The organism is Aliivibrio sp. S10_S31 (assembly GCF_014694495.1).
In the GTDB taxonomy this organism is placed as follows: domain Bacteria; phylum Pseudomonadota; class Gammaproteobacteria; order Enterobacterales; family Vibrionaceae; genus Aliivibrio; species Aliivibrio fischeri.
Genome location: NZ_JAAUWR010000004.1, coordinates 115,343 through 173,013 on the forward strand (window position 1 = coordinate 115,343; position 57,671 = coordinate 173,013).

Below are 57,671 nucleotides of genomic sequence, written 5' to 3' on the forward strand. Positions count from 1 at the left end.
GGAAACAAAGGCGCAGCTTTAACAACGTTCATCTCTCTTGCTGGTAGTTACCTTGTTCTTATGCCAAACAACCCTCGTGCTGGCGGTATTTCTCGTCGTATCGAAGGTGAAGAGCGCACTCAATTAAAAGCAGCATTAAGCACATTAGAACTACCTCAAGGTATGGGACTAATTGTACGTACTGCAGGTGTTGGCAAATCAGCTGAAGAACTTGAGTGGGATTTAAATGTTCTACTGAACCACTGGGAAGCGGTTAAACATGCTTCTGAATCAAACCAAGCTCCTTTCCTAATTCACCAAGAAAGTAACGTAATTGTTCGCGCAATTCGTGATTACTTACGTCGTGATATTGGTGAAATCTTAATTGATAGCCCGAAAATCTTTGACCGTGCACGTCAACATATTCAACTTATTCGTCCAGATTTCTTATCTCGCGTTAAGCTGTATGAAGGCGAAGTTCCTCTGTTTAGTCACTACCAAATCGAAAGCCAAATTGAATCGGCATTTGAGCGTGAAGTTCGTCTTCCATCTGGTGGTTCTATCGTTATTGACCCAACAGAAGCACTAACATCAATTGATATCAACTCTGCTCGTGCAACGAAAGGTGGTGATATTGAAGAAACGGCACTAAATACAAACCTTGAAGCTGCTGACGAAATTGCACGTCAATTACGTTTACGTGACTTAGGTGGTTTAGTCGTTATCGACTTTATCGACATGACGCCAGTTCGTCACCAACGTGAAGTTGAAAACCGTATGCGTGAAGCCGTTCGTATGGATCGTGCTCGTGTTCAAATCGGTCGTATTTCTCGTTTCGGTCTTCTAGAAATGTCTCGCCAACGCTTAAGTCCATCTTTAGCAGAAGCAAGCCACCATATTTGTCCTCGTTGTACGGGTACTGGTGTGGTTCGTGATAACGAATCTCTAGCACTGTCTGTTCTACGTTTAATTGAAGAAGAATCATTAAAAGACAATACAACACAAGTTCTTGCTGTTGTGCCTGTTTCTATTGCTTCTTATTTATTAAATGAAAAACGTCGTTCAGTTCAACACATTGAAAAATTCCATGATGTTCGCGTAATTATTGTTCCTAACTCTGATATGGAAACGCCTCACTTTGAAGTGATCCGTATCCGTGATGGTGAAGAGCAAGAGATGCTGTCTTACCTTCTTCCTAAGAAGCTAGAAGCACTACGTGAAGCTGAATCAAAAGAAGCTCCAGTTGTAAATATTGCTCCTAAGAAACGTGAAGAACCTGTTCTTCAAGGTTTCAGTGCACCAACTCAGGCTGCACCAGTTGCTAAAGCGCAACCAGAGAAAAAAGCAGAAGCAAAAACTGAAGAAAAACCTGGCATTATCAGCCGTTTCTTCAAAGCAATTGCTAACTTCTTCTCAGCTCCTGATGCATCAGAAAAAACTGAAAAGAAAGTTGAAGAAGAGAAACCTGCTCAACCTCAACGTCGTAATCAAAATCGTAATAATGATCGTCGTCGTAATAACGAAAACGGTCGTAATAACCGCAACAACCGTCGTAACGGCAATGATAACCGTAACGAAAATCGTCGTGGTAAAAAACAAGACGATGCGAATGCAACAACAGGTAAGCAAGTTAAAGCAAATGATAACAAGCCAGCTAAACAACCTAAAGTGCGCAAAGAAATTGCAGAACAAGGTCTTAAATTAGCGGCTGATGCACAACAAGCTCCTGCTCAAAATACTGAGAAACAAACTGAAAAACGTGAAAAAACGGCACAAGTTAAACAACGTCGTCAACGTCGTCAGTTACAGAAGAAAGTACGTACAGGTAAAGCGGTTGAAGCTGAAACAGATGCAGTTGTAGTAACAGCACCAGTAGAAGCACAACAGCCAAATACTGAAGTAAATACAGAGAAAAACACTGAGCGTAAAGAAGGCCAACGTCGTAACCGTCGTTCACCTCGTCACCTTCGTGCAAGCGGTCAACGTCGCCGTCGTCGCGATCGTCGCCCTGTAAACCCTTCTCGTTTATCTTCTGGTGTTGCATCACCTGAAATGGCAATGGGCAAAGCTTATCCTGATTTCGCGCGTATTCTGGAAATGAAGCAAGCGAAACAACGCCAACAAGAGAAATTCGTAGATAACGAAACTCAAGCGGCTCAAGATAAAGCACCAAAAGTTAACGTTCAAATCGGTGGCGTTGCTTTCCCTGAAATGGCTATGGGTAAAGTATTACTTCCTTATGTTGAAGCATCTGTTGCTCCGATTAAAGAAGCGGTACAAGCACCTGTTGTTGAAGAAGTGAAAGAGACAACTCCAGCACCAGTTGAAGTTGCTGTGACTGAAGCTCCAATTGCTACTCCTGTAGTAAACGTCGTAGCAGAAACACCTGTTGAACCAGCGGTAGCAGAAGTAAATGAAGTTGCTGTTGCTGAAGCTGCTGTAAAACCCGTTGTTGAAGTTGAAGAAGTACAACCTATTGTTGAAACTAAGGTTGCTCCAAAAACTCAATACAAGGGACATGCTTCTTCTGGTATGACAAAAGCAACAGGTCCAACAGAGATTAAAGAAATCACTGTGACTGCTGCTGAGTTCAGAGCAGAACGCTTTACTCCAAAACAAGCGGGTAGCCAAACAGCCACTTCTCAAGCAAGTGCTGCGATGGCAAAAACTGCCGGTTTATAATTTTTTAGGCAAACGCCTTTAAAACAAATAACCAATAAAATTAAGCAAGTTACGTTTCGACGTAACTTGCTTTTTTTATATCTAATTCCGAATAAACATTGAAGTTCATCACGCTTTTCTGTACGATTCGCCGCACACTATGCTTGAAAAACAACCAAAGAAGATATCTAAAAAACATGTTTGAATTTCCAAAATTTTCTAATCATTCTGTAAAGAATGATGTCTTATCAGGTCTAACCGTTGCGCTAGCCTTGGTACCTGAAGCTGTAGCTTTCGCCTTTGTTGCAGGTGTTGACCCAATGGTAGGCTTATATGCTGCCTTCATCGTAGGTTTAATTACTTCTCTTATTGGTGGCCGTCCAGGTATGATCTCTGGTGCAACGGGTGCTATGGCTGTAGTAATGGTTAGCTTAGTTTCTGTTCACGGCGTTCAATACCTTTTTGCTGCCATTATGCTCGCCGGTATTCTTCAAATTTCAGCTGGTTTATTTAAGCTTGGTAAATTCATTCGTATCGTGCCACACCCTGTAATGATCGGATTTGTAAACGGCCTTGCTATTGTTATCTTCCTTGCTCAACTTGGTCAATTTAAAGCGCCCGATGCATTAGGTAATCTGGATTGGCTTCAAGGCGATCAAATGATGTTAATGCTTGGCCTTGTTGCTGTAACTATGGCTATCATTCATTTCTTACCAAAGTTAACAACTGCAGTTCCATCGTCATTGGTTGCTATTATTGTTGTTACAGGCTTAGTGCAAGGTTTAGATTTAGACACTCGTACTGTAGTAGATTTTCTACGTACAATGAGTGGTAATGATTCAGCAACACTAGCAGGTTCTTTACCAACATTTGCATTACCGGTTGTTCCTCTGTCATTAGAAACACTTTACATCATCTTCCCATATGCGCTTATCTTAGCGGCAATTGGTCTTATCGAATCCCTTCTAACATTAACGGTAATTGATGAGATGACAGGTACTCGTGGTCAATCAAATCGTGAGTGTGTTGGTCAAGGTGTTGCAAACGTAACATGTTCTGTATTTGGCGCTATGGGCGGCTGTGCAATGATTGGTCAATCAATGATTAACGTAAACTCTGGTGGTCGTGGTCGTTTATCTGGCATCGTAGCTGCTGTAATGCTGTTAGTCTTCATCCTATTTGCTTCTTCACTAATTGAGATGATCCCTCTAGCTGCTCTTGTTGGTGTTATGTTCATGGTAGTTATTGGTACATTTGAATGGGCAACATTCAAACTGGCACGTCGTGTACCAAAACAAGACTTCTTCGTGATTGTACTAGTAACGGTAGTAACTGTGTTTACTGACCTTGCGGTAGCTGTGGCAGTAGGTGTGATTGCATCAGCACTTATGTTTGCATGGCAACACGCTAAACATATCTTCTCTACAAACTCTGTAAACGAAGAAGGTTCTAAGGTTTATGAAATTAATGGTCCAATTTTCTTTGGCTCAGCAGCAAACTTCTTAGAGTTATTCGACGTTGAAAATGATCCTCAAGACATCATTATTGACTTCGCAGCATCACGTGTTGTTGACCATTCAGCTATTGAAGCCGTTGATACTATCGCTGAGCGTTACTCTAAAGCAGGTAAAAAAGTACATCTTCGTCACTTAAGCCAAGATTGCCATGCACTTCTAAACAAGGCAGGCAGCTTAATTGAGATCAATGTACAAGAAGACCCTATCTATAAAGTTGTGAGCCAGTAATTAGGCACATAACTCAAATTCATTGATAGACTTTAAAAATCCCGATATGGTTCTCCTATCGGGATTTTTTATATTCACCTTTCTTTTAATGGAATAAAACATGACTGAACAAGATAAAAAAGACGAACGTTATAAACAACGACAAGAAAAAATTAAAAACAACGTTGATAAACGTGTGGCTGAGGCTCAAGAAGAAAAAGGTCTACTCTTAATCATTACAGGAAATGGTAAAGGCAAAACCACAGCAGGTTTTGGTACTGTCGCTAGAGCGGTTGGTCATGGACTTAGTTGCGTAGTCGCGCAATTTATCAAAGGCACTTGGGATTGCGGTGAACGAAACTTATTAGAAATGCATAACGTGCCATTCTATGTAATGAAAACTGGCTTTACTTGGAATACTCAAGATAAAGAATCGGATACAAAAGCAGCTCAAGCCGTATGGACAGAATGTAAAAAAGCGCTCGAAGATGATTCTATCGATTTAGTTTTACTTGATGAAATGACGTATATGGTCACCTATGGCTATATTGATTTGGAAGAATTAAAGATAGCGCTATCTAATCGCCCTAAAATGCAATCTGTCGTAATTACAGGGCGAGCAGCCCATCGTGAGTTAATTGAAATGGCAGATACCGTTTCTGAAGTGCGAAGTGTTAAACATGCATTCGATTCTGGTATTAAAGCATTAAAAGGCATTGATTGGTAATAGCTCAAACAAAAATGGCCTACAATCTTAATGATGCAGGCCATTTCTTTATATGATGCTATAACTCAAACTTAATTAAAAAGTCCTTTAAGTAATTTATTTGCTGCATCTTTTACTTTTTCATCTTTAATCTTATCGCCATATTTTTCTTCTAGCTTCTCAATACCACGATCAATTTCTTTTTGTGCTTTTTGTTTCATCACATCATCGAATTCAAGTTTATATTTAGGGTTTGTCCAAGATCCCGTTACTCGAATTGGAATCGTCACATCTTTTAGATCGTCAATATCCTTACCGCCCTGCCCCTTCAATGTACCCACAATAGATGTTTTAATCAGCATGTTTGCTGTTTCATTCACATAATGTGCAGAACCTTCGCCATGAATACGAAGCAAAGGAGAGACCATCTTAATATTTTTAGTTGTTGCATTACCGTTTGCTAGATAAAAGTCAGCAGTAAGGGCACTGAAGTCTGTTTTTTCAGCTTCTTCGCTTCCTTTAACCTTTTCACCTTTAATTTTTGCATAAGTAGTGCGGATTAATAACGGAATGTTAATACCATTTACAGCACCATCAGCAAAGTTAATCGAAGCTTTCCCTTTAAGGTTTTGCTTAAGTGCTGTTGGTTTTAAACTTTTTCCTGATGCATTAATTGCTATATTACCAGTACCTTCTACAAGACTTTCACCCATAACATCCGTTAATAAAGGCGCAACTTTTACTCCTTTAATCGTCTGTTTAACGCTATAAGTCGGTACTGATTTTCGAGCATCAAGTGTTGCTGTCATATCAATTCCACCACTGTATAAATCAGAATGAAATTTCGTTAATTTCAGTACACCACGATTAACAGAGAACACAGACGTCACATTCTGCATTTTTGCGTTATTCGCTTTAAATTTATCAATAATGATTGAACCCGCAACATCTAACGTTTTCAATGCACTTAAGTCAGGTTCCACTTCTTTTACTGGTGTAGATGATGCTTTTGTTGATGTATTTGAATCTACTGTTTTAGATGACTCATCTTTTGGTAACGTTGCGAGTAAAGCATCAACATCAATGCTTGGGCTGCGTAGATCAAAGCGAACTTTAGGAATATCATTTAATTGAACGCTCAACTTACCAGTAAAATCGGTATCGACCGCTGATAAAGCAAGCTTATCTATATTCAAGAACGATTTGTTTAGATCAAAGGAACTATTAAATCCAATAACAGCAGTCACATCTTCATTTGGAATGCCTTTTCCCTTCACATTGTTAGTACTTGTGAATTCTTCGATTTTAATTAGGTCTAACGCTTTTGGTACATAAAGAGCAAATGTTGAATTCGAATTAACCTCTAAATTATTTGCTTTACCTTTTGCTTTTAAAGCTAAATTAGCCCATTTATCAAAAGAAAATTGATCAATAGTAAAGGTAATATCATTAAATTTATTTACGGCATCAGCATACGAAGCATTAAATTCAACATTCTTAAATGAAGCATCATCTAGCGTTTCAGCTATATTAAGCTCTGTTTTACCTTTTAGTGCGACTTTTTGCTTACCTAAATCACCTTTTAAGTCAAAGTTTAACTCAGCCCACTGTCCCGGAATGAACTGTGAAAGAGATAAATTCATATCACTAAAGTGAATTTTTGAACCTGCTTTATCATCTTGGATAAGCACTTCAGCATTAGTTAAAGCAATACCTTGTAACGAGACTTTCCAGCCATTGAATTCTGTACTTGTTGCTGACGATGCTTCTGAGTTAACGTCAGATTCTTCTGCTGGAGCCGTTGGATTATTATTTTCTACTGTTGATGTTTCTTTTTTAGCAACAAGACCATCTAAATTAGTCACGCCATTCTTTAATGTATGTAACGTAAATGAAGCCCCATCCAAAGTAATAAGACCGATACTAACTTCATGTTGAAATAAAGGACGAACATTAAGATCAAGTATCGCATTATCGAATGAGACTAAGTTTGGGTCCACAAATCCTTCAGGGTTACTTAATGCCATCTTACCAATAGAGAAACCTACTGACGGAAAAAAACGCCATTCAATATCACCATCAATCGTTAATTGACGACCTGTTTGCGCTTCAACTTGTTCTGTTATCAACGGTTTAAATTCATTAGGGTTAACAAGTAACACTAATACCAATACGGCACCGATTACAGCAATAAACGGTATACTAATTAATAGGGCTATTTTCTTCACGGCCAAAATCCATCTAATTGTTCTTAAATAGTAACGATAGTGTTAAGTATGCCATCAGTTAAGCATAATAAACATGAGCTTATCGATAGTTATACATTGGAGTATAGCGAAATTATAAGGTATGAGACAAAAAAAAGGCCGACATAATTGCCGGCCCTTTTAAAGATAAATGTCTTACGCTTTTAATAAGCGTGAGATATGTGCTTTTAATACATCAATCGCAATGCGGTTTTTACCACCACGTGGGACAATGATGTCAGCGTGTTGCTTTGATGGATCAATGAATTGCATGAACATTGGACGTACTGTTTTTTGGTACTGTTCAAAAACAGATTCCATTGTACGACCACGCTCTTCTACATCACGTCGAGCACGACGAAGTAAACAGATGTCTAAAGGAGTATCCATAAATACACTTGCATGCATTAAATTACGTAAACGAGGATCTGTTAGTAATAAAATACCTTCAAGAATGATTACTTTCTTTGGAGTCATTACATCAACTTCAGAAGTACGCGTATGCTCTGTATAACTGTAAGTTGGAATATTAACCGCTTCACCACGCATCAATTGCTCTAAATGCTCACAAAGTAATTCGTGATCTAATGCATTTGGGTGATCGTAATTTGTTTTGACTCTTTCTTCCATGGTCAGGTGGCTTTGGTCCTTGTAGTAACTATCTTCAGTTATTACACCAATCTGATGATCGCCAACTTTTGCTCGTAGTTCATTATAAATTGTTGAAGCAATCAAGCTTTTACCTGAAGCTGATGCGCCTGCAATACCTACGATAATACAGTGATGATTACTGTTCTCTGACATAAAAGATACCTAAAAGTGTGCGATATACGGATATTTAATAAAACCGCCTGATTATAGGGATTACTAATGATACTTTCCAGCTCAAATTTCACTTAAGTGTGATCCTACAATGACTTGAACATTATTTGGTCAGGAATCACCTCTCCTTGCCAGTATAGTCGACTTGATACTTGTTCTGCCAAGTTAATATACAATTTACTGTGGGGACTTGTTGGATTTATAGCCACGCTAGGCGTCCCAGAATCCGTTTCACTTCGGATATCGATATGCAGTGGTAATTGAGCTAATAATGGGATCGAGTAACGTTGAGCCATAGTTAATGCGCCACCTGTTCCAAAAATTGCTTCTTGATGTCCACAATTAGAGCAAATATGAATACTCATGTTTTCTACCACACCAATAACAGGCACATCCACTTTCGTAAACATATTCACGCCTTTAATCGCATCAGTTAATGCTAGATCCTGTGGTGTAGTGACGATTACAGCTCCTGTCGTCGGCACCTGTTGAGACAGTGTAAGTTGAATATCACCAGTACCGGGTGGCATATCAATAATAAGATAATCCAAATCTGGCCACCATGTTTCATTAAGAAGTTGAGATAAAGCTTTAGATGCCATAGGACCGCGCCACACTGCCGCTTCGCCTTTCTCGACTAAATAACCTATCGAGTTACTGTATAATCCATGAGCCTCAATTGGCATCATTCTATTATTATCAACAATCGCAGGTTTCTTATCTTCAACCCCCAACATCAAAGGTACAGAAGGGCCGTATATATCTGCATCCAAAATACCAACACGAGCACCTAAATGGTGTAGAGCTAATGCTAAATTCACAGCCGTCGTTGATTTACCGACCCCTCCTTTGCCTGAACTCACCGCAATGATATTTTTTACGCCTTTAACTGCTTGTTGATTTGTTTTTAAAGACGACGTTTTAGATGAGACGAATATAGAAAGGTCGGGCAGCGCCAACTCAAGTTTTTGTCCTTCTAACCAGTGGTTAAAATCAGTTTGTAGGCTCTTTGATACAAAAGGAAAAACAACATTAATATTTCCTGTTGCTTCAATCGATACCACATTTGAAATATCAGCCCAACCTTCACAAAGTTGCGAATGCGTAAACGTATTTAACCAATTTTTAATCTCTACCATCGTTTGAAATGCCATCTTCAATGCTCCACGGTTATTTTTACTCATCCTATCACTAATTGGACCCTTGATCCTCTATGCTTTCTAACTTGGTTCAGGTACTATTTATCTCTTAAATTTTCACCCATCACATTAAGCGAAAGAGAAGATATGGCTACAGATCCGAGAAAAATTCTGGTTACATGTGCCCTACCGTATGCAAACGGTTCAATCCACTTAGGCCACATGCTTGAGCATATCCAAGCGGATATCTGGGTTCGTTACCAACGTTTACGCGGCAACGACGTTAACTTTATTTGTGCAGATGATGCTCACGGCACACCAATCATGCTTAAAGCTCAACAGATGGGTATTTCTCCAGAAGAAATGATCGCAGCCGTTAGCGAAGAGCACCAAAAAGATTTCGCAGGCTTTGATATCAGCTTTGATAACTATCACAGCACGCACAGTGATGAAAACCGTGAATTAGCTTCTCACATCTACCTTGAGCTAAAGAAAAACGGCTTTATTACAAGTCGTACAATTTCTCAACTGTTCGATCCTGAAAAAGAAATGTTCTTACCAGATCGCTTTGTAAAAGGTACATGCCCTAAATGTAAAGCAGAAGAGCAATACGGCGACAACTGTGACAACTGCGGCGAAACATACAGCCCAACAGATTTAATTAATCCAAAATCAGCCGTTTCTGGTGCGACTCCAGTAATGAAAGATTCTGAGCATTTCTTCTTTGATCTTCCTCAATTTGAAAGCATGCTTAAAGAATGGACTCGTTCAGGTTCTCTTCAAACTGAAACTGCAAACAAAATGCAAGAGTGGTTTGAATCAGGCTTACAGCAATGGGATATCTCTCGTGATGCACCATACTTTGGTTTTGAAATCCCTGGCGAAACAAATAAATTCTTCTACGTTTGGCTAGATGCTCCAATTGGTTATATGGGTTCATTCAAAAACCTATGTAATAAGCGTGACGATTTAAACTTTGATGAATACTGGAAGAAAAACAGCACAACTGAGCTTTATCACTTCATTGGTAAAGACATTGTTTACTTCCACAGTCTATTCTGGCCTGCAATGCTTGATGGCGCAGGTTTCCGTAAACCAAATAACGTATTCGTTCACGGTTACGTAACGGTTAACGGTGCGAAAATGTCTAAATCTAAAGGCACTTTCATTAAAGCTGGTACTTACTTAAATCACTTAGACCCTGAGTGCCTACGTTACTACTATGCAGCGAAACTAAACAGCCGTATTGATGATCTTGATTTAAACCTTGAAGATTTCACTCAACGTGTGAATTCTGACGTAGTAAACAAGATTGTTAACCTAGCTTCTCGTAACGCTGGTTTCATTACTAAACGCTTTGATGGCAAACTTGCAGATAACTTTGCAGAGCCTGAGCTTTACAATGAATTTATTGCAGCAGCTGATCGTATTGCTGAGCTATATGAAACTCGTGAATTTGGTCGTGCTATCCGTGAAATTACAGCACTAGCTGATAAAGCAAACCAATACATTGATGAGAAAGCACCTTGGGTTCTTGCAAAAGAAGAAGGTAAAGAGCAAGAGTTACAAGAAGTATCTTCTGTAGGCATTAACTTGTTCCGTGTACTTATGGCTTACTTAAAACCTGTAATGCCAGAACTTGCAGCTCGTACTGAAGCGTTCTTAAATGAAACACTAACGTGGGAAGGCGTTGCACAACCACTAGTTGCTCATGAGATCACTAAGTTTAAAGCATTATTTGCGCGTATTGATCCTAAGAAAGTTGAAGCTATGATTGAAGAGTCTAAAGAAGACGCTGCAATCGAAATGGCAGCAAAAGAAAAGGCAGAAGCGGAAAAAGAAAAAGCAAGTCAAACTGAGCTAGATAAAGATCCAATCGCAGATGAGATTGAGTTCGATGCATTCGAAGCGGTTGATATGCGTATTGCACGTATTATCTCTTGTGAGGAAGTACCAAAGGCAAACAAACTGCTTAAATTCCAACTAGACATCGGTGGCGAAACTCGCCAAGTATTCTCTGGTATTAAATCAGCATACAAACCTGAAGAGCTAGAAGGCAAGCTAACTGTTATGGTTGCCAACCTAAAACCTCGTAAAATGAAGTTTGGTATGTCTGAAGGCATGATCTTAGCAGCAGGCCCTGGTGGTAAAGATCTTTGGATTTTAGAACCACACGAAGGTGCTCAACCTGGTATGCGTGTAATGTAATTCTTCTTTTTAGAAGATAATACCAATCGAAGTAAATCACTTACTTACTGTGATTGGTATAACTTACAAACAAAAATAGAGACCAAATGGTCTCTATTTTTTTATGTATTAATGATATTACCAGTTATAAAACTGAAGCGAGAGAAAGATTAATCTCATTAAGGACCTGTGATGGATTTTCCGCTTGTGTAATCGGACGACCTATAACTAGGTAATCAGAACCTGCTGTAATCGCATCTACTGGCGTCATAATACGCTTTTGGTCACCAACATCAGCACCTGCAGGACGAATTCCTGGTGTTACTAACTGGAACTCTTTACCTAAATCAGCTTTTAGCATTGATGCCTCTTGAGCTGAACATACGACACCATCTAAACCGCTGTTTTTCGTTAATGCAGCTAAACGTTTTACTTGTTCTTGTGGTGCAATGTCTAGACCAATACCAGCTAAATCTTGCTGCTCCATGCTCGTTAACACCGTCACACCAATTAATAATGGACGGTCACTACCATAAGGTTCTAATATTTCACGCGAGGCACTCATCATACGCTCACCACCACTCGCATGAACATTAACCATCCATACACCCATTTCTGCTGCCGCTCTTACCGCTTTTGAACAGGTATTTGGAATATCATGAAACTTTAAATCTAAAAAAACAGAAAAACCACGTTTATGAAGTTCTTTAACAAACTCAGGGCCAAATAAAGTAAACATCTCTTTGCCTACTTTTAAACGACATGAACTTGGATCAATTTTATCAACAAACGTTAACGCATCTGCTTGATTATCATAATCCAATGCCACGATCACCTTTTGGTCTTTCATTTTCTCTCCTTTAAAAATTTATACCAATCCCATCAATTCATCATGAGGATTAGCCGTACTCACGGTCTTTTCTTACATTCAAAAAAAGAGGCACTCAGAGCGCCTCTTCAATTATTCACCATCTAAGCCTCTAATAGGCTTAATCACTCCCCATCCTTTACAAGATGGACATTGCCAAAACAATCGATGAGCAGAGAAACCACACTTACTGCAGCGGTAATTAGGTTTCATTTTCAATTGCTCGCCTACTAGAGTTTGCAAACTAGTTAAACTTGCTTTTGCTCTACCATCTTCAGCTTCATCGGTATGGTAGCCCATGAGACGATAAAAGCCTTTCATCGTAGGGTTCTTAAGAAGCTGTTTGGTCATATAGCCTTGAGCTAAAGCAACACCTTCATGCTTGGCAATCAAATTTGAAAGCATCAATTCAGCACTAGCACCTGCACCTTTTGAAATGGCTTCTTTTAAAAATTGAAGTAATGCGCCTTCTCTATCTAGTTTTTCATAGCATTCAGCAAGTAATGGTAATGCTTCACTTACAAAATCAATGTCTTGATCCAGTACTGATTCAAGATGAACAAGAGCACCTTTATAATTCTCTTCTTCCATAAGAAGTTTTGCCATCATAATAGAGGCTCGTACACATTGATTATCAGAAGATAAGGCTTTTTTTAGATTCTGTTTTGCTTTATTCGAATTCTCATCAGCGAGCTCTTGCATCGCAAGCTCACAGTAATAATGAGCAATATCAAGCTTGAGTTTTTTACGGCCCATGCGAACCAAACTATTCGCAAATTGAATTGCTTGTTCCCATTCTCTAGTCTGTTGATGAATAGCAACTAATTGCAATAAAGCCGCCTCTCTGTGATCAGGCTCTTCAAGCAACTGCTCAAATATTTTTTCAGCACGATCAAGAATACCTGAAACCATATAATCTTTTGCTAACTGCTGTAAGGCTATATTTCGTTGGTCTATCGTAAGATTCGGACGTGCAATAAGATTTTGATGAATTTTGATGGCGCGATCGACTTCACCTCTTCGTCTAAAAAGGTTACCCAATGCAAGGTGGGTGTCTATGGTATCGCTATCGACTTGAAGTAATTCAATGAAATGATCGACTGCTTTGTCCGACTGATCAGACAGCAATAGATTCAAACCCGCCACGTATTGACGTGACAGGTGATTCGTTTCTTTTTGGCGTTGTTGTCTCGCACTCCTATTACCCATATACCAACCATAACCGGCCGCAATAGGTAATAATAGGAATAGCAGTTCTAACATTCAGTCACTACCCTTTCGTTGACTCAATTCGCAACTTATCAAGCTCAGCTGTTTTTTTATCCAAGCGTTTGCGAAGGCGGCGTTGAGTCATGCTCGCTTTTAGATACATGCTTCCACAAATTAACCAGCCTAAACCAAAGCCAGTTGCAAAGAAAATACCCAATAATGTGGACAGTTGAAAATCACCTTGAGCTAACAGGTAATTAAAATTAACAATAGCTTGATTCTGTGCACCAATAGCCAGTGAGATCAAAAATAAAACAAGTAATAAAATGGCAACGATAATTTTCACTGGTATTCCCTCCAGTTAATTGAGTATCTAAAAGTTTTTATTTTACAGCTCTAAAGATACACCTAAATGCATTGAAAATGAACATAAAAAAACGGCATACTCAAAAGTATGCCGTTTTTGTATGCCAATTAGCATTAGCTGTAATTCACACGTTCACGCAGTTCTTTACCTGGTTTAAAGTGTGGAACGAACTTACCGTCCAGCTCTACCTTATCACCAGTTTTAGGGTTACGGCCTAAACGTGGCTCTCGATAGTGTAGAGAAAAACTACCAAAACCACGAATCTCTATACGATCACCGCCTTCTAGCGTTGTTGCCATCTGCTCAAGGATTTCCTTGACTGTATCTTCCACCTGCTTAGCAGAAAGTTGAGGCTTTTTACTACACAGTTGTTCAATCAGTTCAGATTTTGTCATAAATGACCTCTCTTACGTTATCGAAAGAAAAGGGAGCAATGTTGCTCCCTTCTAATTTACTTATTCGCCTTTAGCTGCTTTGAAAGCGTCAGCCATTGCGTTACCGAAACCACCGTCTTCAGACTTAGTGTTCAGTGAAGCCATTGCTTCTTGCTCGTCAGCTTCATCTTTAGCTTTGATAGATAGGTTAACTACGCGGTTCTTACGGTCTACACCAGTGAACTTCGCTTCAACGCTATCGCCAACGCTTAGGATTAGAGATGCATCTTCAACACGGTCACGAGATAGCTCAGAAGTACGGATGTAACCTTCTACGCTGTCTGCAAGAGTGATTGTAGCGCCTTTAGCGTCAACAGCTGAAACAGTACCGTTTACTAGAGTACCTTTCTTGTTGTCTGCTAGGTAGTTGTTAAATGGGTCTTCTTCCATTTGTTTAACACCTAGAGAAATACGCTCACGCTCTGCATCTACTGCTAGAACAACAGCAGAGATTTCGTCGCCTTTCTTGTACTCACGTACCGCGTCTTCACCTGTAGCATTCCAAGAAATGTCAGATAGGTGAACTAGACCGTCGATGCCGCCGTCAAGACCGATGAAGATACCAAAGTCAGTGATAGATTTGATCTTACCAGTAACTTTGTCGCCTTTAGCTTGCGCTTCAGCGAATGTCTGCCATGGGTTAGCTTTACATTGTTTTAGACCTAGAGAGATACGACGACGTTCTTCGTCAATCTCAAGAACCATAACCTCAACTTCGTCGCCTACGTTAACAACTTTAGAAGGGTGGATGTTCTTGTTAGTCCAATCCATTTCAGAAACGTGTACTAGACCTTCAACGCCTTCTTCGATTTCAACGAAGCAGCCGTAGTCAGTTAGGTTAGTAACACGACCAGAAAGCTTGTGACCTTCTGGGTAACGCTTAGCGATAGCTACCCATGGATCTTCGCCTAGTTGCTTAAGACCTAGAGAAACGCGAGTACGCTCACGATCGAACTTAAGAACTTTAACGTTGATCTCGTCACCAACATTTACGATCTCAGATGGGTGTTTAACACGTTTCCAAGCCATATCTGTGATGTGTAGTAGACCGTCTACGCCACCTAGGTCAACGAATGCACCGTAGTCAGTAAGGTTCTTAACGATACCTTTAACTTCCATGCCTTCTTGTAGAGAAGCAAGTAGCTCATCACGTTCAACACTGTTTTCAGACTCGATAACAGCACGACGTGAAACAACAACGTTGTTACGTTTTTGGTCAAGCTTGATTACTTTGAACTCTAGCTCTTTGCCTTCAAGGTGAAGAGTGTCACGTACTGGACGTACATCAACAAGAGAACCAGGTAGGAATGCACGGATACCGTTAAGTTCAACTGTGAAGCCGCCTTTAACTTTACCGTTGATAACACCCATAACTGTTTCAGCATCTTCGTATGCTTTTTCAAGTTGGATCCACGCTTCGTGACGCTTCGCTTTCTCACGAGAAAGTTGAGTTTCACCGAAACCGTCTTCAACAGCGTCAAGAGCAACGTCTACTTCAGAACCAACTTCAACTTCAAGTTCGCCAGCAGCGTTCTTGAATTGTTCAGCTGGGATAGCTGCTTCAGACTTAAGGCCAGCGTCAACAAGAACGAAACCGTTCTCGATAGCTACTACAGTACCTTTAACGATGCTGCCTTGTTGGAATTCAGTTTCATTTAGAAACTCTTCAAAGAGTTGAGCAAAAGATTCAGTCATTATTTGATCTTCAAATTTAAACGTCCATGGGTATCCTACCGCATGGGGTTGATAGTAAGGTTAGTTATCATCCTTGCAACTAACTAAGTTTAATATTATAGCTTAGATTCAATAAAAGTAATGGCTTGCGCGACAACTTCTTCAATATTCATTGACGTTGAATCTAGAACTAAAGCGTCTTCCGCAGGACGTAATGGTGCGACAGCGCGATTGCGGTCTCGATCATCACGTTCTTGAATTTCGCTTAAAAGACGGTCAAATTTAACATCTAACCCCTTCTGTTGCAACTGCTTCATTCGGCGATTCGCACGTTCTTCAGCACTTGCATCTAAAAATATCTTAACTTCAGCGTTAGGGAACACAACCGTTCCCATATCTCGACCATCAGCAATCAAGCCAGGTTGAGCAGAAAATGCACGCTGACGACGTAATAATGCTTCGCGAACTTGAGGTAACGCAGCAACTTTAGATGCAGCCATACCGGTTTCTTCTTTACGAAGTTCTGCAGATACGTCTTCACCTTCAAGAATTACTTTAACCAATTCACCTTCAGCTTTGAATTGCACATCCAAATTAGCCGCTAAAGGAACTAGTGCATCTTCTGAATTAAGATCAACACCATGGTGAATAGCAGCCAATGCTAGCACTCGGTAAATAGCGCCAGAGTCTAATAAATTATAACCTAGCTTTTCTGCAAGTAACATGCACAGCGTGCCTTTACCTGCTCCACTTGGACCATCAACAGTAACGACTGGTGAATGAGTAGTCATGGAGTTCTCCAATTAATTATTGTGATTGGTTTCTACGGGCAGCATTATACCCAAGTAAGATTATTTATATACTCTTGATTATGAAAAACTAAAAAAGCTCTGAATTTTGATACAGAGCTTTCATTGAATAGTAAGGTAATAATTTAAAATACAATCAATTAGCAGCTTAATTCTTTTAATTTATCAAAATAATCAGGGAATGTTTTCGATGTACAACCTGGATCATTAATCGTTACAGGAGTTTCACTTAATGCGACTAAAGAAAAACACATCGCCATACGGTGGTCATCATAAGTATCGATCGATGCATGCTGTAATGAAGCCGGTGGAGTGATAGTGATGTAATCTTCACCTTCCTCCACTACTGCACCCACTTTTCTTAACTCGGTTGCCATCGCAGCCAAACGATCAGTTTCTTTTACACGCCAATTGTATACGTTACGAATCGAGGTCGTTCCTTTTGCAAATAACGCAGCGGTTGCAATTGTCATTGCTGCATCAGGAATATGGTTGAAATCCATATCAATGGCATTAAGCTCACCTTTTCGAGCGATAACATAATCATCGCCCCATTCAATTTCAGTCCCCATTGCAGCTAATGCATCTGCAAATTGAACATCACCTTGAATACTCTTTTTACCAATACCTGTTACTTTTACTTCACCGCCCTTAATTGCAGCAGCAGCAAGAAAATATGATGCTGATGAAGCATCACCTTCCACAAGAAAGTCACCAGGAGCTACATAAGTTTGATTTGCAGGAACTACAAACGTTTGATAGTTCTGGTTCTCAATTTTCACACCAAATGTTGCCATTATATCTAATGTGATATCAATGTAAGGTTTTGATACTAAATCACCAACAATCTTAATCGTTGTTTCTTGTGTAGATAATGGTGCAGCCATTAAAAACGCAGTAAGAAATTGGCTAGAGATCGAACCATCAATTTCCACGGTTCCACCATGTAGGCCGGTACCTTTAATTTTTAACGGTGGATAATTTTCATTTTCTAAATATTCTACATCTGCTCCAGCAGCTTTAAGAGCTGTTACAAGGTGACCGATTGGTCGCTCTTTCATGCGAGGTTCACCCGTTAGAACAAACTCACCTTGGCCTAAACATAGTGCCGCAGCCAATGGTCGCATCGCCGTGCCAGCATTGCCTAAGAAAAGCTCTAATGCTTCATTAGGTTCAAACGCTCGTCCTAATCCTGTTACTTCGCATTCTGTTTTATCTGCTGATAATTTATATTCAACGCCCAATGCTTTAAGCGCATTCAACATATGACGAATATCATCACTATCTAATAGATTCGTTAATTTTGTAGTTCCTGAAGCTAACGCAGCTAGAAGTAACGCTCGGTTTGATACACTTTTTGAACCAGGTAGATTGATTTGTCCATCAATTTTAGAGATAGGTTGAAGAGTTAAGCTTTCCATGTTTGTGTAAAAATTCCTGTACAAATAAATAATAATGTCATGATTAATTTTTCATGACTGCTTCAGCTTTAATTGTTATTTTTTGTTATTCTTCATACTTTCAGAGTAACGAAAACCAACGCGATGTACCAGAGGCAATATCGTCTCTTTGACCTAAAAATAATGAATAGTGATTTCTTTTATCTATGACTATCTATTTACCTGAGCTTATTCCATCTCATTCAACCGTTTTTCCTAATATAGAAAACGCATTAAATAACCCTGATGGTTTACTCATAATGGGTGGAGACTTATCCTCTGCGCAGCTGATCAGTGCATACCAGCATGGTATTTTTCCATGGTACAGTGATGGTGATCCTATCCTATGGTGGAGTCCAAGCGTTCGAGGCGTATTTTTTCCTGAGCAATTTTCTCCATCTAAAAGCTTAAAAAAGTTCTTCAGAAAATCGAACTACAACGTAACTCTTAACAAAGCCACTTACCAAGTTATTGACCTTTGTGCATCAACCAGACCAAAAGAAGAAACATGGATAATGCCGGAAATGATCAAGGCTTATAAAACATTGGTTGATCTTGGTTATTGCCATTCTGTTGAAGTATGGAATGACAATGAGTTAATTGGTGGGTTATATGGATTACAAATAGGCCAAGTTTTTTGTGGTGAGTCTATGTTTTCATTGCAAACTAATGCATCAAAAATTGCGTTATGGAAATTTTGTGAGCACTTTGTATCATCTAATGGAAAGCTTATCGACTGCCAAATGATGAACCCTCATTTAGAAAGTCTTGGGGCTCAAGAAATGAAACGAAGTGACTTCAAAACATTACTTGAAGAACTGCATGTAAAACCAACATCATCTGACTGCTATTTAGCTCAAACTTTAGGGGGTAGTTCATTTTCATGAGTCAATATTCACTTCAAGTTGGTTTAACACCCGAGGGGCCTTGCAGCTACCTACCAGAACAAAAAGAACGATTAGCCGTTGTAATGGAACAAGAATTACACACAACGTTAGGTTATCAAGCCCTAATTCGTCTTGGTTTTCGTCGAAGTGGTGAAACCATCTATAAACCAATGTGTGAGCATTGTGATGCTTGTAAGCCACTAAGAATTAATGCAAATCAATTTAAACCAAGCAAAAGTCAAAAAAGATTACTAAATAAACTCTCTTCTTTTCGATGGGAGCTAAAATCAGAAATGGATGAAAATTGGTTCGAGTTGTATGAGCGTTATATTAATGCTCGTCATCAAACAGGTAGCATGTACCCTGCAAATCAAAAACAATTTTTCGAGTTTTCACATACAAACTGGCTAACGAATCAGTTCTTGCATATTTATGAAAACGAAACTCTAGTAGCCATTGCTGTTAGTGATATTCTAACTGACTCTATCAGCGCTATGTATACCTTTTTTGAGCCAGAACACCCTCTATCTCTAGGGACGATCTCCGTTCTCATTCAGCTAAAATTATGCAAAGAGTTATCTAAAGAGTGGCTTTACCCTGGTTATCAAATAGACGATTGCCCAGCAATGAAGTATAAAGATCAATATAAACCGAACCAAAAGCTAGTAAATATGGTCTGGCAGGGTTAAAATGCAGCCCAAACTTTACATACATCATTTTTAAGGGCATTATTAGCCGCTTAAAAATCAGCCAAAGCTATCTATATAAAGAGGATTCAATGGCAAAAGAAGACGCAATTGAACTGCAAGGCACAGTTCTAGATACACTACCAAACACAATGTTTCGCGTAGAATTAGAAAACGGTCACGTTGTTACTGCTCATATCTCAGGTAAAATGCGTAAAAACTACATCCGTATTCTTACTGGTGACAAAGTAACAGTTGAAATGACTCCTTATGATTTATCTAAAGGCCGTATCGTCTTCCGTGCGCGTTAATTTGTCATTCTATTAGTTTAACGCTTTAAACTAATAAAAAAACAATAACAAAAACCCAGTCAATGACTGGGTTTTTTATTAGCTTTTAAAACAAGCTAGCTAAATAGCAATAGAATTGATTTATTAATGAACCGCTTCAGTTTCACTCGTAAATTCAAATACAAGCTCATCCTTCTTAAGTTTCACTCGTACCGTACCGCCATCAACCAAATCACCAAACAATAATTCATTTGCCATTGGTTTTTTAAGGTTTTCTTGAATAACTCGCGCCATTGGACGTGCACCCATCGCTTTGTCATAGCCTTTTTCAGCAAGCCATGCTTTTGCTTCTTTGGATACTTCCATTGATACACCACGAGCATCTAACTGTGCTTGTAGCTCTGCAATGAATTTCTCAACAACCAGTGAAATGACATCTTTACTTAGATGCTCAAACCAAATGATGTTATCCAAACGGTTTCTGAATTCAGGTGTAAATACTTTTTTAATTGCCGCCATTGCATCAGTAGAGTGATCTTGTTGAATTAGGCCAATTGATTTTTTAACCGTTTCTTGAACACCCGCATTGGTTGTCATAACAAAAATTACGTTGCGAAAATCCGCTTTACGTCCATTGTTATCTGTCAACGTACCATTATCCATTACTTGTAGCAGCAGGTTAAAGATATCTGGATGTGCTTTTTCAAGTTCATCAAGAAGAACAACCGAATGTGGATGTTTAATTACCGCATCAGTTAATAAACCACCTTGCTCGTAACCAACATAACCCGGAGGCGCACCAATTAAGCGACTAACGGTATGCTGCTCACCATATTCAGACATATCAAAACGCAGTAATTCAATACCTAATGCTTTTGCTAATTGAACAGTGACTTCTGTTTTACCAACCCCTGTCGGCCCAGCAAATAAGAATGAACCCACCGGTTTATTCTCTGCACCAAGACCAGCGCGACTTAATTTAATTGCTTCGCATAGTGCATCGATACCCTGATCTTGCCCAAATACCAGCATTTTCAATTTGTCATCGAGTTTTTTCAGAACATCTTTATCACTTGAGGATACAGATTTTTCTGGAATTCGAGCCATTTTAGCGACCATAGATTCAATATCAGCAACATTGATGGTCTTTTTACGACGACTCGCAGGTGTTAGACGACAACGGGCACCGGCTTCATCAATTACGTCAATCGCTTTATCTGGAAGATGACGTTCATTAATGTATTTAGCTGATAGCTCTACTGCAGCACGAAGCGCTTTATTGGTATAACGCACTTCATGATGTTCTTCATACTTACTTTTCAAACCGATCAGAATTTTTGTCGTATCGTCTAAAGATGGTTCTAAAATATCAATCTTTTGGAAACGACGAGCTAATGCACGCTCTTTTTCAAAAATAGTACTGTGCTCTTGATAAGTAGTAGAACCAATACAACGTAATTTACCACTACTTAATAACGGTTTGATTAAGTTAGCTGCATCAACTTGACCACCAGAAGCGGCACCCGCTCCTATAATCGTGTGAATTTCATCAATAAATAAAACCGCATGCTCTTCTTTTTCAAGCTGTTTTAAAATCGCTTTAAAACGTTTTTCAAAATCACCACGGTATTTAGTGCCAGCAAGTAATGAACCAATATCCAGTGAATAAATAACACAATCTTTAATTACATCTGGTACTTGTTCTTCAACAATACGCCAAGCAAGGCCTTCTGCAATCGCCGTTTTACCAACGCCAGCTTCACCCACTAATAGAGGGTTATTTTTGCGACGACGACACAGTACTTGAATGGTTCGCTCAAGCTCTTGATCACGTCCAATAAGCGGATCAATTCCACCATTTTTAGCAACTTGGTTTAAGTTAGTAGCAAAACTCTCTAACTTATCTTCAGCATTAGCCTCAACCGCCGCTTCAACATTATTTGGTTCGCTATTCTCATCTCGATTTTCTGGTGCACCATGAGAGATGTAATTAACAATATCTAGACGGCTAATATCATTCTTTTTAAGGAGATATGCTGCGTGTGATTCTTGCTCGCTAAAAATAGCAACCAATACGTTGGCACCAGTAACTTCACTTCGACCAGATGATTGAACATGAAAAACTGCTCGTTGTAATACACGCTGAAAGCTAAGCGTAGGCTGAGTTTCACGACTTTCATCGTCCAGAGGAATTAATGGGGTTGTCTGTATAATAAATTCGTCGATTTCAGTTGCCAAGGCATCTAAATCAGTATGACAAGCAATAAGCGCTTCGTGAGCTGATGGGTTCTCCAGCAGAGCGAATAGCAAGTGCTCTACTGTCATGAATTCATGACGCTTTTCTCGCGCACGAGCAAACGCTGTGTTCAAACTCGCTTCTAATTCTTTGTTTAGCATAGGAACCTCCCAAAACACCAATTTATGGTGTAACGAACAAACTTACGCTTGCTCCATTGTACACAGCAGTGGGTGCTCATTATCACGCGAGTAAGTATTCACTTGCGCAACTTTAGTTTCAGCAACTTCAGCAGTGAACGTCCCACATACTGCTTTCCCTTCATAATGCACTGTTAGCATTAATTGTGTTGCTTTTTCCAAATCCATGGAAAAAAATTTATCTAAAACTTCGACAACAAACTCCATTGGAGTGTAATCGTCATTATTTAAAACCACTTTATACATTGATGGCGGTCTTAACTCTGTTTTCTCTTGCTCCAAAACATCTGAATCAGGAGAAATCCATTCATATAGTTTACTCATGTCGACAACTAAATTAGTAAAAAAATAATCTGATACTTCAAGGTATCCCCTTAATACTCAGACTAATCTAGACGAGAGATTACATCAAACAAAAGATACTATTTTAGAGTCTTTATCACTTATTTTTTAGTTAATTGAATAGAAAACCGTCGAAACAATAAATAAAGAATAGAGCCTTTTGCTCATGTTCTCCACTATATTTATCAATCTGATATTATTGACAAATATGTTAATCTTAAATGTGATATTGGGTATAATTGTTAAAAAAGTGACAACTTTGTACTTGACTCACATTTTATATTTAATAGAGTGTACTTGTAGTGGTTATCAATTGAACAGATAAATGATTAATTCATAACCATTGTGCTAGGTAATTAAAATGCAGAGGGATGTATAGCATGGCAACAGGTACAGTAAAGTGGTTCAATAACGCCAAAGGGTTTGGCTTCATTTGTCCTGAAGGAGAGGATGGCGATATTTTTGCTCATTACTCCACCATTGAAATGGAGGGATATCGAACTCTAAAAGCAGGACAAGCCGTCACTTACGAAATCCACGAAGGCCCAAAAGGTTTTCACGCAAGTGAAATTAAATTACTCGAAGGTGAAAACGCAAAGTAGCTGCTTTATTTTCAAGTTTATAAAAAAGGTGAGTCAACATGCTCACCTTTTTTGAACCAATCGTTCCAAAACCACTCCAATCTTAATTCACTTCTGTTAGGTCTCTATTTTGAAATATCTATTTACTTTCGTTCTACTTTTGACGCTAAACGGTTGTGTTACTGAAACACATCAAGAGAAAAGCACAGTAAACCTTGTGACAACAGGCGATATCAATACGGTAATAACGGGAAGAACTTTCTTTAGTTGGCATCCTGATATTAACGCCAACTACCTTAATAAAAAGTTAAATAAAAATGATACTGAAGAAAAATTCATTCTTGCTTTAAAAAATGAATTAAAGAAAAAAGGGTTTACTTATACGGATGATCTACAAAAAGCCGATTTTTATATTGGCTATGGTTTAGGTGTAGATACTAAGATCAGTGATGATCAAATTCTAAATAAAACAGGATTATCTGCGGGTATAGAACCACATGGCATCGATGAAAATGACAGTGATAAAGCCAGTGTTTTTATTGCAATCTATTTACCAACCCAACTAACGCCGCAATGGACAATATTAGCCCAAGGCTATACAGATAGTGAGCAAACAGGTTCAATGGACGAATTGCTTCAGCTCATGTTTCACAGCTTAGAAGAGAAAAACTAAACGTAAAAAGCAGCAAACATGGCTAATGCCAGTCAGTTAAGCGAACATCAATAAAAACAAGGGCTTCAGACGGATTTATTACAATCATTCTGGAGCCCTTACTGTATCTATCTTTCACTCGCTTAACGGGTACTTTGCCATACCTATTAGACATTGAATAAATAGTGCATAATTACTCAATAAAGTGACTAACTGATCGGCATTAGCAAACATGGCTGCTTTACTGCGTCACAAATTACTTTGCTCTATGATGAACAACTGATTTCCATTCTCTTTCCCCACTCTGGTGGTAATTCAGCATAACGCTCAAAGTCAGGATGTTCATCAAATGGTGATGCCAATAGCGTAGATAAAATTTTAACATCACTAAAATCCCCCTCATTTGCTTTAACAATTGCTTGCTGAGCTAAATAGTTTCTTAAAACATATTTCGGGTTCACTTTTCTCATTTTGGAGCAACGCATATCGAAGCTATCTGCTTCTAACTTACATCGTGTTAGATACAGATCTGTCCATAATGTTGCAGCTTCCCTATCGACAAATAAGTCAATGACCGTTTGTTTATCTTGGGAATCTAGGTCAGACAACGCCCTCATAAATCGAGTGTAATCCACCGTATTTTGTGACAGTAACTCAAACATGGATTCAAATAAACGGGTATCCCCTTCTTGTTTAGAAAGCAGCCCCAATTTTTTTCGCATTAATTGACTAAAATAATCATGCAATTTTATTTCATATTGCTCTAATGCTTTTTCTAAATCGGGCTTATCAATTAATGGGGAAAGCGAATGTGCTAAGGCCGATAAGTTCCATAAGCCAATTCTAGGTTGTTGATTAAAGGCATAACGTCCTTGGTAGTCAGAATGATTACAGATATAACCGGGCTCATAATCATCAAGAAAGCCAAAAGGACCATAATCGAACGTTTGGCCAATAATCGACATATTATCGGTATTCATAACACCATGGGCAAATCCCACAGCCTGCCATTGCGCAATCATATAAGCAGTTCTATCTACAATATTGTTAAACATTGCAAGATATGGTTTATCTTCACCTAAACAACAAGGGAAATGCCATTCAATCACTTTATCCGCTAATAACTTTAGCTCTTCCAATAAATTTGAATAAAACAGATGCTCAAAATGACCAAATCGAATATGAGTTTCAGCCATTCTAATGAGTAAAGCCCCAGTCTCATACCCTTCTCTAAATACCGGAGTATCACTCGTCATCATTCCTAGTGCTCGTGTCGTAGGAATACCAAGCCCTGCCATCGCTTCACTACATAAATACTCACGAATTGTGGAGCGTAATACAGCTCGGCCATCGCCAGAACGAGAGTAAGGCGTTAAGCCCGCTCCTTTTAAATGAAGATCAAAACTATTCCCTTTTTTATCTTTTATTTCGGCCAGTAACAATCCTCTTCCATCGCCAAGGTCTGGATTATAACTGCCAAATTGATGTCCTGCGTATTTCATGGCTAATGGAGCAAAAACGGACGGTACAACCTCACCCGAAAACGCATCTAACAGCTCAGAGTGATTATGTACGTTCTCAGGTAAATCAAACTGTTTAGCTAATTCACTGTTCCATATAAGCCAACGAGAATTATCTAAGGGGGTCGGTTGTACATACGTGAAAAAACAGCGAGGCAATCTTGAATAGCGAGTAGTAATTGAAAGTGAATTCCAAAAAGACATAAGAGTAATCCATTAACTATGCAATGAACTAACGCTAGCATATTGATAAATAATATGACAGAAATGAAAAAAGCCGCACTAACCATAAGGTTAATGCGGCTTTTCCAATTTGGCGCGCCCTGTAGGATTCGAACCTACGACCACATCCTTAGAAGGGACGTGCTCTATCCAGCTGAGCTAAGGGCGCTTTGTGTGGTAGGATTATACGAATATCCGAAATCAGATCAATCCTTTTCTTATCATTATCTTACTGAGTGATGAAAAATGAGTCACTTTGCTCACTTTATAGCAACAAGAAAACCATTCTGAATAAAAAACCTACAAATATCATTGATATTACGATGTTTTGGTACTTAAAAAACCTCGGACGCAAACGTTTGCTCTATAGCTATTCTGAATTAATTCTGCGACAATACTTAGGTCAACCAGTAACTGCCCTTTAGAAGGATCACTATGACCGCTCAAATTATCGATGGAAAACTCATTTCTCAAACCGTTCGCTCTGAAGTCGGGGCTCGTGTTAAAGCTCGTGTAGAAGCAGGATTACGTGCTCCAGGCCTTGCAGTTGTATTAGTTGGACAAGACCCAGCATCTCAAGTTTATGTAGGTAGTAAACGTCGTGCCTGTGAAGAAGTCGGTTTCGTTTCAAAGTCATATGACCTTCCAACGACCACATCTGAATCAGAACTTCTTAACCTAATTGATGAGTTAAACCAAGATCCTGAAATTGATGGTATTTTGGTTCAATTACCTCTTCCTGCAGGAATGGATAGCACGAAAATTTTAGAGCATATCGACCCAGAAAAAGACGTTGATGGTTTCCATCCATATAACGTTGGTCGATTATCACAACGTATTCCAAAACTGCGTTCTTGTACACCAAAAGGGATCATCACTCTACTTGACCGCTACAACATTCAAGTTCGTGGTATGCATGCCGTTGTTGTTGGTGCTTCAAATATTGTTGGTCGACCAATGACGCTTGAATTACTTCTTGCAGGTTGTACAACCACCACTTGTCATCGCTTTACAAAAGATTTGGAAAGTCATATTCGTCAAGCTGATTTGGTTGTTGTCGCCGTTGGTAAACCAAATTTCATTCCAGGTGAATGGATTAAAGAAGGTGCTGTTGTTGTCGATGTAGGTATTAATCGACTGGATTCAGGTAAATTAATTGGCGATGTCGAGTATGATGTAGCCAAAACAAAAGCAAGTTATATTACTCCAGTACCAGGTGGAGTTGGTCCAATGACTGTCGCGACACTTATCGAAAACACCCTACTTGCCTGCGAGCAATACCACAGCAAATAACTTTCAATAGTTACAAAACTATCAATTAGCGAGCAATTTTACTGCTCGCTTTTTTATATCTGCGCTTCCCCACACTTCTTGACCAAATTTTACTCTATTTTCAGTTTTTTCTTGGACAAAATAAGCATTTAGTTACTAGGCTTAGTATGCGTAATTTAAAAAACGGATGACAAGAGGAAATGGATATGAGTATTTTTGACCACTATCAAGCCCGTTATGAAGCGGCAAAAGATGAAGAGATGTCACTGCAAGATTTCTTATCACTATGTAGTAATGACAAAAGTGCTTATGCTAATGCAGCAGAAAGACTACTGCTAGCCATTGGAGAGCCTGAGGTCATCGATACTGCACTTGATCCGCAACTCAGTCGCATTTTCTCTAATCGTGTTATTTCTCGCTATGAAACCTTCAAAGATTTCTATGGTATGGAAGAACCAATAGAACAAATTGTTTCTTACTTAAAGCATGCTGCTCAAGGTCTTGAAGAGCGTAAGCAAGTGCTTTATTTATTAGGCCCAGTAGGCGGTGGTAAGTCTTCACTTGCTGAAAAACTAAAAAGCTTAATGCAAAAATTACCTATTTATGTACTTAGCGCAAATGGGGAACGCAGCCCAGTTAACGATCACCCTTTCTGTTTATTTGATGTCAATGAAGATGGTGAGCTACTCAAAAACGAATACGGCATTGAACCACGTAACCTACGCTCCATTATGTCTCCTTGGGCAGCAAAACGACTGCATGAATTTGGTGGTGACATAACAAAATTTAAAGTCATTAAAGTTCACCCATCGATTCTTGACCAAATCGGTATCGCAAAAACGGAACCTGGCGATGAAAATAATCAAGACATTTCCTCTCTTGTAGGTAAGGTCGATATTCGTCAATTAGAGCATTTCGCCCAAGATGATCCTGATGCTTATAGCTATTCGGGGTCATTATGTAAAGCGAACCAAGGCCTAATGGAATTCGTAGAGATGTTTAAGGCACCGATTAAAGTGCTTCATCCTCTTTTAACTGCAACCCAAGAAGGTAACTTTAATGGGACAGAAGGACTGTCAGCGTTACCATTTGATGGGATGATCCTTGCTCACTCAAACGAATCAGAATGGCAAACTTTCCGAAATAACAAAAACAACGAAGCCTTTTTAGATAGGGTTTATATCGTAAAAGTCCCTTATTGTTTACGTGTATCGGAAGAAATGAAGATATACCAAAAACTACTAGAACACAGTGAATTGTCTCATGCACCTTGCTCTCCTAGTACGTTGGATATTCTGGCGCAATTCTCAATATTATCGCGTCTAAAAGAGCCAGAGAATTCATCTCTCTTCTCGAAAATGCGTGTTTATGATGGTGAAACCCTAAAAGACACCGATCCAAAAGCCAAAAGTTACCAAGAGTATCGAGATTTTGCTGGTGTTGATGAAGGCATGTCAGGCTTATCAACTCGATTCGCCTTCAAGATCCTCTCTCGTGTCTTTAATTTTGATCAAACCGAAGTCGCAGCCAACCCTGTTCATCTTTTTTATGTAATAGAACAACAAATAGAAAGAGAACAATTTGCACAAGACATTGCAGATAAATACACCGAATTCTTAAAAGGGTTCTTAATCCCTAAATATGTCGAGTTTATCGGTAAAGAAATTCAAACCGCTTATCTTGAATCTTATTCAGAATATGGTCAGAACATTTTCGACCGTTACGTAACCTATGCTGATTTTTGGATTCAAGATCAAGAGTATCGTGATCCTGAAACTGGCCAATTATTTGACCGTTCAGCACTTAACGATGAATTAGAAAAAATAGAAAAAACAGCGGGGATCAGCAATCCAAAAGATTTCCGTAATGAAATCGTAAATTTTGTTCTTAGAGCAAAAGCAAACAACAACGGACAAAACCCAACCTGGACCAGTTACGAAAAACTGCGTGTAGTTATTGAGAAGAAAATGTTCTCCAATACAGAAGATCTTCTTCCAGTTATCTCCTTTAACGGAAAAACCTCAACCGACGATCAGAAAAAACATGATGATTTTGTAGCTCGAATGATGGAAAAAGGCTACACCAAAAAACAAGTAAGACTATTAGCTGAATGGTACTTACGTGTTCGTAAATCATCATAAAAATAAACAGGACGTTACAGCCCATAGCTGATTATGGGCTGATCTAATAACATTTTAGCTAATTTGTTGTCTATATAAGTAGGTTCCTTTAGACAATCGCTAAGGTGATATGAATCAGGAGGGCAACATTATGGCTCAATTTATTGACCGAAGGTTGAATGGTAAAAAGAAAAGTACCGTCAATAGACAGCGCTTTATTCGTCGCCATAAAGACCAAATAAAACGTGCGGTTTCTGATGCTGTAAATCAACGTTCAGTAACCAATACAGAAAGTGGTGAAAGTATCTCTATTCCAAAGGGAGATATTTCTGAGCCTGTTTTCCATCAAGGTCAAGGTGGTATTCGTGAACGTGTATTACCCGGCAATGACCAATTTATTAAAGGTGATAAAATTGAACGTCCTCAAGGAGGAAATGGTGGCGGAGGTGCTGGTGATGGAGATGCCAGTGCGGATGGCGAAGGTCAAGACGACTTTATTTTTCAAATTTCGAAAGATGAATACCTTGATATTCTTTTTGAAGAGCTTGAATTGCCTAACCTTGAGAAAAACCAAGTTCAAAAAATAACAGAATGGGAAACCCATCGAGCAGGTTATCAAACCGCCGGTGTCCCTTCTAATATTGATATCGTCCGTTCTCTACAGCAATCACTCGCTCGTAGAACTGCCATGACAGCGGGTAAAAAACGATTACTCTCCGAATTAGAACAAGAATTAGAAACCATTAAAAACAGCGAACCAAGTCAACCGCTTGCAGTTCGTAAAATGCAGGAACAAATAGAAGAACTTCGAGAAAGAATCAAACATGTTCCTTATATTGACTCATTTGATTTGCGTTATAAAAACTACGAGCGAACCCCTATCCCATCCAGTCAAGCGGTGATGTTTTGCTTAATGGATGTATCTGGGTCTATGGATCAAGCAACCAAAGACATAGCAAAACGTTTTTATGTCCTGCTTTATCTCTTTTTAACTCGAACTTATGAAAACGTAGAAGTCGTTTTTATTCGCCATCATACTCAGGCAAAAGAAGTAAATGAACACGATTTCTTTTACTCTCAAGAAACCGGTGGGACCATGGTTTCAAGCGCATTGAAACTAATGAGAGACATCGTTGCTGAACGTTTTCCTGCAAATGAGTGGAATATTTATGCCGCACAAGCTTCTGATGGTGATAATTGGGCTGATGACTCGCCAAAATGTAAAGAGCTACTGACGTCATCCATTCTTCCAACTTGCCAATATTACTCATATATCGAAATCACAAAACGTCATCACCAAACATTGTGGACTGAGTACGACAAGTTGGCACAAGGCTTTGATAATTTTGCCATGAAAAATATTCGTTCCGTTGAAGATATTTACCCAATATTCAGAGAATTATTTCAAAAGCAACTGGCTTAAGGAGGCAATGATGAAAAGGACGACAAAGCTACCTGATGGGCCAGATTGGACCTTTCAAATGCTCGAAGAATATCATGTAGAAATTAAGCGTGTTGCCGAGCACTACCGTTTGGATACTTACCCAAACCAAATCGAGATCATCACAGCTGAACAAATGATGGATGCTTACTCTAGTGTGGGTATGCCTATTAATTATCATCACTGGTCATTTGGTAAAAAGTTCATCCAAACAGAACAAAACTATAAGCATGGTCAGATGGGGCTCGCTTATGAAATCGTTATTAACTCCTCCCCCTGTATTGCTTATTTAATGGAAGAGAACACCATTACCATGCAAGCCTTAGTTATGGCACATGCTTGCTATGGTCATAACTCGTTTTTTAAAGGTAATTACCTATTTCAAACTTGGACAGACGCCAGTTCGATTGTCGATTATTTATTGTTTGCTCAACAATACTTAACCAAGTGTGAAGAAAAATACGGTGTTGATGAAGTAGAAAAAACTCTCGATTCTTGTCATGCCTTAATGAACTACGGCGTAGATAGATATAAGCGCCCTGAAAAAATCTCAATAGCAGAAGAAAAAATTCGTCAAGAAGACAGAGAAGCCTATCTTCAATCTCAAGTAAATGACCTATGGCGAACTGTTCCAAAATCAAAAGAAGAAAGTAACGAAGAAAAAATTCGCTTCCCATCAGAACCACAAGAAAACATTCTTTATTTTATTGAGAAGCACGCCCCACTCCTTGAGTCATGGCAACGAGAGATTGTTCGGATTGTACGAAAAATTAGCCAATATTTTTATCCTCAAAAACAAACCCAAGTAATGAATGAGGGTTGGGCAACCTTTTGGCACTATACGATCCTTAACCACCTTTATGACGAAGGGTTAGTGTCTGAAAAGTTTATTCTAGAGTTCTTACACAGCCATACAAATGTTGTTGCTCAACCGAGTTATAACAGTCCTTATTACAGCGGAATTAATCCTTATGCTCTTGGTTTCGCTATGTTTCAAGATATTCGTAGAATATGTGAAGAACCGACAGATGAAGACAGAGAGTGGTTTCCTGATTTAGCAGGAACCAATTGGTTAGATGCCGTACATTTTGCTATGCATAATTTCAAAGATGAGAGTTTCATTAGCCAATATTTATCACCCAAGTTAATACGAGAGTTTAAACTGTTCTCCATCTTAGATAATGATAAAAACAAACATATTGAAGTCAGCGCAATTCATGATGATACAGGCTATCGTGAAATCAGAGAGAAGCTTGCTGCTCAATATAACTTAAGTAACCTAGAGCCGAATATACAAGTATGGAATGTAGATGTACGAGGTGATCGTTCGATGATTCTACGCCATATCCCTCATAATCGTATTCCTTTAGATAAAAGCCATGAAGAAGTAATGAAGCATCTTCATCGTTTGTGGGGATTTGACGTGATTTTGGAAGAAGTAATTTCATTTAATCGAGCAGAAATAATATCTTCTTGCCCAAAGCGTAATTACTACAATACGAGTATTTAAATACCATCTAAAAACACTTAAATATACATAACAAAATGCCTTGAGGTATCACTACCTCAAGGCTTTATTATATCAATCTAACGCGTTAATCAATTAAAGTGACGACAATGCTGCATTCAATGTTGCACTTGGACGCATCTCTTTTGCTGCTAACTCTGCAGCAGGTTGGAAATAACCGCCAACATTACCAGCAACACCTTGTGCTGCATTAAGCTCATCAACAATTTTTGCTTCATTTGATGTTAATGTCTCAGCCAGTGAACCAAAGTAAGTTTGAAGATCTGTATCTTTTGTTTGTGCAGCAAGCTCTTGAGCCCAGTACATCGCTAGGTAGAAATGACTACCACGGTTGTCTAACTCACCGACACGACGTGATGGTGATTTATTGGTTTCTAAGAATTTCGATGTTGCGGCATCTAATGTATCTGCCAGAATTTGTGCTTTTGCATTATCGGTTGTCACACTTAAATGCTCAAACGAAGCAGCAAGCGCTAAAAATTCACCTAAAGAATCCCAACGTAAATGATTTTCTTTTTCAAACTGTTGAACGTGTTTTGGTGCTGAACCACCCGCTCCAGTTTCAAATAGACCACCACCATTCATGAGCGGAACAATCGACAGCATTTTCGCTGATGTACCTAGCTCAAGAATTGGGAATAAATCAGTTAGATAATCACGTAATACATTACCTGTTACCGAAATAGTATCTTCACCTTTAACAATGCGCTCTAATGAGAACTGAGTCGCTTCTACTGGCGCTAAAATACGAATATCTAGCCCCGTTGTATCGTGATTTGCAAGGTAAGTATTTACCTTTTTAATCAGCTCCGCATCATGCGAACGATTAGCATCAAGCCAAAATACAGCAGGCGTTCCAGTTGCACGCGCACGATTTACCGCTAATTTTACCCAATCTTGAATTGGTGCATCCTTAGCTTGGCACATACGCCAAATATCACCTTCAGCAACAGCATGCTCAATAAGCGCATGACCTGCACCATCAATCACTCGCACAGTACCTGCAGCAGGAAGAATGAATGTTTTATCATGAGAGCCATACTCTTCTGCTTTTTGTGCCATTAAACCAACATTAGGTACTGAACCCATTGTTGTTGGATCAAATGCACCATTTGCTTTACAGAAATCAATCACGGCTTGGTAAACACCCGCATAACAACGATCTGGGATCATCGCTTTCGTGTCTTTGAGTTGACCATCAGGTCCCCACATTTGACCAGAAGTTCGCAGTGCAGCTGGCATAGAAGCATCGATAATCACATCACTAGGAACATGAAGGTTTGTAATTCCACGATCTGAATCCACCATCGCAAGCTCTGGTTGGTATTCATATACCGCTGCTAAATCAGCTTCAATTTGTGCTTTCTCTGCTTCAGGTAAAGAGGCAATTTTAGAATAAACATCACCAATGCCATTATTCGCATCAACACCTAGTTTTTCAAAAGTCGCTGCGTGCTTTTCAAATACATCTTTGTAGAATACTTTTACTGCATGACCAAAGATCACTGGATCAGACACTTTCATCATGGTTGCTTTCATATGTAGCGAAAGTAACACATCTTCTTCTTTTGCTTTTTTAGTCTCAGCCTCAAAGAATTCAACCAGAGCTTTTTTACTTAAACGAGAACCATCAATGATCTCTTTATCTTGCAATGCAAGACCTTCTTTAAGCACTGTGATATCGCCATTTTCAGCCACAAACTCAATACTAACATTCGTTGCACCATCAATAGTTACTGATTGTTCACTTGAATAAAAATCACCATCGCTCATGCTTGCTACGTGTGATTTTGAATCCGAAGACCACGCCCCCATTGAATGAGGATTATTACGAGCGTATTGCTTAACGGCACCAGGCGCACGGCGATCAGAGTTACCTTCACGTAATACTGGGTTTACTGCTGACCCTTTAATTTTATCATAAACCGCTTTAACGGCTTTTTCTTCATCCGTTTTTGCTTCTTCTGGGTAATTAGGCAAAGCATAGCCTTTCGCTTGAAGCTCTTTAATTACTGCATGAAGTTGAGGTATAGATGCACTGATATTTGGAAGTTTAATGATGTTTGCTTCTGGTGTTTTTGCTAGTTCACCAAGCTCTGCTAATGCATCACCAATACGCTGCTCTTCCGTTAAATATTCAGGAAAGTTAGCAATTACACGGCCAGCAAGAGAAATGTCACGTGTATCAACATCAATGTCTGATGATGCTGCAAATGCTTGAATAATTGGAAGAAGTGAATGTGTCGCCAATGCTGGCGCTTCATCAGTGATAGTATAGATAATCTTAGATTTTTGCGTTGTCATTTAATTTCCCTATTTAATCCACAAAACCCACAACAAAACGTATAATAGGTTCTGTAATTTACCGACTTTGATACCAATTCTAATCATTCATTACATTGGTATTATTTTTATTAGTCTCTTGTTTCACGCGCACACTATAGCGAAAAGCGGTGAACTTTAAAACTAAACACCACAAAAGCTTTACAAATCTGCAAGGTAGTTAACATGACATTCAAGCGATCCCCTAATTGGAAAAAACCGGCTTTTAAGAAAAAAAACACACAAAAGCCACGCCCTGCACCTAAAGATCGTAAAGTTATTATCTTTAATAAACCTTTTGATGTATTGAGTCAATTTACCGATGACCAACATCGCCAGACCCTCGCAGATTTTATTTCTGTTAAAGACGTTTATGCGGCTGGCCGTCTTGATCGCGATAGCGAAGGCTTATTAATTTTAACTAATGATGGGGTGTTGCAAGCACGACTAACGCAACCTGAATCTAAATCACCAAAAACTTACTGGGTACAAGTTGAAGGCGCACTTACTGAAGATGATTTAGATAAATTACGTCAAGGAGTTGAGCTAAAAGATGGCATGACACTGCCAGCAAAAGTAGAAATCATACCTGAACCCAACGTGTGGGAACGCAATCCTCCTGTTCGTTTTCGTGCTGCGATTCCAACAACATGGATTTCAATTACGATCATTGAAGGTCGTAATCGACAAGTTCGCCGCATGACAGCAAATATTGGTTTTCCCACATTACGCTTAATACGCTATTCAATGGGAGATTGGACAATAAAAGACGTAGCTCACGGCACTTGGAAAGAAGTATCACTTTAAAAACAAAAAATTAAATTGTAATAAAAACGTTAATCCCCCTATCTGTTTACTACTTTTTAAATTAGACTGACTATATTAATTATAAAAAATAAAGGGATCATTATGAACACCATGGTTAAAGCAGTAGGACTTGCTAGCGTACTCTTACTTAGTGCTTGCGCTCCAGCAGATAGAGCTGATATTAACTCAACAGAATTGACGAATGAGCATTATAAAAACCAAGAAAAGCAGCAACAAAACTGTATGCTAACTGGTGAAATTGGCTGTGCTGATTAACGTATTATACAAAAAGGCCTGATAGTATTAACACTATCAGGCCTTTTTATTTCAATATCAAAGACAATAACTGCCTACTAATATTGAGATTATTCATCGCCCATAAAACTCATGTCAGGCAATGATTCTAAGTTTTCTTTATAACGCTTTTGATTAAACTCAGCGCCATTTTTCATTACATCAAAGACTTCAATTGCAAGCGCACACGCCATCATTTCAATCGCTTCTTCACGTGGATTACCCGTCATAACTAAGCGCATTAATGTTTCTTTTACCGCGATTGGGCTGCCATCTTCAATTTGATTTTTTACGGTTTCAATCAGTGTTTCTTCAGTCATGAAATCGTCTAGTTGTTCTGTCATCTTACTTCTCACTTAATAATTTCGCCTACTATGCCATAGAACAAGTAAAAAACGCATTCATTTGGAAAATATTAACAGTAGAAAAATCGACTTTAACGCCAAATATTCATATAAAAACAAAATGCAATAGAAGCTAGATATGCAAAAAAAATATCAACAATAATGCCAGAAAATAAAAATGCTCATTTTTAGTGCAAACACTCTAAATAATTAAAAGGTTAATATTCCCTTTTCATTTTTTATAAATACAATCCGCATCACATTTTTTCAGCCTCTTACATTTTATATGTTTACTTTTCTAAAAAACGTTAAATTAAAAACACAATTACTCGGTTTAAGTTGGATCACTATTAGTTTTTTCTTTTTAGTCATTTATATCTCATTTAAATATTTTGAAACTGCACAAAAAGAATCAAGCCTTCAAATATCAAATGCAGTGAATACAATCAACTTTGTGAATGACCAAGAAGTAACCCAACTATGGGTTATACGTGTTCATTATTTCCGTTCACTTCAAGATGATAAATATCGTCAAACCTATACAAACGCACTAAATACTTGGTATGCCGACGTTAATAAATTATTTAAAGATGATGGTCGACAATCGACTAGAGAAAGAAAAATGGCGTTTGATGCTTACTATCAGCACATGGCACAAACCGAAACCGTATTAAATAATTATGCTAATGGCTTAATGTCTAAAGAAGAACTTAGACAATGGCAAGACCATGCAAGTATGCTAGGCATGGATCTAGTCAATAAATTAAACTTATTTACTACCGAGCTTTCTAATCGTGTTGATGATTCAATTTCAAATTCTGAAGAAAAATTCTCTTCCTTAATTACTATGTTCAGTATGATTAGTTTTCTTTTCTCAATGTTAATGCTTGCTATTTCATTTGTATTATCAAGCTCAATTGTTAATCCAATTATTTCTATAAAAGATGCGATGCTGAAAATTGCGGAAGGTGATTTATCATCAAAGCAGCCAGAAGATAATGGTACAAATGAACTGGCTCAATTAACTTATAGTATAAATCAAACGGTTGATAAATTAGCCACCATAGCTCAAGGATCTCACACTATTGCAGAAAAAGTATCTTCTGCATCACTAGCGTTAACAAGCGTAATGGAAGAATCAACAACGAATGTTCAAATTGAATTAGAACAAATTGAACAAGTTGCGACTGCTGTCAATGAGTTATCTCAGACAGCCACGGAAGTCAGTATTAATGCTTCTAATGCAGAAAAAGCGACAGTGAATGCAAACAATAGTATTTCTGAAGGCTACGATGCATTAGAACGTTCAAAAAACATTGCTGAAAAAATTAATGATTCGGTAAAAGAATCAGCAACGATAGTAAATCAATTACGTGAATATTCTTCCGATATTGGCTCTGTCGTTGAAGTTATTAATAATATTTCTGAGCAAACGAATTTATTAGCACTTAATGCAGCGATTGAAGCGGCTCGTGCTGGTGAGCAAGGAAGAGGGTTTGCTGTTGTTGCTGATGAAGTTCGTGCACTAGCGGCAAAAACTCAACATTCCACAGTTAGCATTCAAGAAATCATTTCAAAATTACAAGAACAGTCAGAAAAAGCAGATCAACACATGACAGGAAACTCACATTTAGTGGAAGAGTCTCAAGTCATTGCAGAAGAAGTGAATATGGCTTTCAATCAAATCTCGAACGCAGTACTGCATATCTCGGAAATGAATACACTAGTAGCTACGGCTTCTGAAGAGCAAGCTTGTGTAACTCAAGAAATAACGAAAAATATCATGTTAACCTCAGAAATGGTCAACCAAAATGCTGAGAGTATTAAAAAGAATGCTCAGGAAAGTGAAATATTAGCTCGACAGTCTGAAGAACAAAAACACCTCCTTTCTTTCTTTAAAATCTAATATTAATTGTTTCTCGCCATCAATGCTCACAAGTGCATTGATGGCTGAAATACATTCTCTATACAAAAAGTATAAACTATTTCGTATTAAACATTTTCTTACCGCTTTTATCTTGATCAGACCAAAAATTAATATTGAATTGAGCATCGTCACTTAACTCAATACGATGCCAATATTGCGGTGGGCTTGTAGCAAACTGTCCTGCATTAATGACAACTTTAATCTCAGGTTCTGTTGCTTCAGAATCTGCAAATCCATAATAAGTGACAACCCCTTCCATAACACATAGCTGCCCGAATACATCTTCAGCTGTATTATGATGAGTTAATAGTGCCTCAGGTACATTATCTTTAGTAAAGAATGGCGTTGAACGCTGAATTGTCCAATTTTTTGGAATACGTAAATGACTCATGATATTTCTCCAAATCGTTTTGTATGATTCGAACCGTGCAAATCATTACCAATAATTTTCTGAGCTAAATTGCCCAAGTTTACGACGTAAATGCTTTTCAAAACCGAATTCTTTTAGTGCATCAGATGTGTCTTTAACCATGTTTGGGTTGCCACAAATATATAAGAAGCTAGATGCTTTACTAAGTTGAAGTTCTGCTCTCTTTTCAAGCTCTCCGTTGAGCAATAAAGACGGGATTCGTCCACATAAAGCTCCGCTGACATATTCTCTAGAAACAATTGGTACATAATGAAACCTCTTGTTATATCGTTTAGATAACTGCTCAATTCGTTGTTGATAAATTAGTTCAGACTCTGTTCTTACCGCATGAACTAACACGAGATTTTTAAAGCGCATTTCAAGTTCTGGTGTTTCTAATATCGATATAAATGGACCAATGGCTGTTCCTGTTGAAAGCAACCAAAAATCATCTGCATTTTTAGGAACTTCATCAATGGTCATAAAACCACTGGCATCTTTGCCAACAAAAATTTCATCACCAGTATTCAATTTTTGCAAACAAGGAGATAACTCCCCGCTTTGATCAGCTATGATCAGAAATTCCATTCGCTCTCGCCCTTCAATATGGTCAGGGTTATTAACGATAGAGTACGCCCTTCTTATCCAGTCGCCTTTATCATTTAATAATGCCAATTTGGTAAACTGCCCCGCTTGATAAGCATTAATTGGAGCGTCAACAAACAGACTGAATAATCTATCAGTCCAATCATGGCGTTTTAAGACAACGCCTTTAATTAAGCCATGAGGAATTTCTGTCATAGTTCACCTCTTTTTAATTCGTTGTATTTAACTCTCTAAATAGTGGGAAAGCGTTTTTAACTCGCTCATTTGTTACTACAAATCCCGTTAATAGATTATTTACGTCATAAGCTTTAGCGCACAAACCTTGTGTATCGATATCAACAGACCATCGTTCAATGTCAGTGGATGTATTGCCAGCTAACTGTATTGGATAATTAGGTGTTTTCACTTTCACCATCATATTAGGCAGAGAAAGAGCAGTATCTGTACCTAATAGTGTTTTGGCTAATGCATTCGCACTTAATAAAATAGGTTGAAGATACGCCATGACTTTGCCTTCAATTTCCGCACAGTCACCTAAAGCATAGATATTATTAGCTGATGTTTGTAAATTTAAATCCACCACAATTCCCCGATTAACCATGAGATTTGCTTCTGTTGCTAATTTCGTATTAGGTTTTAATCCTGCTGCCGATATTACACAATCAACATAATATGAATGGCCATTACTGGTTGTTACTCTGTAACCTTGTTCTTGCTTATTTATGGCTTGCACGCAATCAGATAAATTGACAGTAATTCCCTTTTCTTTACAAGCTTTCTCTAGCGGTAAAGAGATAAAATCAGGCACCATATTGGCTAATAAATGGGTATTTGGTTCAACCAAGATCACCATTTTTCCTGCATTTGCCAAATCCATTGCGAGCTCTGTACCTATTAAACCACCACCAACAACAAGTACTTTTTTAGACTCCAGTACTTTTTGTTGAATACCAGCAAATTCTTTTAGGCTATTTAACGTCAGGATATCTCCACATCCATCACCATGAAAAGGTGGAATAAATGTTTGAGAGCCTGTCGCTAAGACCAATTTTCCATAAGCATATTGCTCACCATTTGCAGTAATGACTTGGTTCTCAGTATCTATCGACTCAACCCAAGTGTGCCTATGTAGAATGACATTGTATTGCTCAGCAAAATCCCCTCCAGATAATGTAACTACCTCTTCTGGGCTTTGTTGTTTTGAAAATACGTGACTCAAATCTGGCTTGTTATAATCGTCACCGCTGTCATTCGTAAAGACATGAATTGGACAATCATTGTTAGTTCGACGAATGGTTTTAATTAATTGGTAAGAGGCAAAACCACTACCAATAATAACGATAGGTAAACTCATCATTTATCCTCCAACTACTTAATTTCCACAAATACATCTTTACCTAAATGACATTCAGGGCATAAGAAATCATCAGGAACTGAAGACCACGGTGTATTTGGTTCTACACCTTGATTCGGTTCACCAATTTCAGGGTCATAGACCCAATTACAGACCGAGCAAAGCATGCACTGTTTTGCATCTTTTGATGACGTCACTTCTATAGCCGTTTTTTCTAGTTCGACACTTGGTTCAACGAGAACAACCGGTTCCTCTATTGTCTGAATTTTTTTATCAACATTAATTGTATTAAATGTCGTTGTTAATGGTGCTAACGCCCACTGTTTTGCAATACATTGTCCATGTTCTCGACATAACTGCATTGCTTTACCATCTGGACGCCATTTCGCTTTTAAACCTACTGCGGTTTCAAAACCAGCATCGGTTAAACGTGAATGGATTCGATCAACAGCACCACCATTCCAACCGTAACTACCAAATGCTCCTGCTTTTTTTGCTCTAAATCTAAGACCAGTAATCTCTTCTAACATGCCCGCAATTTTAGGCATCATTACATTGTTCATGGTTGATGAACCTACAAGGATCCCTTTTGAGCGGAACACACTGGTTAAAATGTCATTTTTATCTTGGCGAGAAACATTGAATACTTTGACTGCAACAGCAGGGTCGACATCGTGAATACCTTGGGCAATAGCATCAGCCATCATTCGAGTGTTGTTTGACATAGAATCATAAAAAATCGTAATACGATCTTCTTGGTAATTATCAGCCCACTCTAAATATTGATGAATAATTTGAGTTGGATTCTCTCTCCATACACAACCATGAGAGGTTGCGATCATATCGACTGGTAAATTGAAGCTTAATACTTCTTTAATTTTAGCGGTAACCAGAGCACTGAATGGCGTAAGGATATTCGAGTAGTAACGTAAACATTGATCCATCAATTCTGTTTGATCTACTTCGTCATTAAATAAACGTTCATCGCAATAATGTTGACCAAATGCATCATTACTAAACAGAATTGCATCACCTGTTAAATAGGTCATCATGCTATCTGGCCAATGAAGCATAGGTGCTTCAACAAAGATCAATTGCTTGCCATTACCTACATCTAACGCATCACCCGTTTTAATTGGGTTAAAATTCCATTCAGGGTGATGATGATGCCCGACAATGGAATCAATCGCATTTTCAGTGCAATAAATTGGCGTTCCAGGGATCTTTTCCATTAACGCAGAAAGCGCACCTGCATGATCTTCTTCTGCATGGTTAATTACGATGTAATCAATGCTAGCAAGATCAATTTCCATTTCTAAATTCTGAATAAACTGGTGGCTAAAACAATGGTCCACCGTATCAATGAGTACTGTTTTTTCTTCTTGAATGAGATAGCTGTTATAGCTTGTGCCTTTGGTCATTTTAAATTCAGTACCATGGAAATCAGATACTTCCCAATCACGTTGGCCAACCCAGTTAACATTATTTTTAATATGAATAGTCATTGTTTTTTCTCATTTAATTATTAGCGTTACTACTCATATTGCATTGCGCATGCCAATTTTTATCTCATTGTTTTATAATAACTTTAATATTAACCAGTAAATATAAATGTCATAATGACAGCCATTTACTTATGTTAAAATGACACTATAATTGTCAAATTAACACTGTTTATATCTACGAGGTTTCAATGAAAAACATTAAAGATGAATGGGTTCAAATTGCATTGGATCTCACCTCTGGATTATCAAGCAAAGATCGTTTTGAACGTTTGTTATCAACGATCAGACATGCCTTAAAATGCGATGCTTCCGCTCTTCTATTATTTAAAAATCAATATTTTTCTCCTCTTGCTACCAACGGCTTAGACAGTGATGTCATTGGTCGTCGTTTTTCTATTTCTCAACATCCTCGTTTAGAGGCAATTGCTCGAGCTGGAGACATTGTTCGATTTCCTTCAGATAGTGATTTACCTGATCCTTATGATGGTTTGATTGCTAACGAAGAGCGTCAGTTGCAGGTCCATTCATGTATTGGATTACCTCTACTGGTTAATGAGCGATTAATTGGAGCGGTCACAATAGATGCATTTGACCCTACTCAATTTGATACATTCACAAACAAAGAGTTAAGAATAATCAGTGCATTAGCAGCAACTAGCTTGCATACCGCTTTATTGATGGGAAGATTAGAAAATCAATCGGGAGAAAACTCAAATAACTCATCATTTGAGGGATCATCTGATAATCATGTTGAAATGATTGGTGAATCCCTTGCAATGCAAGAGTTGCAAGCCAACATTAACGCCGTTGCTAATACAGAATTATCCGTATTAATTACGGGAGAAACAGGTGTAGGTAAAGAACTAGTTGCAAGTGCTTTACATCAAAGATCAGCACGCTCTCAACAAAACTTAGTGTATTTAAACTGCGCGGCATTACCTGAATCCGTTGCAGAAAGTGAACTATTTGGGCACGTTAAAGGCGCTTTTACTGGGGCGATCAGTAACAGAAAAGGAAAATTTGAATCGGCTGACAATGGTACGCTATTTCTGGATGAGATAGGCGAGTTATCATTGGCTCTGCAAGCTAAATTACTGCGTGTTTTACAATATGGTGATATTCAACGTATTGGTGATGACAACCATATTAAAGTAAATACACGAATTATCGCTGCTACCAACAAAACACTGAGTGATGAGGTAAAAAATGGTGATTTTCGTGCTGACTTATATCATCGATTAAGCGTCTTCCCTATTTTTGTTCCACCGCTTAGAGACAGAGGTAATGACGTCACTTTACTCGTTGGTTACTTTGCTGAAAAAAGTCGTATTAAATTAGGGGCGACGAGTATACGAATCATACCTGAAACCATCACTTTACTTAATGAGTATTCATGGCCTGGGAATATTCGAGAATTAGAGCATGTAATAAGCCGAGCTGCCGTTTTATCAAGAGCTCAAAATGACGATTCTGATTTAGTATTATCTCCTACACATTTCTTAATAAAAAAAGAAAACCATGCAGAAAAAAGCATAACGAATCAGATTGTTACACCACATTCAAAAAACACAAAAGATTTACGCTCTGCCACGGATGAATTTCAAGCTAATTTAATTAAAAAAACATATCAAGAACAGCAACAAAATTGGGCTGCAACAGCCAGAGCATTGCAACTTGATACAGGAAATTTACATCGTTTAGCAAAACGGTTAAATCTAAAAGACTGAAAGCCATAAAATCACATATTTTTACCGATATAATTATGTGATTTTGCTCTCGGATCTGTCCCATGCATATTCTTTCTGTTAGAATCTGCCTCAAGTTTTATTAGTGGTGTTAAAGAATGTCAGACAACAGCCAAAAGAAAGTCATCGTCGGTATGTCCGGTGGTGTGGATTCTTCAGTATCAGCCTACCTACTTCAGCAACAAGGATACCAAGTTGAAGGTCTTTTCATGAAAAACTGGGAAGAAGATGACAACGAGGAATATTGTACTGCTGCCGAAGATTTAGCAGATGCGCAAGCGGTGTGTGACAAATTAGGTATTCACCTTCACACCATTAACTTTGCTGCTGAATATTGGGATAACGTATTTGAATATTTCCTAGAGGAATACAAAGCGGGTCGTACACCAAACCCAGATATCTTATGTAATAAAGAAATTAAATTTAAAGCCTTCTTAGAATTTGCTGATGAAGTGCTTGATGCTGACTTTATTGCTATGGGTCACTACGTTCGTCGTACCTTCCCAACAGCTGAAGAAATCGCTAATGGTGTTAAACCACAAATGTTACGTGGTTTAGATTCAAATAAAGATCAAAGTTACTTCCTATACACATTAAGCTCAGAGCAAGTTGCTCGTAGTTTATTCCCTGTTGGTGAACTTGAGAAACCAGAAGTACGCCGCATTGCTGAAGAGCAAGGTTTGATCACAGCGAAGAAAAAAGATTCAACAGGTATCTGCTTTATCGGTGAGCGTAAATTCACTGAATTCTTAGGCAAATACTTACCAGCACAACCAGGTAATATCGAAACACCTGAAGGTAAAGTGATTGGTCAACACCAAGGTTTGATGTATCACACTTTAGGTCAACGTAAAGGTCTACACATTGGCGGCACCAAAGGCGGTGGCGGTAATGAAGACCCATGGTTCGTTGGTGAAAAAGATTTAAAACGAAACGTATTAATTGCAGTTCAAGGCAAAGATCACCCATTATTGAAATCTCAAGGTCTATTGGCTTCTCAACTTCATTGGGTTGATCGCACACCAATTAAAGCACCATTGAGCTGTACGGTTAAAACACGTTACCGTCAAACTGATATCCCTTGTACTATCATCCCTGTTGATGATGAGAACATTAAAGTGATTTTTGACGAGCCGCAAATTGCAGTGACTCCGGGTCAATCTGCAGTATTCTACTTAGACGAAGTATGTCTAGGTGGCGGTATTATCGAAGAGCGTATTTAAGGAGTTAACGCGTGGCGAACACTTTATTTGACAGAACCATTGCATTTGCTGGCATTTGCCAAGCTGCAAGCTTAGTTCAAAAAATGGCAAAAGATGGTCACTGTGATCAAGAGGCGTTTGACACAGCAATTCAATCAATTCTAGAAACGAACCCAAGCAATACGGTTGCAGTTTATGGAAAAGAATCAAATTTACGAATTGGCCTAGAGTGCTTAGTTCGTGATTTTGATAATACGCCTTCAGGTAGTGAATTAACTCGTTACCTTATTAGCCTTATGGCTCTAGAGCGCAAACTGGCAGGTCATCGTGATGGCATGAGTAAATTAGGTGAACGTATCGGTACTATCGAACGCCAACTTGAGCACTTTGATATTCACGATGAACAAATGTTGAGTAACATTGCGAGCATTTACTTAGACGTGATCAGCCCAATGGGTCCACGAATTCAAGTAACAGGTACTCCATCAGTTCTTCAACAACCGATGACTCAGCATAAAGTACGAGCTCTATTGTTATCAGGTATTCGCTCAGCCGTATTATGGCGTCAGGTGGGAGGCAAACGCCGTCACTTGATCTTTGGCCGAAAGAAAATGGTTGAGCAAGCAAAAATTATTCTCGCTCGAATTTAAAAAATTAAAGCCTACTTGATTTCAGGTAGGCTTTTTCCTTTAACATTTATACATATCTAGGAGATTCACATGGAATTGTCAGCATTAACTGCTGTTTCACCTGTAGATGGTCGCTACGGAAGTAAAACAATTTCTCTACGCAGCATCTTTAGTGAGTATGGCTTACTAAAGTACCGTACTGTTGTTGAAGTTCGTTGGCTTCAAAAACTAGCTGCTACGCAAACGATTGCGGAAGTAGCTACATTAAGCGCAGAAGCGAATCAATTCTTAGATAACATCGCAGCAAACTTCAATGAAGAAGATGCAATGCGTATCAAAGAAATTGAACGCACTACAAACCATGACGTTAAAGCAGTTGAATACTTTCTAAAAGAGAAAGTAGCTGAAGTTCCAGAGCTTCACGCTATTAATGAATTCATTCACTTTGCATGTACTTCAGAAGATATCAACAACACGTCTCACGCTCTAATGCTTAAAGAAGCTCGTGATACGGTAATTCTTCCAGAAATTCGTAACGTTATTGATGCGATTAAAGCATTAGCAAACGAATACCGTGACATTCCACTTCTGTCTCGTACACACGGTCAACCAGCTTCTCCATCGACTATGGGTAAAGAAATGGCTAACGTGGCGTACCGTATGGAACGTCAATACAAGCAAATCGAAAACGTTGAAATCCTAGCAAAAATCAATGGTGCTGTTGGTAACTATAACGCTCACCTTTCTGCTTACCCGGATGTTGATTGGCACAAATTCAGCGAAGAGTTCATCACAGAGTCTCTAGGTGTAACTTGGAACCCATACACAACTCAAATCGAACCTCACGATTACATCGCTGAGCTATTTGATGCGATTGCTCGTTTCAATACTATCCTTCTTGATTTTGACCGTGACGTATGGGGCTACATTGCTCTTGGCCACTTCAAACAAAAAACGATTGCTGGTGAAATCGGTTCTTCAACAATGCCGCACAAAGTTAACCCAATCGACTTTGAAAACTCAGAAGGTAACCTAGGTCTTGCTAATGCTATCTTTAGCCACCTAGCACAAAAACTGCCTGTATCTCGCTGGCAGCGTGACCTAACTGACTCAACGGTTCTTCGTAACCTAGGTGTTGGTTGTGGCTACGCTATCATTGCATACACATCGACTCTAAAAGGCATTAGCAAATTAGAAGTTAACCGTGCTGCACTTGAAGCAGAGCTAGATAAAAACTGGGAAGTTCTTGCTGAACCTGTACAAACAGTAATGCGTCGTTACGGCATCGAAAAGCCATACGAAAAACTAAAAGAACTGACTCGTGGTAAGCGTGTAGATGGCGAAGGCATGCGTGCATTCATCGACGGTTTAGAAATCCCTGCAGATGAGAAAGCTCGTCTAAAAGAGATGACTCCAGCTAACTACATCGGTCAAGCTATTGAACTAACAGACAAGCTGTAATCTTTATCAATTCAAGTAGTTTACTTACTTGAATTGATCATAAAGACTAACAAGCAATAAAAAGCCCTGCGATACTCTTTATACAAAGACCATCACAGGGCTTAAATTTATACACTTATTTCTACATTACGCACTCTTGCATCTCTTTTGCACTTTCTACGCCTTTTTCAATCAAGCTTTGTGCATCTTCATTTGTAATTTTAGACATTACCTTATTTAGCAGTTTCTCTGCATTTGATTCAGATGAAGCCTCAACCAAACAGCTATATGCATTTGCAATGTGCTCTTGTATCTCAGTCAACGCCTTTGGATTCGTATAATCTGCATTTAATGCTTCATTAATTGATTCTGCAAACTCAGATGCAGAGCCAACAGCACCATCAAATTGATCTAAATTCAGTTCTTTAAAATCCATACTTTCTAATTTTGATTGCATGCTATCCACGGCTTGATTCGCTGCATTTTGTGCCTTATCAATGGTTTCACTTGCATCATCACAACCCATCAAAGCAATCGAACACAACAAAGGTAATAGTATTTTTTTATTCATTTTCTTTCACCATTAAAAGTAATATAGATTTAACTAACATTCTAAGAATAACAGAAAAGCAATAAATAGAGAGAGTTAGCATGTGTCTAAATATGAATTATCAGTATAAACCAGCAATTGTGAACTTAACGTGAATAGCAATAAGTACAAAACTTATAAAACGTCCTTTCTTTTATTAAGGATTATTTATTTTCCGCCGATAAGTAAGTACATAAATAATTATTTGGCATGGAAGGATTATGTTCAAATCAATAAAAACACGCATAGCAGTTAGCGCAGGTCTTGCAATATTCATAACTCTAAGTACAGCAATGTTTTTTACAACAGTGTCATATAACGGGGTAAATAAAGAGATCACTCAGCAAGTTTCAAATCAACTTGCTGCAAATATTGACTATAAATTGTTGTCTATCGCAGACCAACAACGTGCCGAGTTAAACGGTCAATTTGCACCCGTAATCAGTAACCTAAAACAGTTACAGTCACTGTTAGAACTTTCAAACCAACATCAAGCAAATGCGAGTCTTTTGGTTGAGCAATTCACGTCTTCTCTAAAAATTCAAAATGAAAGTGTATTTGCTGGGTATATGGTATGGGAAGAAGCTAATTTCATTAAAGATGACTCCGTACTCACACAAAAAGCGCTAAACAAGCAAGGCGTATTATCCCCATTTTTCTCTCCTACAGGTTCAAGCTTTGAAGCTTTAGGTATGGATAGCTTTAACAATACGTCTTTAAATAATAATGGTGAACGTATTGATGAATGGCATCTAGCTCCTTTTGAATCAGGAAAAAGTTTTGTTATGGAACCTTATTACTACAATGTAAGAGGTAACCAAGAACTTATTACGACCATCAGCTTACCATTACTTTACAACAATAAAATTGTAGGTTCATTAGGATACGATTGGTCTATCAAAAGCTTCCAAGAAATCAGTAAAAAAGCAGCTCAATCTATTGGTATTCCGGAGGCCGCTGTTTCTATTGCATCATGGAACGGTACACTACTTTCGTTCAGCCAAAATGAAGAATTTGTTGGTAAAAAAGTAAAGGATGATTTCGCCAAAAACTGGGGACAAATCCAACAAGAAGCTCAAAATAAAACAGTTTTCTTAAAAGACATTGGACAATTTAAAACGGCGATTGCAACCATTGAAACAGGATCTAAACCTTGGATCGTTATGGTTTCTATACCATCAAATGTATTACAAAAAGAGATCACTGATTTTAATTCATTAAGTCATGAATTAAGCAATGATGCCCTTTCAAACGGCCTTCTAAGCGGTTTAATTTCATCGATTATCGGTATTGCTATTATCTTTATTTTAGCAAGACAAATCGGTAATTCACTGATGAACTTAACCTCTCGTTTTGAAAATATTGCTCAAGGTGATGGTGACTTAACTCAACGAATTAATATTGATTCAAAAGATGAAATTGGTCAGTTAGCCTTCTGGTTTAACTCTTTTATTGAAAAAGTTCAGAACACATTACATAACGCAAAAGACACTGCTGAGTTAGTATCTCAATCTTCTATGAACACCATGGCAGAGACAGAGAAATCACAAGTTAAACTGCAAAACCAAGTGAATGAAGTAACTCAGTTGGCAACAGCAATTAATGAAATGAGTGCAACGGCAATGGAAGTGGCTTCATCAGCACTACAAGCAGCAACAGCAGCAAGCCAAATTCAAACAAGCAGCGAAGATGGTCAGAAGATCATGGATAGAGCTGCGGCTTCTGTTGAAGAACTAGCACAATTTATTAATGAAGCTCAAGAACAAGTGGTTAACCTATCAGCATCAAGCAATGATATTCAAAATATCTTGGCGGAAATTGGAGGTATTGCAGAGCAAACCAACCTACTTGCACTAAATGCTGCAATTGAAGCCGCTCGTGCAGGTGAATATGGTCGTGGTTTTGCGGTGGTTGCAGATGAAGTAAGAAATCTAGCGAGTCGTACGCAAACTTCTACTCAAGAGATCAATAACATGCTTGGTGTCCTACAACAAAATACTCAAAGTATTGTTACTGTAATGGATAACAGCCAAAAACAAGCATTATCAACAAAAGAAGAAACGTTAATTGCACAAGAAAATCTCAAAGAGATCAGCAGTGCAATTCTGGTTGCTAATGACATGAATAATCAAATAGCTTCGGCAGCTGAAGAGCAAAGCTCAGTATCAGAAGAAATTAATCGTAATGTTACAAGCATTAATGAAGCAGCCAACGAAGTATTGTGTGATATGCAAACGTCACTAAAAGATACGGAAGAGCTAACCAAAGAAAGTCACTCATTAACTGAAAAATTGAATGAGTTCAAAACTCAATAAAATTTAAGTAACATCAGTAGTAATAAAAAAGGCCATGCAATCCATTGAATTGCATGGCTTTTTTCGCTCCTAAAATCTGCATGAACTTTATGAACTAAATTCCCTTTATGTTCTAAATATCCTTTATTTTCCCTATATAGAAAAAAAAACCTCAACCAAATAACATTTTCGCAACAACTAAGAAAAAGCAGTAAATAAGGTGAACATAAACAGCCCAAAGAGGTTGGTATCCCTACTATACATAAGGAAATGCTATTCATGCTTACTTCATTTAAAAAACAGATCACAGCTTCAATGATTGCAGCCACAGTTGCATTTTCAAGCTCAGCGATTGCTGCTGATATTGAAAAAATCCACTTTATTATCCCTGGAGGTGCCGGTGGTGGTTGGGATATGACCGCTCGTGGGACGGGTGATGTCTTATTAAAATCTGACATTATTGAACAAGCTTCCTACCAAAACCTCTCTGGTGGCGGTGGCGGTAAAGCAATTGCACATTTGATTGAAACCGCTGAACGCCAACCCGACACATTAATGGTGAACTCAACACCTATTGTGATCCGTTCTCTAAGCGGTATCTTCCCACAATCATTTAGAGATTTGACACCAATTGCAGCAACCATTGCTGATTATGGAGCCATCGTCGTCAATAAAGACTCTAAGTATACGAGTTGGGAACAAGTCGTTGCTGATTTTGAAAAGAACCCTCGCTCAGTAAAAATCGCTGGAGGTTCAGCTCGTGGCAGTATGGATCATCTCGTAATTGCAGCCGCCTTTAAAGGTGAAGGATTTGATGCTCGAAAAGTTCGTTATATCGCTTATGACGCAGGTGGAAAAGCAATGGCAGCTTTATTGTCAGGTGAAACACCATTACTTTCAACAGGACTTGGAGAAGTTCTTGAGATGTCGAAAAGTGGTCAAGTTCGCATCCTTGCGATTACAGCGCCAAAACGTTTAGATAGCGCTCCAGATATTCCAACGCTTACTGAATATGGCAACGAAACCGTGTTTGCTAACTGGCGTGGTTTCTTTGCGGCACCTGGAACACCACAAGCAAAAATCGATGAATATACTCAAGCATTTGAAAAAATGTACGAAACAGAGCAATGGACTGTAGTTCGTGACCGTAATGGTTGGATTGATAACTACAAGGGCGATAAAGATTTCTACGCTTTCCTTGAAGACCAAGAAAAACTCATGGGCGATTTAATGCGTGAACTTGGCTTTCTAAAATAACCTTTCAAGCTACCTTGGATAGGTTAATGACTCCTCCGGATATGGTTCATTAATCCTCCTTGCTTTAGATGTTACTTGCTCTATTCCAAGGTAGCTTTTCTTTTTTCATTGATTTAACCACCTCATGGAGAGAACTTATGTCGTATTCTGGCTCTTCTCTATTATGTCGTGACCGTGTTGGCGCAGTTATATTTTTAATTGTCTGTCTCTGTTATGGCTACCAAACCAGTTTAATCCCTTTATTTCCTGGCGATGAATATGAACCCTTCACCGCTCGTACGCTCCCTTATCTATTAACATTTGCAGGAATATTCCTTTCATTACTTCTTATCGTTACAGCTCAACCCGATGAAAAAAGTGGCGCTGTTCTAGGTTTTAATTGGAAGCTATTGTTTGGTTTTATTAGTTTAATGGTTCTGTATGGCATCGGATTAACTTGGTTAGGTTTTGTTTTAGCGACCAGTTTCTTCTTACTTGCAGGATTTTATTTATTGGGTGAGAGACGCAAATCTATATTATTTGGAGCATCCTTCCCATTTGTTACTGGATTTTGGTTGCTGCTGACTAAAGGCTTAGATATTTATCTAGAACCCGGCTATCTATTTATTGGTTAGTAATTAAAGGAATTAGTTATGTTAGATGGAATTTTATCAGGTTTATCTACTGCGATTATGCCGACCAATTTAATGATGGTAATGCTCGGTTGTTTTGTCGGAACTTTTATTGGAATGCTGCCTGGGTTGGGACCAATTTCCGCCATTGCGTTAATGATCCCAATTAGCTATGGGTTAGATCCTGCGTCAGGCATGATCTTAATGGCAGGCGTTTATTATGGTGCTGTTTTCGGTGGCTCTACCTCATCTATCCTAATCAATGCTCCGGGGTGCTCTTCAACGGTTGTCACTGCCTTCGATGGCTACCCTATGGCACAAAAGGGGCAAGCAGGTAAAGCACTCGCGCTCGCGGCTTATTCTTCTTTTACCGGCGGTACACTATCGGCAATCATGCTATTAGTTGCGGCTCCTGCCTTAGCGAAAGTTTCCTTAAGTTTCCAATCTTCTGATTATTTTGCCTTAATGCTTGTTGGACTTTCCGCGGTTGCTGCATTTGCAGGTAAAGGTCAAGTCATTAAGGCGTGGATGATGACAGTTCTCGGCTTAATGCTTTCAACCGTAGGAATCGATAAAGGTGTTGGTGTTGAACGCTTTACTTTTGGATTAACCGATTTAATGGATGGTTTTAGCTTCTTATTACTGGCTATGGCAACATTCGCGTTAGGGGAAACCTTAATGGGAATTTTAAAACCAGAACAAGACACGCGTGAAGATGAACAAAGAAAAATGTCTGATTTAGGTAGTATGAAAATCACCAAAGAAGAAGTGAAAGAAGTTGCGCCGGTTGCAGTTCGTTCATCCATTCTTGGTTTCTTTACTGGCGTACTACCCGGTGCCGGCGCTACCATTGCTGCATTTTTAAGCTATGGTATGGAGAGAAACCTTGCACCTAAAGAGAAAAAAGAAGAGTTTGGTAAAGGCAGCATTCGTGGTCTTGTCGCACCAGAATCAGCCAATAATGCTGCATCAAGTGGCTCTTTTGTTCCACTACTGACTTTAGGTATTCCAGGATCTGGTACCACCGCGATAATGCTTGGTGCGCTTATTGCCTATGGTATTCAACCGGGCCCAAGATTGTTTGTGGATCACCCTGATATTTTTTGGTCTGTCATTATCTCAATGTATTTCGGTAATATTGTTTTAGTCATCCTTAACTTGCCATTGATCCCTTACATTTCAAAATTATTAGCAGTACCAAAAACCGTATTAATGCCGATGGTACTATTCTTCTCGATTACAGGAGTTTATTTAGTTTCCTTTAATACCGTTGATGTTTTTATCATGATATTAATTGCAATTGTGGCTATTGCATTAAGGCTAGCTAACTTCCCTCTCGCTCCACTACTACTCGGGTTTATTTTAGGGGGAATGATGGAAGAAAATTTGCGTCGAGCGTTAATGATCAGTGATGGTGAATTAAGTTTCTTATGGGAGCGTCCTATCACTCTGACTTTTACCGCTATCGCTGCAATAGTACTAATATTACCAATGGTTCTCTCTATAATAAATAAAGTAATCCGCCCTAAGATGGCATTAAAGTCATAACCTACTCAAATCCCGAATTGAAGTAAACTAAGCACCAATACTAAGAAAAGTATTGGTGTTTATTCCTCTGCTGTCATTTCTTTTTTTCATGCTACAATCCCCTTCTATTCATATATCTGAGATTTCACATGCCATTTTCTAAACTTGGGTTAAGTGACCCAATTTTAAAAGCTATCGACGAGTTGGGTTATAAAGCACCAACACCAATCCAACAAAAAGCTATCCCTGTTGCGCTTACTGGTAAAAACCTAATTGCAGCAGCACAAACTGGTACAGGTAAAACAGCCAGCTTTGTATTACCTATTTTAGAAATTCTCAGTGAAGACTCAACAAAGGTTCGAGCAAAACGTATTCGTGCCTTGATCTTAACGCCAACTCGCGAACTCGCGATTCAAGTTGAAGAAAACATCCAACAATACAGCAAACATATCGATATCACCTCTCTTGCTATGTATGGTGGCGTTGACTACAAAGATCAAAAACAACGCTTAATTGAAGGTGTTGACGTATTAGTTGCAACGCCGGGTCGTTTGCTTGATATGTACACTCAACGTGCGATTCATTTTGATGAATTAGATATTCTGGTTCTTGATGAAGCTGACCGCATGTTAGATATGGGCTTTATCGAAGACATTAATAAAATTATCGAACGTCTACCGTTGGATCGTCAAAACATGCTGTTTTCAGCAACGTTATCAGATCAAGTTCGTTATTTAGCAAAAACAGCCATCAATAACCCAATTGAGATTTCAATTTCTCCAAAAACGACATCTTCACCACAAATTGATCAGTGGTTAACGACAGTTGATAAAGATAAGAAATCAGCGCTGCTTAGTCATTTAATAAAAGAAAACAATTGGGATCAAGCACTGATCTTTATTGAAACCAAGCACGGTGCTGCAAAACTAGTTAGCCAATTAGAAAAACGAGATATCAGAGCTGAAGCGTTCCACAGTGGACGTAGCCAAGAAGCACGAGCAAAAGTATTAAACGACTTTAAAGAAGGCAAACTGCAATATTTAGTTGCAACAGGCATTGCTGCTCGTGGTATTGATATTGATGAATTAACACGTGTAGTTAACTATGATTTACCTTTCCCAGCTGACGATTATGTTCACCGTATTGGTCGTACTGGTCGTGCGGGAGCAAAAGGTGAGGCAATTTCATTTGTTTCTAAAGACGATTTTAAAAACTTATGTATGATTGAAAGCCGTTTAGGTCATTTAATTGTGCGTAAAGAAATTGAAGGCTTCGCACCTCGTAAAGAAGTACCAATTTCAATTCTAAACTATAAACCAAAAAGAAAACCGGCACCAAAAAACTGAGTTATTTAACCAGTAATCATAACCGGATTATTATTGGTATTGATGGTGTTACATCCAACTAAAATACGAAAAAGCTCATACAAATAGTATGAGCTTTTTTATTGGATTTTCGCCAATTACAACAGATGCTTTAGAGCATGTTCAGCTCTCTCATAACCTAAATCGATCATTTCTGCAGTACGTTCAAATTCAAATGTACCACACGCATCTCGTGCAATTTCAACCGTAATATCTGGCGGATATGATGCTAGCTTTTGTCTCGCAATGGTACTTTGCATCGCATCAAAGGCTTGGTTAGCAATATCATACATCCCTAAATCAATTCTTGATGTTTTTGCTGTTAAAGAACCAAAGTAGTCACTGACTTTACGGTGAAATGGCATATCTTCTTCTTTTGAATCTTCAGCTGAAATATTTACTTGGTTAACTTCAAAGTCATCAATACTATGACTGATTTCTCCTGCTAAATTAACCGCTAACGTTATATCTGAATGGTCACCGAACGTTGGAGCGATCGGCACCGGGTTTAGCACCCCACCATCAATTAACGTCTTACCATTAAATTCAATTGGCATTAAATACAAAGGCAATGAAATAGACGCTCTAATAGCTTGCAGCAAAGAGCCTTTTTGTAACCATACTTCTTTTTCATTACTGATATCAGCCGCAACTGCGGTATAAGGTATAGAAAGATCTTCAATATGAAGGTCTCCTAAAATATCCCCAAGGCGATTCATCACTTTTTCACCTTTAATTAAACCACCTTTGCCCCAGTTAAAATCCATTAAAGAGACAATATCTAATTTAGTTATTGTGCGCATCCACGCTTCAAACTCATCGAGCTTACCTGCAGCATAAACGCCTCCAACCACAGTACCAATTGAGCAGCCTGAAACAGATACAATCTCAAAATTATGTTCTTCTAACCAGCGAATCACACCAATATGAGCAAGCCCTCTCGCCCCTCCGCTACCAAGAACAAGCGATACTGTTTTTTTTCTCATGGTTTTTCTCCCTTCCATGATGTGAATTACTCAGCTTTAATATCCAAAAACTGCGCATTTAACACTTGTTGTAAATCTTTTGGAGCAAGACCAATATCTAGTCCCCTTTTACCACCACTAACATAAATGGTTTCCAGAGATTCAGCGGTAATATCAATAACTGTTTTTAAACGCTTCTTTTGGCCAAGAGGACTGACACCACCAAGTACATAACCGGTTGTCTTTTGAACTACGGCAGGATCAGCCATTTTTGCTTTTTTACCTTTAACCGCTTTTGCAATTAACTTCATACTAAGTTGCTCTGCAACAGGAATAATACCTACAACGAGCTCTTTTTCATCCACTTGTACAACTAATGTTTTAAATACTTCTTTTTGATCTAACCCCAACTTTTCGGCGGCCTCAAGACCATATGCTTGAACTTTAGGATCATGATGATACTCAAGCACCTGATGTTCAATTTTTGCTTTTTTTAATAATTTTGTTGCCGGTGTCATGGTGTTACGCCTTAAAAATAATTCTATGCTTTGAAATAGGTTCGTTCAGGTCGCCCAACGCTGCCATAAGAAAGATCAGCACTTAATTCTCCTGAACTAATTAAATACTCTAAATAGCGACGAGCTGTGGTTCGACTTGCACCGATTAATTCTCCTGCTTGATCTGCCGTTAATTGCTTTTCAATATGAAATAGCTGACGCACCTTATCGAGTGTTACGCCATCAATACCTTTGGGTAATCTTATTGTTTGAGTACTGGTATTAGAATGCAACATGGCGTCAACCATGGATTGATCAATATCAACTCGCTCTGTAAATTGTTTCTTTTGCTGTAAATATTTATTAATTGACTCTTCTAAACGACTAAAAATAACCGGTTTAAGAAGATAATCAATCACACCACCACGCATTGCTTCTTGTAAGGTATTCATATCTCTATCTGCGGTAATTAGTATTACGTCAGGAGACGATTCTTTTTGACGCAATTCTCTTAAAATTTCGAGTCCATTGCCATCAGGAAGGTAAATATCCAATAACACTAAATCAGGCGTTAGCACATCAAGTAACGTCATTGCCTCATCTTTACTTGCCGCAATACCTATAACTTCTAGTGACTCTATTTTTTCTAAATTACGTCGATGAATTTCGGCAATGCCAATATCATCTTCGACAATAATAATCCGTATATTCTTATTCACACAATTTCCTTTTGCTTATATATCGGCAATTAAGACAACTTTTTGGGTAAATAAATCGTCATGACGGTGCCTGCTTCAATCTCACTACTTACAGTCAATTCACCTCGGTATTGCTCAACTAATTGATGAATCAAATGCAAACCAACACCACGCCCGTGCTCAGATTTCGTTGACACACCTTTTTGCGTCAGTTGCTCTAACGTCAGTGAATCAGGCAAACCGCAACCTTTATCTTCAACTTCAATAATGACTTCTTGGCCAATATCCGTAATGCTCACGATAACTGGAGAATATGGGAGTTCTTGTTTTGTTAATGTCGCATCAAAAGCGTTATCAATAAGATTACCAATGATCGTCACTATGTCTTCCGCACGAATATGCTCCGGTAACGTATCAAGCTGTGTTCCTTCTTCTATGTCTAACGTAAGTCCTAATTCTCGCGCTCTTTCACTTTTTCCAAGGAGTACCCCTGCAATCATTGGCTCTGAAATACTTTCCCTTAAAAACTCAATTAATTTTTGATAGCGTAAACTTTCTTGTCCTATAATTTGCTGAACTTCTTCTATTTTCCCTAATTGGATTAACCCACTAATTGTATTCAATTTATTTCGGTGTTCATGAGTTTGAGAACGAAGCAAGTCTGCATATTGTTTTACTTGGGATAATTGACTCGTCAGTTCACTGATTTCATCTTTACGTCTAAAGCTAGATACCGCACCAATCACCTTACCATCCATTTGGATCAACTCTCGGTTAGCAATCACAGCCTGCCCATTCAAAAGTAGCTCAATATCATGTTCAGATTTATGTGTTACTAACAACTTAGTCAAATCACTGTCCGGTAATACCTGAACAAACGGTTTATTTATTGCGATGTTGGCGTCAATTCCCAATATCTCACAGGCACTGTTATTAATTGAACGTAATTTCCCGTCAGCATCAATACTTAATACGCCTTCTCGTAACGTCGATAATGTTACTTGTTGTTCTTTATATAGGCGACCGAACGCTTCAGGCTCAAAT

At 38.6% G+C, this 57,671-nt stretch carries 49 protein-coding genes and 1 tRNA gene (2 of these 50 running past the window's edge); 25 read left to right on the top strand and 25 right to left on the bottom strand.

Going from position 1 to position 57,671, the window contains the following annotated elements; genetic code table 11:
• The 3 genes from rne to cobO form a co-directional block, all read left to right on the top strand.
• Nucleotides 1-2,661, top strand: the 3' portion of a protein-coding gene (gene rne / locus HC728_RS04875; RefSeq protein ID WP_190395176.1) for a ribonuclease E. The gene continues 327 nt to the left of window position 1, outside the view; 2,661 of the gene's 2,988 nt are visible here — the last part of the coding sequence; the start codon falls outside the window, past its left edge; its stop codon occupies nucleotides 2,659-2,661.
• A gap of 176 nt (nucleotides 2,662-2,837) precedes the next feature.
• Complete coding sequence (locus HC728_RS04880; RefSeq protein WP_190395177.1) at nucleotides 2,838-4,385, top strand: SulP family inorganic anion transporter; 1,548 nt, start codon at nucleotides 2,838-2,840, stop codon at nucleotides 4,383-4,385.
• Nucleotides 4,386-4,485: 100 nt separating this feature from the next.
• Nucleotides 4,486-5,091 (top strand): cob(I)yrinic acid a,c-diamide adenosyltransferase, encoded by a 606-nt coding sequence (gene cobO, locus HC728_RS04885; protein WP_017020089.1) that lies wholly within the window; start codon nucleotides 4,486-4,488, stop codon nucleotides 5,089-5,091.
• A gap of 71 nt (nucleotides 5,092-5,162) precedes the next feature.
• Here cobO and HC728_RS04890 read toward each other — a convergent pair whose 3' ends face one another.
• The 3 genes from HC728_RS04890 to apbC all read right to left on the bottom strand — a co-directional run bounded on the left by HC728_RS04890 (nucleotide 5,163) and on the right by apbC (nucleotide 9,292).
• Complete coding sequence (locus HC728_RS04890) at nucleotides 5,163-7,298, bottom strand: AsmA family protein (RefSeq protein WP_190395178.1); 2,136 nt, start codon at nucleotides 7,296-7,298, stop codon at nucleotides 5,163-5,165.
• A gap of 174 nt (nucleotides 7,299-7,472) precedes the next feature.
• A complete protein-coding gene (udk, locus tag HC728_RS04895) occupies nucleotides 7,473-8,120 on the bottom strand; it encodes a uridine kinase (protein ID WP_005420153.1) in 648 nt (215 codons plus the stop codon).
• A 104-nt stretch (nucleotides 8,121-8,224) separates the two neighbouring features.
• A complete protein-coding gene (apbC, locus tag HC728_RS04900) occupies nucleotides 8,225-9,292 on the bottom strand; it encodes an iron-sulfur cluster carrier protein ApbC (RefSeq protein ID WP_065639760.1) in 1,068 nt (355 codons plus the stop codon).
• A 132-nt stretch (nucleotides 9,293-9,424) separates the two neighbouring features.
• Here apbC and metG point away from each other — a divergent pair, with 132 nt between their 5' ends.
• On the top strand, nucleotides 9,425-11,485 hold the full coding sequence (gene metG, locus HC728_RS04905; protein ID WP_190395179.1) for a methionine--tRNA ligase: 2,061 nt from the start codon (nucleotides 9,425-9,427) through the stop codon (nucleotides 11,483-11,485).
• A gap of 124 nt (nucleotides 11,486-11,609) precedes the next feature.
• Here metG and pyrF read toward each other — a convergent pair whose 3' ends face one another.
• From pyrF to aroA, 7 genes are all read right to left on the bottom strand, one after another.
• Nucleotides 11,610-12,314, bottom strand: a complete 705-nt coding sequence (gene pyrF, locus HC728_RS04910) for an orotidine-5'-phosphate decarboxylase (RefSeq protein WP_005420156.1) — start codon at nucleotides 12,312-12,314, stop codon at nucleotides 11,610-11,612.
• 111 nt (nucleotides 12,315-12,425) lie between these two features.
• A complete protein-coding gene (gene lapB / locus HC728_RS04915; RefSeq protein WP_017020085.1) occupies nucleotides 12,426-13,595 on the bottom strand; it encodes a lipopolysaccharide assembly protein LapB in 1,170 nt (389 codons plus the stop codon).
• A gap of 7 nt (nucleotides 13,596-13,602) precedes the next feature.
• Nucleotides 13,603-13,887 carry a LapA family protein gene (locus tag HC728_RS04920; protein WP_005420160.1) on the bottom strand — a complete coding sequence of 95 codons (285 nt, stop codon included), beginning with the start codon at nucleotides 13,885-13,887 and terminating at the stop codon, nucleotides 13,603-13,605.
• A 134-nt stretch (nucleotides 13,888-14,021) separates the two neighbouring features.
• Nucleotides 14,022-14,303, bottom strand: a complete 282-nt coding sequence (ihfB, locus tag HC728_RS04925) for an integration host factor subunit beta (protein WP_005420161.1) — start codon at nucleotides 14,301-14,303, stop codon at nucleotides 14,022-14,024.
• Between the two features lie 60 nt (nucleotides 14,304-14,363).
• Nucleotides 14,364-16,037, bottom strand: coding sequence for a 30S ribosomal protein S1 (gene rpsA / locus HC728_RS04930; protein ID WP_005420162.1), 1,674 nt, complete (start codon nucleotides 16,035-16,037; stop codon nucleotides 14,364-14,366).
• 95 nt (nucleotides 16,038-16,132) lie between these two features.
• Nucleotides 16,133-16,807, bottom strand: coding sequence for a (d)CMP kinase (cmk, locus tag HC728_RS04935; RefSeq protein WP_063661376.1), 675 nt, complete (start codon nucleotides 16,805-16,807; stop codon nucleotides 16,133-16,135).
• A 158-nt stretch (nucleotides 16,808-16,965) separates the two neighbouring features.
• The gene (aroA, locus tag HC728_RS04940; protein ID WP_190395180.1) at nucleotides 16,966-18,246 is read right to left on the bottom strand and encodes a 3-phosphoshikimate 1-carboxyvinyltransferase; all 1,281 of its coding nucleotides are present in this window, start codon (nucleotides 18,244-18,246) and stop codon (nucleotides 16,966-16,968) included.
• Nucleotides 18,247-18,431: 185 nt separating this feature from the next.
• On the opposite strand from aroA, the gene aat reads away from it, so the two are divergent.
• From aat to infA, 3 genes are all read left to right on the top strand, one after another.
• Nucleotides 18,432-19,151, top strand: coding sequence for a leucyl/phenylalanyl-tRNA--protein transferase (aat, locus tag HC728_RS04945; RefSeq protein ID WP_012533114.1), 720 nt, complete (start codon nucleotides 18,432-18,434; stop codon nucleotides 19,149-19,151).
• On the top strand, nucleotides 19,148-19,840 hold the full coding sequence (locus tag HC728_RS04950) for an arginyltransferase (RefSeq protein ID WP_065640839.1): 693 nt from the start codon (nucleotides 19,148-19,150) through the stop codon (nucleotides 19,838-19,840). Before aat ends, HC728_RS04950 begins: the two co-directional genes overlap by 4 nt.
• An 89-nt stretch (nucleotides 19,841-19,929) precedes the next feature.
• Entirely contained in the window at nucleotides 19,930-20,148 is a 219-nt protein-coding gene (gene infA, locus HC728_RS04955) for a translation initiation factor IF-1 (RefSeq protein WP_005420180.1), read from the top strand.
• A 123-nt stretch (nucleotides 20,149-20,271) separates the two neighbouring features.
• Here the strand turns inward: infA and clpA are convergent, their stop codons facing one another.
• Together clpA and clpS are read right to left on the bottom strand one after the other, a co-directional pair.
• Nucleotides 20,272-22,524 (bottom strand): ATP-dependent Clp protease ATP-binding subunit ClpA, encoded by a 2,253-nt coding sequence (clpA, locus tag HC728_RS04960; RefSeq protein ID WP_017020081.1) that lies wholly within the window; start codon nucleotides 22,522-22,524, stop codon nucleotides 20,272-20,274.
• A 42-nt stretch (nucleotides 22,525-22,566) separates the two neighbouring features.
• Nucleotides 22,567-22,887: an ATP-dependent Clp protease adapter ClpS gene (gene clpS, locus HC728_RS04965; RefSeq protein WP_005420184.1), complete on the bottom strand. Its 321-nt coding sequence runs from the start codon at nucleotides 22,885-22,887 to the stop codon at nucleotides 22,567-22,569.
• 398 nt (nucleotides 22,888-23,285) lie between these two features.
• Here clpS and cspD point away from each other — a divergent pair, with 398 nt between their 5' ends.
• Nucleotides 23,286-23,507 (top strand): cold shock domain-containing protein CspD, encoded by a 222-nt coding sequence (cspD, locus tag HC728_RS04970; protein ID WP_005420186.1) that lies wholly within the window; start codon nucleotides 23,286-23,288, stop codon nucleotides 23,505-23,507.
• A 109-nt stretch (nucleotides 23,508-23,616) separates the two neighbouring features.
• Nucleotides 23,617-24,159, top strand: a complete 543-nt coding sequence (locus HC728_RS04975; RefSeq protein ID WP_005420188.1) for a DUF4136 domain-containing protein — start codon at nucleotides 23,617-23,619, stop codon at nucleotides 24,157-24,159.
• A gap of 245 nt (nucleotides 24,160-24,404) precedes the next feature.
• Here the strand turns inward: HC728_RS04975 and HC728_RS04980 are convergent, their stop codons facing one another.
• Together HC728_RS04980 and HC728_RS04985 are read right to left on the bottom strand one after the other, a co-directional pair.
• On the bottom strand, nucleotides 24,405-25,862 hold the full coding sequence (locus HC728_RS04980) for a protein adenylyltransferase SelO (protein ID WP_005420190.1): 1,458 nt from the start codon (nucleotides 25,860-25,862) through the stop codon (nucleotides 24,405-24,407).
• Between the two features lie 110 nt (nucleotides 25,863-25,972).
• A tRNA-Arg gene (locus HC728_RS04985) sits at nucleotides 25,973-26,049 on the bottom strand.
• A gap of 266 nt (nucleotides 26,050-26,315) precedes the next feature.
• Here HC728_RS04985 and folD point away from each other — a divergent pair.
• The 4 genes from folD to HC728_RS05005 all read left to right on the top strand — a co-directional run bounded on the left by folD (nucleotide 26,316) and on the right by HC728_RS05005 (nucleotide 32,223).
• Nucleotides 26,316-27,173 carry a bifunctional methylenetetrahydrofolate dehydrogenase/methenyltetrahydrofolate cyclohydrolase FolD gene (folD, locus tag HC728_RS04990; protein ID WP_005420192.1) on the top strand — a complete coding sequence of 286 codons (858 nt, stop codon included), beginning with the start codon at nucleotides 26,316-26,318 and terminating at the stop codon, nucleotides 27,171-27,173.
• A 185-nt stretch (nucleotides 27,174-27,358) separates the two neighbouring features.
• Nucleotides 27,359-29,293: a PrkA family serine protein kinase gene (locus HC728_RS04995; protein ID WP_005420194.1), complete on the top strand. Its 1,935-nt coding sequence runs from the start codon at nucleotides 27,359-27,361 to the stop codon at nucleotides 29,291-29,293.
• 130 nt (nucleotides 29,294-29,423) lie between these two features.
• Nucleotides 29,424-30,695, top strand: coding sequence for a YeaH/YhbH family protein (locus HC728_RS05000; protein WP_011262305.1), 1,272 nt, complete (start codon nucleotides 29,424-29,426; stop codon nucleotides 30,693-30,695).
• A gap of 10 nt (nucleotides 30,696-30,705) precedes the next feature.
• The gene (locus tag HC728_RS05005) at nucleotides 30,706-32,223 is read left to right on the top strand and encodes a SpoVR family protein (RefSeq protein ID WP_190395193.1); all 1,518 of its coding nucleotides are present in this window, start codon (nucleotides 30,706-30,708) and stop codon (nucleotides 32,221-32,223) included.
• A gap of 93 nt (nucleotides 32,224-32,316) precedes the next feature.
• On the opposite strand, the gene HC728_RS05010 is transcribed toward HC728_RS05005, so the two are convergent.
• Nucleotides 32,317-34,545 carry an NADP-dependent isocitrate dehydrogenase gene (locus HC728_RS05010; protein ID WP_190395181.1) on the bottom strand — a complete coding sequence of 743 codons (2,229 nt, stop codon included), beginning with the start codon at nucleotides 34,543-34,545 and terminating at the stop codon, nucleotides 32,317-32,319.
• 204 nt (nucleotides 34,546-34,749) lie between these two features.
• Between HC728_RS05010 and HC728_RS05015 the strand changes: the two genes are divergently transcribed.
• A complete protein-coding gene (locus HC728_RS05015; protein ID WP_190395182.1) occupies nucleotides 34,750-35,370 on the top strand; it encodes a pseudouridine synthase in 621 nt (206 codons plus the stop codon).
• Between the two features lie 102 nt (nucleotides 35,371-35,472).
• Nucleotides 35,473-35,646 (top strand): hypothetical protein, encoded by a 174-nt coding sequence (locus HC728_RS05020; protein ID WP_012534068.1) that lies wholly within the window; start codon nucleotides 35,473-35,475, stop codon nucleotides 35,644-35,646.
• Nucleotides 35,647-35,735: 89 nt separating this feature from the next.
• On the opposite strand, the gene HC728_RS05025 is transcribed toward HC728_RS05020, so the two are convergent.
• Nucleotides 35,736-36,008 carry a hypothetical protein gene (locus HC728_RS05025; RefSeq protein ID WP_012532917.1) on the bottom strand — a complete coding sequence of 91 codons (273 nt, stop codon included), beginning with the start codon at nucleotides 36,006-36,008 and terminating at the stop codon, nucleotides 35,736-35,738.
• Nucleotides 36,009-36,294: 286 nt separating this feature from the next.
• On the opposite strand from HC728_RS05025, the gene HC728_RS05030 reads away from it, so the two are divergent.
• On the top strand, nucleotides 36,295-37,914 hold the full coding sequence (locus tag HC728_RS05030) for a methyl-accepting chemotaxis protein (protein ID WP_017020076.1): 1,620 nt from the start codon (nucleotides 36,295-36,297) through the stop codon (nucleotides 37,912-37,914).
• A gap of 76 nt (nucleotides 37,915-37,990) precedes the next feature.
• Here HC728_RS05030 and HC728_RS05035 read toward each other — a convergent pair whose 3' ends face one another.
• From HC728_RS05035 to norV, 4 genes are read right to left on the bottom strand one after another with little or no spacing between them, the layout of a single operon-like run.
• Nucleotides 37,991-38,326 (bottom strand): DUF1971 domain-containing protein, encoded by a 336-nt coding sequence (locus HC728_RS05035; protein ID WP_012534209.1) that lies wholly within the window; start codon nucleotides 38,324-38,326, stop codon nucleotides 37,991-37,993.
• 45 nt (nucleotides 38,327-38,371) lie between these two features.
• Entirely contained in the window at nucleotides 38,372-39,145 is a 774-nt protein-coding gene (locus HC728_RS05040; protein ID WP_017020075.1) for a ferredoxin--NADP reductase, read from the bottom strand.
• Nucleotides 39,146-39,158: 13 nt separating this feature from the next.
• Nucleotides 39,159-40,304: an NADH:flavorubredoxin reductase NorW gene (gene norW, locus HC728_RS05045; RefSeq protein WP_186809347.1), complete on the bottom strand. Its 1,146-nt coding sequence runs from the start codon at nucleotides 40,302-40,304 to the stop codon at nucleotides 39,159-39,161.
• Nucleotides 40,305-40,318: 14 nt separating this feature from the next.
• The gene (norV, locus tag HC728_RS05050; protein ID WP_190395183.1) at nucleotides 40,319-41,809 is read right to left on the bottom strand and encodes an anaerobic nitric oxide reductase flavorubredoxin; all 1,491 of its coding nucleotides are present in this window, start codon (nucleotides 41,807-41,809) and stop codon (nucleotides 40,319-40,321) included.
• Between the two features lie 188 nt (nucleotides 41,810-41,997).
• Here norV and norR point away from each other — a divergent pair, with 188 nt between their 5' ends.
• The 4 genes from norR (at nucleotide 41,998) to purB (ending at nucleotide 46,846) form a co-directional block, all read left to right on the top strand.
• Entirely contained in the window at nucleotides 41,998-43,536 is a 1,539-nt protein-coding gene (gene norR / locus HC728_RS05055; RefSeq protein WP_190395184.1) for a nitric oxide reductase transcriptional regulator NorR, read from the top strand.
• Between the two features lie 116 nt (nucleotides 43,537-43,652).
• Nucleotides 43,653-44,777, top strand: a complete 1,125-nt coding sequence (gene mnmA, locus HC728_RS05060) for a tRNA 2-thiouridine(34) synthase MnmA (RefSeq protein WP_005420215.1) — start codon at nucleotides 43,653-43,655, stop codon at nucleotides 44,775-44,777.
• A gap of 11 nt (nucleotides 44,778-44,788) precedes the next feature.
• A complete protein-coding gene (gene hflD, locus HC728_RS05065; protein WP_005420216.1) occupies nucleotides 44,789-45,406 on the top strand; it encodes a high frequency lysogenization protein HflD in 618 nt (205 codons plus the stop codon).
• Nucleotides 45,407-45,475: 69 nt separating this feature from the next.
• Entirely contained in the window at nucleotides 45,476-46,846 is a 1,371-nt protein-coding gene (purB, locus tag HC728_RS05070) for an adenylosuccinate lyase (protein ID WP_012533391.1), read from the top strand.
• A 121-nt stretch (nucleotides 46,847-46,967) separates the two neighbouring features.
• On the opposite strand, the gene HC728_RS05075 is transcribed toward purB, so the two are convergent.
• Entirely contained in the window at nucleotides 46,968-47,396 is a 429-nt protein-coding gene (locus HC728_RS05075) for a hypothetical protein (protein WP_005420220.1), read from the bottom strand.
• 239 nt (nucleotides 47,397-47,635) lie between these two features.
• On the opposite strand from HC728_RS05075, the gene HC728_RS05080 reads away from it, so the two are divergent.
• The 5 genes from HC728_RS05080 to HC728_RS05100 all read left to right on the top strand — a co-directional run bounded on the left by HC728_RS05080 (nucleotide 47,636) and on the right by HC728_RS05100 (nucleotide 54,449).
• Entirely contained in the window at nucleotides 47,636-49,729 is a 2,094-nt protein-coding gene (locus HC728_RS05080; RefSeq protein ID WP_190395185.1) for a methyl-accepting chemotaxis protein, read from the top strand.
• Nucleotides 49,730-49,987: 258 nt separating this feature from the next.
• Nucleotides 49,988-50,965 carry a tripartite tricarboxylate transporter substrate binding protein gene (locus HC728_RS05085; RefSeq protein ID WP_065640846.1) on the top strand — a complete coding sequence of 326 codons (978 nt, stop codon included), beginning with the start codon at nucleotides 49,988-49,990 and terminating at the stop codon, nucleotides 50,963-50,965.
• Nucleotides 50,966-51,033: 68 nt separating this feature from the next.
• The gene (locus tag HC728_RS05090; protein ID WP_012533564.1) at nucleotides 51,034-51,579 is read left to right on the top strand and encodes a tripartite tricarboxylate transporter TctB family protein; all 546 of its coding nucleotides are present in this window, start codon (nucleotides 51,034-51,036) and stop codon (nucleotides 51,577-51,579) included.
• Nucleotides 51,580-51,597: 18 nt separating this feature from the next.
• Complete coding sequence (locus HC728_RS05095; RefSeq protein ID WP_065595796.1) at nucleotides 51,598-53,124, top strand: tripartite tricarboxylate transporter permease; 1,527 nt, start codon at nucleotides 51,598-51,600, stop codon at nucleotides 53,122-53,124.
• A 128-nt stretch (nucleotides 53,125-53,252) separates the two neighbouring features.
• Nucleotides 53,253-54,449, top strand: coding sequence for a DEAD/DEAH box helicase (locus HC728_RS05100; RefSeq protein WP_012533815.1), 1,197 nt, complete (start codon nucleotides 53,253-53,255; stop codon nucleotides 54,447-54,449).
• Between the two features lie 116 nt (nucleotides 54,450-54,565).
• On the opposite strand, the gene HC728_RS05105 is transcribed toward HC728_RS05100, so the two are convergent.
• The 4 genes in view from HC728_RS05105 to HC728_RS05120 are tightly spaced (at most 29 nt apart) and all read right to left on the bottom strand, a layout consistent with a single transcriptional unit that may run on beyond the window.
• On the bottom strand, nucleotides 54,566-55,453 hold the full coding sequence (locus HC728_RS05105; protein ID WP_065604733.1) for a patatin-like phospholipase family protein: 888 nt from the start codon (nucleotides 55,451-55,453) through the stop codon (nucleotides 54,566-54,568).
• A gap of 26 nt (nucleotides 55,454-55,479) precedes the next feature.
• A complete protein-coding gene (gene ybaK / locus HC728_RS05110) occupies nucleotides 55,480-55,950 on the bottom strand; it encodes a Cys-tRNA(Pro) deacylase (protein ID WP_065604734.1) in 471 nt (156 codons plus the stop codon).
• 23 nt (nucleotides 55,951-55,973) lie between these two features.
• Nucleotides 55,974-56,648 carry a response regulator gene (locus HC728_RS05115; protein ID WP_005420237.1) on the bottom strand — a complete coding sequence of 225 codons (675 nt, stop codon included), beginning with the start codon at nucleotides 56,646-56,648 and terminating at the stop codon, nucleotides 55,974-55,976.
• A gap of 29 nt (nucleotides 56,649-56,677) precedes the next feature.
• Nucleotides 56,678-57,671 carry the 3' portion of a sensor histidine kinase gene (locus tag HC728_RS05120; protein WP_005420238.1) on the bottom strand. 605 nt of this gene lie beyond the right edge of the window, so 994 of the gene's 1,599 nt are visible here — the last part of the coding sequence; the start codon falls outside the window, past its right edge; it ends in the stop codon at nucleotides 56,678-56,680.

What these genes read in the sequence shown, in the direction of transcription:
- HC728_RS04880 (WP_190395177.1), top strand. Translation starts at nt 2,838, where the DNA reads ATGTTTGAATTTCCAAAATTTTCTAATCATTCTGTAAAGAATGATGTC.
- cobO (WP_017020089.1), top strand. Translation starts at nt 4,486, where the DNA reads ATGACTGAACAAGATAAAAAAGACGAACGTTATAAACAACGACAAGAA.
- udk (WP_005420153.1), bottom strand. Translation starts at nt 8,120, where the DNA reads ATGTCAGAGAACAGTAATCATCACTGTATTATCGTAGGTATTGCAGGC.
- apbC (WP_065639760.1), bottom strand. Translation starts at nt 9,292, where the DNA reads ATGGCATTTCAAACGATGGTAGAGATTAAAAATTGGTTAAATACGTTT.
- metG (WP_190395179.1), top strand. Translation starts at nt 9,425, where the DNA reads ATGGCTACAGATCCGAGAAAAATTCTGGTTACATGTGCCCTACCGTAT.
- pyrF (WP_005420156.1), bottom strand. Translation starts at nt 12,314, where the DNA reads ATGAAAGACCAAAAGGTGATCGTGGCATTGGATTATGATAATCAAGCA.
- lapB (WP_017020085.1), bottom strand. Translation starts at nt 13,595, where the DNA reads ATGTTAGAACTGCTATTCCTATTATTACCTATTGCGGCCGGTTATGGT.
- ihfB (WP_005420161.1), bottom strand. Translation starts at nt 14,303, where the DNA reads ATGACAAAATCTGAACTGATTGAACAACTGTGTAGTAAAAAGCCTCAA.
- rpsA (WP_005420162.1), bottom strand. Translation starts at nt 16,037, where the DNA reads ATGACTGAATCTTTTGCTCAACTCTTTGAAGAGTTTCTAAATGAAACT.
- cmk (WP_063661376.1), bottom strand. Translation starts at nt 16,807, where the DNA reads ATGACTACTCATTCACCAGTCGTTACTGTTGATGGTCCAAGTGGAGCA.
- aroA (WP_190395180.1), bottom strand. Translation starts at nt 18,246, where the DNA reads ATGGAAAGCTTAACTCTTCAACCTATCTCTAAAATTGATGGACAAATC.
- aat (WP_012533114.1), top strand. Translation starts at nt 18,432, where the DNA reads ATGACTATCTATTTACCTGAGCTTATTCCATCTCATTCAACCGTTTTT.
- HC728_RS04950 (WP_065640839.1), top strand. Translation starts at nt 19,148, where the DNA reads ATGAGTCAATATTCACTTCAAGTTGGTTTAACACCCGAGGGGCCTTGC.
- infA (WP_005420180.1), top strand. Translation starts at nt 19,930, where the DNA reads ATGGCAAAAGAAGACGCAATTGAACTGCAAGGCACAGTTCTAGATACA.
- clpA (WP_017020081.1), bottom strand. Translation starts at nt 22,524, where the DNA reads ATGCTAAACAAAGAATTAGAAGCGAGTTTGAACACAGCGTTTGCTCGT.
- clpS (WP_005420184.1), bottom strand. Translation starts at nt 22,887, where the DNA reads ATGAGTAAACTATATGAATGGATTTCTCCTGATTCAGATGTTTTGGAG.
- cspD (WP_005420186.1), top strand. Translation starts at nt 23,286, where the DNA reads ATGGCAACAGGTACAGTAAAGTGGTTCAATAACGCCAAAGGGTTTGGC.
- HC728_RS04980 (WP_005420190.1), bottom strand. Translation starts at nt 25,862, where the DNA reads ATGTCTTTTTGGAATTCACTTTCAATTACTACTCGCTATTCAAGATTG.
- folD (WP_005420192.1), top strand. Translation starts at nt 26,316, where the DNA reads ATGACCGCTCAAATTATCGATGGAAAACTCATTTCTCAAACCGTTCGC.
- HC728_RS04995 (WP_005420194.1), top strand. Translation starts at nt 27,359, where the DNA reads ATGAGTATTTTTGACCACTATCAAGCCCGTTATGAAGCGGCAAAAGAT.
- HC728_RS05000 (WP_011262305.1), top strand. Translation starts at nt 29,424, where the DNA reads ATGGCTCAATTTATTGACCGAAGGTTGAATGGTAAAAAGAAAAGTACC.
- HC728_RS05005 (WP_190395193.1), top strand. Translation starts at nt 30,706, where the DNA reads ATGAAAAGGACGACAAAGCTACCTGATGGGCCAGATTGGACCTTTCAA.
- HC728_RS05010 (WP_190395181.1), bottom strand. Translation starts at nt 34,545, where the DNA reads ATGACAACGCAAAAATCTAAGATTATCTATACTATCACTGATGAAGCG.
- HC728_RS05015 (WP_190395182.1), top strand. Translation starts at nt 34,750, where the DNA reads ATGACATTCAAGCGATCCCCTAATTGGAAAAAACCGGCTTTTAAGAAA.
- HC728_RS05020 (WP_012534068.1), top strand. Translation starts at nt 35,473, where the DNA reads ATGAACACCATGGTTAAAGCAGTAGGACTTGCTAGCGTACTCTTACTT.
- HC728_RS05025 (WP_012532917.1), bottom strand. Translation starts at nt 36,008, where the DNA reads ATGACAGAACAACTAGACGATTTCATGACTGAAGAAACACTGATTGAA.
- HC728_RS05030 (WP_017020076.1), top strand. Translation starts at nt 36,295, where the DNA reads ATGTTTACTTTTCTAAAAAACGTTAAATTAAAAACACAATTACTCGGT.
- HC728_RS05035 (WP_012534209.1), bottom strand. Translation starts at nt 38,326, where the DNA reads ATGAGTCATTTACGTATTCCAAAAAATTGGACAATTCAGCGTTCAACG.
- HC728_RS05040 (WP_017020075.1), bottom strand. Translation starts at nt 39,145, where the DNA reads ATGACAGAAATTCCTCATGGCTTAATTAAAGGCGTTGTCTTAAAACGC.
- norW (WP_186809347.1), bottom strand. Translation starts at nt 40,304, where the DNA reads ATGAGTTTACCTATCGTTATTATTGGTAGTGGTTTTGCCTCTTACCAA.
- norV (WP_190395183.1), bottom strand. Translation starts at nt 41,809, where the DNA reads ATGACTATTCATATTAAAAATAATGTTAACTGGGTTGGCCAACGTGAT.
- norR (WP_190395184.1), top strand. Translation starts at nt 41,998, where the DNA reads ATGAAAAACATTAAAGATGAATGGGTTCAAATTGCATTGGATCTCACC.
- mnmA (WP_005420215.1), top strand. Translation starts at nt 43,653, where the DNA reads ATGTCAGACAACAGCCAAAAGAAAGTCATCGTCGGTATGTCCGGTGGT.
- purB (WP_012533391.1), top strand. Translation starts at nt 45,476, where the DNA reads ATGGAATTGTCAGCATTAACTGCTGTTTCACCTGTAGATGGTCGCTAC.
- HC728_RS05075 (WP_005420220.1), bottom strand. Translation starts at nt 47,396, where the DNA reads ATGAATAAAAAAATACTATTACCTTTGTTGTGTTCGATTGCTTTGATG.
- HC728_RS05080 (WP_190395185.1), top strand. Translation starts at nt 47,636, where the DNA reads ATGTTCAAATCAATAAAAACACGCATAGCAGTTAGCGCAGGTCTTGCA.
- HC728_RS05085 (WP_065640846.1), top strand. Translation starts at nt 49,988, where the DNA reads ATGCTTACTTCATTTAAAAAACAGATCACAGCTTCAATGATTGCAGCC.
- HC728_RS05090 (WP_012533564.1), top strand. Translation starts at nt 51,034, where the DNA reads ATGTTACTTGCTCTATTCCAAGGTAGCTTTTCTTTTTTCATTGATTTA.
- HC728_RS05095 (WP_065595796.1), top strand. Translation starts at nt 51,598, where the DNA reads ATGTTAGATGGAATTTTATCAGGTTTATCTACTGCGATTATGCCGACC.
- HC728_RS05100 (WP_012533815.1), top strand. Translation starts at nt 53,253, where the DNA reads ATGCCATTTTCTAAACTTGGGTTAAGTGACCCAATTTTAAAAGCTATC.
- HC728_RS05105 (WP_065604733.1), bottom strand. Translation starts at nt 55,453, where the DNA reads ATGAGAAAAAAAACAGTATCGCTTGTTCTTGGTAGCGGAGGGGCGAGA.
- ybaK (WP_065604734.1), bottom strand. Translation starts at nt 55,950, where the DNA reads ATGACACCGGCAACAAAATTATTAAAAAAAGCAAAAATTGAACATCAG.